Origin of the sequence: Variovorax sp. VNK109 (assembly GCF_049445855.1) — a bacterium.
Classification (GTDB): domain Bacteria; phylum Pseudomonadota; class Gammaproteobacteria; order Burkholderiales; family Burkholderiaceae_C; genus JAGOCV01.
In genome coordinates this window covers 221,531-274,425 of record NZ_JBMSDV010000006.1, presented here as the reverse complement: position 1 = coordinate 274,425, position 52,895 = coordinate 221,531, and the positions used below count along the sequence as shown (strand labels likewise).

59 protein-coding genes and 1 tRNA gene (2 of these 60 running past the window's edge) are annotated in these 52,895 nt (G+C 65.6%); 27 read left to right on the top strand and 33 right to left on the bottom strand.

The window, feature by feature from the left end; translation table 11 throughout:
• Positions 1 to 165: the 5' portion of a hypothetical protein gene (locus ACO2Q9_RS19250; protein WP_423313743.1), read on the bottom strand. It extends 3 nt beyond the left edge of the window; the window shows 165 of its 168 coding nt (coding positions 1-165); the start codon lies at positions 163 to 165; the stop codon falls past the left edge of the window.
• A gap of 165 nt (positions 166 to 330) precedes the next feature.
• On the opposite strand from ACO2Q9_RS19250, the gene ACO2Q9_RS19245 reads away from it, so the two are divergent.
• Positions 331 to 2,001 carry a rhomboid family intramembrane serine protease gene (locus ACO2Q9_RS19245; protein ID WP_423313742.1) on the top strand — a complete coding sequence of 557 codons (1,671 nt, stop codon included), beginning with the start codon at positions 331 to 333 and terminating at the stop codon, positions 1,999 to 2,001.
• A 27-nt stretch (positions 2,002 to 2,028) separates the two neighbouring features.
• Here the strand turns inward: ACO2Q9_RS19245 and ACO2Q9_RS19240 are convergent, their stop codons facing one another.
• Both ACO2Q9_RS19240 and pobA read right to left on the bottom strand, forming a co-directional pair.
• Complete coding sequence (locus ACO2Q9_RS19240; protein WP_423313740.1) at positions 2,029 to 2,898, bottom strand: CoA transferase; 870 nt, start codon at positions 2,896 to 2,898, stop codon at positions 2,029 to 2,031.
• A gap of 81 nt (positions 2,899 to 2,979) precedes the next feature.
• Positions 2,980 to 4,164, bottom strand: coding sequence for a 4-hydroxybenzoate 3-monooxygenase (gene pobA / locus ACO2Q9_RS19235; RefSeq protein ID WP_423313738.1), 1,185 nt, complete (start codon positions 4,162 to 4,164; stop codon positions 2,980 to 2,982).
• 149 nt (positions 4,165 to 4,313) lie between these two features.
• Here pobA and ACO2Q9_RS19230 point away from each other — a divergent pair, with 149 nt between their 5' ends.
• Complete coding sequence (locus tag ACO2Q9_RS19230) at positions 4,314 to 5,075, top strand: IclR family transcriptional regulator domain-containing protein (RefSeq protein ID WP_423313736.1); 762 nt, start codon at positions 4,314 to 4,316, stop codon at positions 5,073 to 5,075.
• 123 nt (positions 5,076 to 5,198) lie between these two features.
• Complete coding sequence (locus ACO2Q9_RS19225; protein ID WP_423313734.1) at positions 5,199 to 6,062, top strand: hypothetical protein; 864 nt, start codon at positions 5,199 to 5,201, stop codon at positions 6,060 to 6,062.
• Between the two features lie 18 nt (positions 6,063 to 6,080).
• On the opposite strand, the gene ACO2Q9_RS19220 is transcribed toward ACO2Q9_RS19225, so the two are convergent.
• Positions 6,081 to 6,323: a DUF1272 domain-containing protein gene (locus tag ACO2Q9_RS19220; protein WP_423313732.1), complete on the bottom strand. Its 243-nt coding sequence runs from the start codon at positions 6,321 to 6,323 to the stop codon at positions 6,081 to 6,083.
• Between the two features lie 53 nt (positions 6,324 to 6,376).
• Here ACO2Q9_RS19220 and ACO2Q9_RS19215 point away from each other — a divergent pair, with 53 nt between their 5' ends.
• Complete coding sequence (locus ACO2Q9_RS19215) at positions 6,377 to 6,865, top strand: DUF2127 domain-containing protein (protein WP_423313731.1); 489 nt, start codon at positions 6,377 to 6,379, stop codon at positions 6,863 to 6,865.
• On the opposite strand, the gene ACO2Q9_RS19210 is transcribed toward ACO2Q9_RS19215, so the two are convergent.
• Complete coding sequence (locus ACO2Q9_RS19210) at positions 6,841 to 7,515, bottom strand: flavin reductase family protein (protein WP_423313729.1); 675 nt, start codon at positions 7,513 to 7,515, stop codon at positions 6,841 to 6,843. The two genes, ACO2Q9_RS19215 and ACO2Q9_RS19210, sit on opposite strands and share 25 nt — an antisense overlap.
• Positions 7,516 to 7,536: 21 nt before the next feature.
• Positions 7,537 to 8,520 (bottom strand): Bug family tripartite tricarboxylate transporter substrate binding protein, encoded by a 984-nt coding sequence (locus ACO2Q9_RS19205; RefSeq protein ID WP_423313727.1) that lies wholly within the window; start codon positions 8,518 to 8,520, stop codon positions 7,537 to 7,539.
• Positions 8,521 to 8,795: 275 nt separating this feature from the next.
• Here ACO2Q9_RS19205 and ACO2Q9_RS19200 point away from each other — a divergent pair, with 275 nt between their 5' ends.
• Both ACO2Q9_RS19200 and ACO2Q9_RS19195 read left to right on the top strand, forming a co-directional pair.
• Complete coding sequence (locus tag ACO2Q9_RS19200) at positions 8,796 to 9,710, top strand: LysR substrate-binding domain-containing protein (RefSeq protein WP_423313725.1); 915 nt, start codon at positions 8,796 to 8,798, stop codon at positions 9,708 to 9,710.
• 114 nt (positions 9,711 to 9,824) lie between these two features.
• Positions 9,825 to 11,357, top strand: a complete 1,533-nt coding sequence (locus tag ACO2Q9_RS19195; protein WP_423313723.1) for a class I adenylate-forming enzyme family protein — start codon at positions 9,825 to 9,827, stop codon at positions 11,355 to 11,357.
• Here ACO2Q9_RS19195 and ACO2Q9_RS19190 read toward each other — a convergent pair.
• Positions 11,320 to 11,940, bottom strand: coding sequence for a 2-hydroxychromene-2-carboxylate isomerase (locus tag ACO2Q9_RS19190; protein WP_423313721.1), 621 nt, complete (start codon positions 11,938 to 11,940; stop codon positions 11,320 to 11,322). The two genes, ACO2Q9_RS19195 and ACO2Q9_RS19190, sit on opposite strands and share 38 nt — an antisense overlap.
• Before the next feature lie 23 nt (positions 11,941 to 11,963).
• Between ACO2Q9_RS19190 and ACO2Q9_RS19185 the strand changes: the two genes are divergently transcribed.
• Together ACO2Q9_RS19185 and ACO2Q9_RS19180 are read left to right on the top strand one after the other, a co-directional pair.
• Entirely contained in the window at positions 11,964 to 12,485 is a 522-nt protein-coding gene (locus ACO2Q9_RS19185; protein WP_423313720.1) for a PaaI family thioesterase, read from the top strand.
• Positions 12,482 to 13,447: a Bug family tripartite tricarboxylate transporter substrate binding protein gene (locus ACO2Q9_RS19180; protein ID WP_423313718.1), complete on the top strand. Its 966-nt coding sequence runs from the start codon at positions 12,482 to 12,484 to the stop codon at positions 13,445 to 13,447. Before ACO2Q9_RS19185 ends, ACO2Q9_RS19180 begins: the two co-directional genes overlap by 4 nt.
• Here the strand turns inward: ACO2Q9_RS19180 and ACO2Q9_RS19175 are convergent.
• Positions 13,434 to 14,459: a YeiH family protein gene (locus tag ACO2Q9_RS19175; RefSeq protein ID WP_423313716.1), complete on the bottom strand. Its 1,026-nt coding sequence runs from the start codon at positions 14,457 to 14,459 to the stop codon at positions 13,434 to 13,436. The genes ACO2Q9_RS19180 and ACO2Q9_RS19175 overlap by 14 nt on opposite strands.
• Positions 14,460 to 14,597: 138 nt before the next feature.
• Between ACO2Q9_RS19175 and ACO2Q9_RS19170 the strand changes: the two genes are divergently transcribed.
• Positions 14,598 to 15,506 carry a LysR substrate-binding domain-containing protein gene (locus ACO2Q9_RS19170; RefSeq protein ID WP_423313714.1) on the top strand — a complete coding sequence of 303 codons (909 nt, stop codon included), beginning with the start codon at positions 14,598 to 14,600 and terminating at the stop codon, positions 15,504 to 15,506.
• An 18-nt stretch (positions 15,507 to 15,524) separates the two neighbouring features.
• On the opposite strand, the gene ACO2Q9_RS19165 is transcribed toward ACO2Q9_RS19170, so the two are convergent.
• Positions 15,525 to 16,940, bottom strand: a complete 1,416-nt coding sequence (locus ACO2Q9_RS19165; protein ID WP_423313712.1) for a hypothetical protein — start codon at positions 16,938 to 16,940, stop codon at positions 15,525 to 15,527.
• A gap of 97 nt (positions 16,941 to 17,037) precedes the next feature.
• On the opposite strand from ACO2Q9_RS19165, the gene ACO2Q9_RS19160 reads away from it, so the two are divergent.
• From ACO2Q9_RS19160 to ACO2Q9_RS19135, 6 genes are all read left to right on the top strand, one after another.
• Entirely contained in the window at positions 17,038 to 17,880 is an 843-nt protein-coding gene (locus ACO2Q9_RS19160) for a PPK2 family polyphosphate kinase (protein WP_423313710.1), read from the top strand.
• On the top strand, positions 17,877 to 19,742 hold the full coding sequence (locus ACO2Q9_RS19155; RefSeq protein ID WP_423313708.1) for a PAS domain-containing hybrid sensor histidine kinase/response regulator: 1,866 nt from the start codon (positions 17,877 to 17,879) through the stop codon (positions 19,740 to 19,742). The genes ACO2Q9_RS19160 and ACO2Q9_RS19155 overlap by 4 nt, the downstream gene beginning before the upstream one ends.
• Before the next feature lie 69 nt (positions 19,743 to 19,811).
• On the top strand, positions 19,812 to 20,885 hold the full coding sequence (locus ACO2Q9_RS19150) for a DNA topoisomerase IB (protein WP_423313706.1): 1,074 nt from the start codon (positions 19,812 to 19,814) through the stop codon (positions 20,883 to 20,885).
• 205 nt (positions 20,886 to 21,090) lie between these two features.
• Positions 21,091 to 21,918, top strand: a complete 828-nt coding sequence (locus tag ACO2Q9_RS19145; RefSeq protein WP_423313704.1) for a hypothetical protein — start codon at positions 21,091 to 21,093, stop codon at positions 21,916 to 21,918.
• Positions 21,919 to 22,082: 164 nt separating this feature from the next.
• Positions 22,083 to 22,370: a proteophosphoglycan ppg4 gene (locus ACO2Q9_RS19140; RefSeq protein ID WP_423313702.1), complete on the top strand. Its 288-nt coding sequence runs from the start codon at positions 22,083 to 22,085 to the stop codon at positions 22,368 to 22,370.
• Between the two features lie 188 nt (positions 22,371 to 22,558).
• The gene (locus tag ACO2Q9_RS19135; RefSeq protein WP_423313700.1) at positions 22,559 to 23,167 is read left to right on the top strand and encodes a L,D-transpeptidase; all 609 of its coding nucleotides are present in this window, start codon (positions 22,559 to 22,561) and stop codon (positions 23,165 to 23,167) included.
• Here ACO2Q9_RS19135 and ACO2Q9_RS19130 read toward each other — a convergent pair.
• On the bottom strand, positions 23,133 to 24,083 hold the full coding sequence (locus tag ACO2Q9_RS19130; RefSeq protein WP_423313698.1) for a YihY/virulence factor BrkB family protein: 951 nt from the start codon (positions 24,081 to 24,083) through the stop codon (positions 23,133 to 23,135). The two genes, ACO2Q9_RS19135 and ACO2Q9_RS19130, sit on opposite strands and share 35 nt — an antisense overlap.
• 124 nt (positions 24,084 to 24,207) lie before the next feature.
• On the opposite strand from ACO2Q9_RS19130, the gene ACO2Q9_RS19125 reads away from it, so the two are divergent.
• The gene (locus tag ACO2Q9_RS19125) at positions 24,208 to 24,657 is read left to right on the top strand and encodes a GAF domain-containing protein (RefSeq protein ID WP_423313696.1); all 450 of its coding nucleotides are present in this window, start codon (positions 24,208 to 24,210) and stop codon (positions 24,655 to 24,657) included.
• On the opposite strand, the gene ACO2Q9_RS19120 is transcribed toward ACO2Q9_RS19125, so the two are convergent.
• A complete protein-coding gene (locus ACO2Q9_RS19120) occupies positions 24,578 to 25,498 on the bottom strand; it encodes a mechanosensitive ion channel family protein (protein ID WP_423313694.1) in 921 nt (306 codons plus the stop codon). The two genes, ACO2Q9_RS19125 and ACO2Q9_RS19120, sit on opposite strands and share 80 nt — an antisense overlap.
• Before the next feature lie 184 nt (positions 25,499 to 25,682).
• On the opposite strand from ACO2Q9_RS19120, the gene ACO2Q9_RS19115 reads away from it, so the two are divergent.
• Positions 25,683 to 25,934, top strand: a complete 252-nt coding sequence (locus ACO2Q9_RS19115; protein WP_423313692.1) for a hypothetical protein — start codon at positions 25,683 to 25,685, stop codon at positions 25,932 to 25,934.
• 227 nt (positions 25,935 to 26,161) lie between these two features.
• Here the strand turns inward: ACO2Q9_RS19115 and ACO2Q9_RS19110 are convergent, their stop codons facing one another.
• The 12 genes from ACO2Q9_RS19110 to ACO2Q9_RS19055 form a co-directional block, all read right to left on the bottom strand.
• Positions 26,162 to 26,668 carry a hypothetical protein gene (locus ACO2Q9_RS19110; protein WP_423313691.1) on the bottom strand — a complete coding sequence of 169 codons (507 nt, stop codon included), beginning with the start codon at positions 26,666 to 26,668 and terminating at the stop codon, positions 26,162 to 26,164.
• The gene (locus ACO2Q9_RS19105) at positions 26,665 to 26,799 is read right to left on the bottom strand and encodes a hypothetical protein (protein WP_423313689.1); all 135 of its coding nucleotides are present in this window, start codon (positions 26,797 to 26,799) and stop codon (positions 26,665 to 26,667) included. Before ACO2Q9_RS19105 ends, ACO2Q9_RS19110 begins: the two co-directional genes overlap by 4 nt.
• A 20-nt stretch (positions 26,800 to 26,819) precedes the next feature.
• Positions 26,820 to 27,338 carry a hypothetical protein gene (locus ACO2Q9_RS19100; RefSeq protein ID WP_423313688.1) on the bottom strand — a complete coding sequence of 173 codons (519 nt, stop codon included), beginning with the start codon at positions 27,336 to 27,338 and terminating at the stop codon, positions 26,820 to 26,822.
• 1 nt (position 27,339) lies between these two features.
• Positions 27,340 to 28,017, bottom strand: a complete 678-nt coding sequence (locus ACO2Q9_RS19095; RefSeq protein ID WP_423313686.1) for a hypothetical protein — start codon at positions 28,015 to 28,017, stop codon at positions 27,340 to 27,342.
• Between the two features lie 121 nt (positions 28,018 to 28,138).
• Positions 28,139 to 28,214, bottom strand: a tRNA-Asn gene (locus tag ACO2Q9_RS19090).
• Positions 28,215 to 28,265: 51 nt separating this feature from the next.
• Positions 28,266 to 29,015, bottom strand: a complete 750-nt coding sequence (locus ACO2Q9_RS19085) for an anti-sigma factor (RefSeq protein ID WP_423313684.1) — start codon at positions 29,013 to 29,015, stop codon at positions 28,266 to 28,268.
• Positions 29,012 to 29,584 (bottom strand): sigma-70 family RNA polymerase sigma factor, encoded by a 573-nt coding sequence (locus ACO2Q9_RS19080; RefSeq protein WP_423313683.1) that lies wholly within the window; start codon positions 29,582 to 29,584, stop codon positions 29,012 to 29,014. Before ACO2Q9_RS19080 ends, ACO2Q9_RS19085 begins: the two co-directional genes overlap by 4 nt.
• A 51-nt stretch (positions 29,585 to 29,635) precedes the next feature.
• Positions 29,636 to 30,181 (bottom strand): DUF3455 domain-containing protein, encoded by a 546-nt coding sequence (locus tag ACO2Q9_RS19075; RefSeq protein WP_423313681.1) that lies wholly within the window; start codon positions 30,179 to 30,181, stop codon positions 29,636 to 29,638.
• A 107-nt stretch (positions 30,182 to 30,288) separates the two neighbouring features.
• Positions 30,289 to 31,125, bottom strand: a complete 837-nt coding sequence (thiE, locus tag ACO2Q9_RS19070) for a thiamine phosphate synthase (protein ID WP_423313679.1) — start codon at positions 31,123 to 31,125, stop codon at positions 30,289 to 30,291.
• A 17-nt stretch (positions 31,126 to 31,142) separates the two neighbouring features.
• Complete coding sequence (locus ACO2Q9_RS19065; RefSeq protein ID WP_423313677.1) at positions 31,143 to 31,934, bottom strand: thiazole synthase; 792 nt, start codon at positions 31,932 to 31,934, stop codon at positions 31,143 to 31,145.
• A 22-nt stretch (positions 31,935 to 31,956) separates the two neighbouring features.
• Positions 31,957 to 32,166, bottom strand: a complete 210-nt coding sequence (gene thiS, locus ACO2Q9_RS19060; protein ID WP_423313675.1) for a sulfur carrier protein ThiS — start codon at positions 32,164 to 32,166, stop codon at positions 31,957 to 31,959.
• A complete protein-coding gene (locus ACO2Q9_RS19055; RefSeq protein ID WP_423313674.1) occupies positions 32,163 to 33,290 on the bottom strand; it encodes an FAD-dependent oxidoreductase in 1,128 nt (375 codons plus the stop codon). Before ACO2Q9_RS19055 ends, thiS begins: the two co-directional genes overlap by 4 nt.
• A 65-nt stretch (positions 33,291 to 33,355) precedes the next feature.
• On the opposite strand from ACO2Q9_RS19055, the gene thiD reads away from it, so the two are divergent.
• Positions 33,356 to 34,246, top strand: a complete 891-nt coding sequence (gene thiD / locus ACO2Q9_RS19050) for a bifunctional hydroxymethylpyrimidine kinase/phosphomethylpyrimidine kinase (protein ID WP_423313672.1) — start codon at positions 33,356 to 33,358, stop codon at positions 34,244 to 34,246.
• A 6-nt stretch (positions 34,247 to 34,252) separates the two neighbouring features.
• Here the strand turns inward: thiD and ACO2Q9_RS19045 are convergent, their stop codons facing one another.
• The 8 genes from ACO2Q9_RS19045 to ACO2Q9_RS19010 all read right to left on the bottom strand — a co-directional run bounded on the left by ACO2Q9_RS19045 (position 34,253) and on the right by ACO2Q9_RS19010 (position 42,335).
• The gene (locus tag ACO2Q9_RS19045) at positions 34,253 to 35,563 is read right to left on the bottom strand and encodes a purine-cytosine permease family protein (RefSeq protein ID WP_423313670.1); all 1,311 of its coding nucleotides are present in this window, start codon (positions 35,561 to 35,563) and stop codon (positions 34,253 to 34,255) included.
• A 225-nt stretch (positions 35,564 to 35,788) separates the two neighbouring features.
• Positions 35,789 to 36,874, bottom strand: a complete 1,086-nt coding sequence (locus ACO2Q9_RS19040) for an NAD(P)/FAD-dependent oxidoreductase (protein WP_423313668.1) — start codon at positions 36,872 to 36,874, stop codon at positions 35,789 to 35,791.
• 16 nt (positions 36,875 to 36,890) lie between these two features.
• Entirely contained in the window at positions 36,891 to 37,220 is a 330-nt protein-coding gene (fdxA, locus tag ACO2Q9_RS19035; protein WP_423313667.1) for a ferredoxin FdxA, read from the bottom strand.
• A gap of 96 nt (positions 37,221 to 37,316) precedes the next feature.
• Positions 37,317 to 38,564 (bottom strand): sulfate adenylyltransferase subunit 1, encoded by a 1,248-nt coding sequence (locus tag ACO2Q9_RS19030; RefSeq protein WP_423313665.1) that lies wholly within the window; start codon positions 38,562 to 38,564, stop codon positions 37,317 to 37,319.
• Positions 38,564 to 39,496: a sulfate adenylyltransferase subunit CysD gene (gene cysD, locus ACO2Q9_RS19025; RefSeq protein WP_423313663.1), complete on the bottom strand. Its 933-nt coding sequence runs from the start codon at positions 39,494 to 39,496 to the stop codon at positions 38,564 to 38,566. The genes ACO2Q9_RS19030 and cysD overlap by 1 nt, the downstream gene beginning before the upstream one ends.
• Before the next feature lie 30 nt (positions 39,497 to 39,526).
• Complete coding sequence (locus tag ACO2Q9_RS19020) at positions 39,527 to 40,147, bottom strand: phosphoadenosine phosphosulfate reductase family protein (RefSeq protein ID WP_423313661.1); 621 nt, start codon at positions 40,145 to 40,147, stop codon at positions 39,527 to 39,529.
• A 17-nt stretch (positions 40,148 to 40,164) separates the two neighbouring features.
• On the bottom strand, positions 40,165 to 40,560 hold the full coding sequence (locus tag ACO2Q9_RS19015) for a DUF934 domain-containing protein (RefSeq protein WP_423313659.1): 396 nt from the start codon (positions 40,558 to 40,560) through the stop codon (positions 40,165 to 40,167).
• Positions 40,557 to 42,335 carry a nitrite/sulfite reductase gene (locus tag ACO2Q9_RS19010; protein WP_423313657.1) on the bottom strand — a complete coding sequence of 593 codons (1,779 nt, stop codon included), beginning with the start codon at positions 42,333 to 42,335 and terminating at the stop codon, positions 40,557 to 40,559. Before ACO2Q9_RS19010 ends, ACO2Q9_RS19015 begins: the two co-directional genes overlap by 4 nt.
• Before the next feature lie 270 nt (positions 42,336 to 42,605).
• On the opposite strand from ACO2Q9_RS19010, the gene ACO2Q9_RS19005 reads away from it, so the two are divergent.
• On the top strand, positions 42,606 to 43,370 hold the full coding sequence (locus ACO2Q9_RS19005) for a response regulator (protein ID WP_423313655.1): 765 nt from the start codon (positions 42,606 to 42,608) through the stop codon (positions 43,368 to 43,370).
• Between the two features lie 10 nt (positions 43,371 to 43,380).
• On the opposite strand, the gene mnmC is transcribed toward ACO2Q9_RS19005, so the two are convergent.
• On the bottom strand, positions 43,381 to 45,276 hold the full coding sequence (gene mnmC, locus ACO2Q9_RS19000) for an FAD-dependent 5-carboxymethylaminomethyl-2-thiouridine(34) oxidoreductase MnmC (RefSeq protein WP_423313653.1): 1,896 nt from the start codon (positions 45,274 to 45,276) through the stop codon (positions 43,381 to 43,383).
• A gap of 17 nt (positions 45,277 to 45,293) precedes the next feature.
• Positions 45,294 to 45,572 carry an oxidative damage protection protein gene (locus tag ACO2Q9_RS18995; RefSeq protein WP_423313651.1) on the bottom strand — a complete coding sequence of 93 codons (279 nt, stop codon included), beginning with the start codon at positions 45,570 to 45,572 and terminating at the stop codon, positions 45,294 to 45,296.
• 128 nt (positions 45,573 to 45,700) lie between these two features.
• Here ACO2Q9_RS18995 and ACO2Q9_RS18990 point away from each other — a divergent pair, with 128 nt between their 5' ends.
• The 8 genes from ACO2Q9_RS18990 to ACO2Q9_RS18955 all read left to right on the top strand — a co-directional run.
• Positions 45,701 to 46,729, top strand: a complete 1,029-nt coding sequence (locus tag ACO2Q9_RS18990; RefSeq protein WP_423313649.1) for a sulfate ABC transporter substrate-binding protein — start codon at positions 45,701 to 45,703, stop codon at positions 46,727 to 46,729.
• Between the two features lie 48 nt (positions 46,730 to 46,777).
• Positions 46,778 to 47,389, top strand: coding sequence for an NADPH-dependent FMN reductase (ssuE, locus tag ACO2Q9_RS18985; protein WP_423313647.1), 612 nt, complete (start codon positions 46,778 to 46,780; stop codon positions 47,387 to 47,389).
• A 154-nt stretch (positions 47,390 to 47,543) separates the two neighbouring features.
• Positions 47,544 to 48,572, top strand: coding sequence for a sulfonate ABC transporter substrate-binding protein (locus ACO2Q9_RS18980; protein WP_423313646.1), 1,029 nt, complete (start codon positions 47,544 to 47,546; stop codon positions 48,570 to 48,572).
• A 33-nt stretch (positions 48,573 to 48,605) separates the two neighbouring features.
• Entirely contained in the window at positions 48,606 to 49,574 is a 969-nt protein-coding gene (locus tag ACO2Q9_RS18975) for a sulfonate ABC transporter substrate-binding protein (RefSeq protein WP_423313644.1), read from the top strand.
• Between the two features lies 1 nt (position 49,575).
• A complete protein-coding gene (gene ssuD, locus ACO2Q9_RS18970; RefSeq protein WP_423313642.1) occupies positions 49,576 to 50,757 on the top strand; it encodes an FMNH2-dependent alkanesulfonate monooxygenase in 1,182 nt (393 codons plus the stop codon).
• Between the two features lie 26 nt (positions 50,758 to 50,783).
• Complete coding sequence (gene ssuC / locus ACO2Q9_RS18965; RefSeq protein WP_423313640.1) at positions 50,784 to 51,689, top strand: aliphatic sulfonate ABC transporter permease SsuC; 906 nt, start codon at positions 50,784 to 50,786, stop codon at positions 51,687 to 51,689.
• Between the two features lie 51 nt (positions 51,690 to 51,740).
• Positions 51,741 to 52,715, top strand: coding sequence for an aliphatic sulfonate ABC transporter substrate-binding protein (locus tag ACO2Q9_RS18960; RefSeq protein ID WP_423313638.1), 975 nt, complete (start codon positions 51,741 to 51,743; stop codon positions 52,713 to 52,715).
• A 3-nt stretch (positions 52,716 to 52,718) separates the two neighbouring features.
• A protein-coding gene (locus tag ACO2Q9_RS18955; RefSeq protein WP_423313636.1) for an ATP-binding cassette domain-containing protein crosses the window boundary here: on the top strand, positions 52,719 to 52,895 show its start. The gene runs 657 nt beyond the window's last position; the window shows 177 of its 834 coding nt (coding positions 1-177); the start codon lies at positions 52,719 to 52,721; its stop codon lies off the right edge, out of view.

The window sequence follows — 52,895 nt, the reverse complement described above, 5'->3', positions numbered from 1 at the left end:
ACCGCCCTTGTGGGGACGCTTGCCCGGGTTCTTCTTGCTGCGCGTGGCGGGACCGCGCTCCAGGCTGCTGCGCTGGCCGGTGCCCTGACGATACGGGTTGCCGTTGGCGACCTTGGGAGCCTTGGTGGCCTTGCGGTCTGCTTCGGTGACGATCTTGTTGCCCATGAAATGCTCCGTTGACTGTGTGGCAATGGTGAAAAACTACAACCCCGTATTAGGCCACACATGGAATTCGCGATCCGGAATGCAGGAATCGGGCCGCTTCCTCTGCGATCGCCCCCTAGAATCGGACGCACGAGGCAGGGAGCAGCTTTCAATGAGCAACGATTAATGAGCAACGATTTCGACAGTGGATCGGGACGCCTGGAGTTCCGTTCATCCGGCAACAGCCCGATCCGCAAGGCACGCCTGTATGCCTGGCTGGGCGGAATCATCGGCGTAGGCATCTCGGCTGCGTTGACGCGGAACCTGACTGCGCTCGCCGTTCCACTGGTAGTCATTGCCGTGCTGGACTTCGTGTTGCTACGCCGACTGGCCGCCACCAATCAGTTGGCGGCGGTGCTGGATGGCAATGGCATCGAGTCGCCGCACTTCACGGGTAAGACCAGGCGTTTCGCGTGGTCGGAGATCGAATCCGTGTCGGTACGGAGCGTTCAGGGTTCCAACCACCTCGAACTGCTGCTCAAGCCTGCACCGGGCCGCCAGGACAAGCGTTCGTTCCTGACGGGACGCAACAGCGCGCGGGTTTCCCTGCCGCTGGGCATGCTGGATTCGGAAAGCCAGGAACGACTGGTGGACGCCGTTCATGATTTCTTGCGGGCGCAGCGTACTGCCGCTGAAGACGAGCCCGTGAACCTCATCCGCGAGCAGCGTGCGCTGCAGGAGCACCTTGCTTCCAACGCACGCCATCCGTGGGTCACGTATGTCCTGGCCGTACTCAACATCGGCATCTGGCTGATGATCGCCGCACCCGGCCAGCTGATGGGCAACCTGTCGCCGGACGTCCTGTTCGCGTGGGGCGGTAACGCTGCATCGGAAGTGCAGAAGGGCGTTTGGTGGCGGCTCGTCTCCTGCACGTTCCTCCATGTGAATCTCATGCATCTGGCAACCAACATGGTGGGCTTGCTCGCCATCGGGTCCATGCTCGAACGCATGTACGGACACTGGTTGTTCCTGCTGATCTATATCGGCTCCGGTTTGTTGGGAAGCGTCGCGAGCCTGCATTTCGTTGCGTCGAATGCAGTGGGCGTGGGCGCTTCGGGCGCGGTGTTCGGCATCATGGGGGCGCTGATGGTCGGCGTTTTCGTGTACAGCCGCCAGATGCCACGCGCCTTCGGCAAGCAGTCGATTGCGGGCGCTCTGCCCTTTGTCGGCCTGTCACTGGTGCAGGGCTTTGCGACGCCGGGCGTCGACAACGCTGCGCATGTCGGCGGACTCGTGGCCGGTGTGGCGATTGCGGCGCTGCTCCCCGTGCGGGCCAACGCGGATCGGTTCCGGCAGCTCGCGAGCCTGCGCAGCGCGCTGGCGATCGCCATGGTCGCCGTCGTGGCCTTCGCGGGGACGACGCTGTCCCCGAAGGCGCCCTATGACCTGCATGCAGCGCTGGTTGCGGGCAAGCGCCTCGAAGCCGCAACGCGTGAATTCGGCGCGGTGTGGAAAGGTGTGGAAGACGACAGCAAGAGCGTGAAAGCCGGCACCTTGAGCGAACTGCAGATGGACGAACGCAGCCGCACGGTCCACGCGCCGCGCATGCATGAGGTGCTTCGCCTGCTCGATGGCGCCACCATGCCGGCAGGTCACCCCTTTGCGCAGTTCTCTGCGGACTTCGCCCGTTTCGTCACACTGCTGCACGAGATGCTCGCGATGCCGTCTGTCGTGGTCAACGGCCGGCCTGTTCCGGTGGATATGGCACGGACGCGAGCCATCGAAAAGGAACTGGGCGTGCTCAATGCGCGCATCGTCGAGCAGTCCGGGAAATTCAAGGCGCGCAAGAAGCCTTGAGTGGGCGCCATTCAAACAGTGCAGCACTCAATTCGCCAGCGTATGCAGCGGAATGTCTTTCTCCACGGACAGCTTGTCCAGCTGTTTGCGCGTGCGCGTGGCCAGGAACGCAGCCACGGTCTGGTGTGTGGCCTTGCTGGACATGAGCTGGCGTTCATCCACGATCGCGATGCCCGCAGCTTCGCAGAGCGAGCGTGCGAAGTGCGGCTCCAGCGCGGCCACGGCAACGCGACCATCCTTGCAGGGGTACACGCGATAGCCGGCGTGTGCACCGCCCACGGAGCCCGAGGGCAGGGTGAGGCCCCATTGGCGAGGCAGGGCGGCATAACCCGCGGCCGTGCTGAGCGTCACCTCGAGGAACACGCCCTTGCCGCGCGCGCGCTGGTTCAGCACGGCTTGCAGCACGGCTTCGCTGGCCATGAGTGAGCCGCCCATGTCGGCGTACAGCGTGGCGGGCAGGTCCAGGCCGGTGATTAGGCCGTTGTCGGCGAGGTACGTGAGATCGTGGCCCGGTTCTTCGGCCCGTTCGCCGGGCGCACCGACGATGGCAACCTGGCTGAGTGCCGGGTACTGCTTGTGCAACGCCTTCCATCCAAGCTGCAGCTTCCCGAGCGCGGAGGGGCGGAACGACGTGATGAGCACATCGGTCTTCGCAAGTAGCGCGTGCAGCGTCTTCTGGCCAGCTTCGGTCTTGAGGTCGGCCGTGCGGACCTTCACGCCCTCGTGCATCACGCCGTAGGCCGTGGGGCTGTACAGGCCCATCGGATCGCCCGACGGCGGTTCAAGCTTGGTGCAACTGGCGCCCATGGCGCGGCAGCGCATGAGCGCGGCCGGGCCGGGCAAATTGAGCGCAAGGCTCAGGATACGGACGCCTTGGAGGATGCGCGGGGTTTTCATCCGCGCAGTTTAGGGGACGGGGCTTACCTGGAAACGATGGCGCCCGGTGCAGGGCTCACCCGAAGGGGAGTTTGCAGGAATTCACTCTCCGAAGTCGAACGGCAGGCCCACGTAGTTCTCGGCCAGGGTCGTGGAGGCCGCGACGGAATTCACCAGATAGTCGAGCTCGGCTTCCTGCAGTCGCTGGCCGATTTCGCCCGAATCCGGAAAGCGGTGCATCAGGCTGGTCATCCACCATGAGAAACGCTCGGCCTTCCAGATGCGCTTGAGCACGCGGTCCGAGTAGGTGTCGATGCCGGCTTCGATCTTGTCCTTGTAGAACTCGATCAGTGCGGTGGAGAGGAACTTCACGTCGCTGGCCGCCAGGTTCAGACCCTTCGCGCCCGTTGGCGGCACGATGTGGCCCGCGTCGCCCGCGAGGAAAAGCCGCCCGAAGCGCAGGGGCTCCGCGACGAAGCTGCGCAGCGGCGCAATGCTCTTCTCGATGGTCGGCCCGGTGACGATGCGCGCAGCGAGATCCGGGTCCACGCGGCGGCGCAGTTCGTCCCAGAAGCGCTCGTCGCTCCAGGCCTCGACCTTGTCGTCCAGCGGGACCTGCACGTAATAGCGGCTGCGCGTCAGGCTGCGCATGGAGCACAGCGAGAAGCCGCGTGCACTGTTGCCGTAGACGATGGCATGCGGGGACACCGGCGGCACGTCCGCCAGCACACCCAGCCAGCCGAAGGGGTAGACCTTCTCGTATTCGGTGACCTTGTCCTTCACGGTTTCGCGCGACACGCCGTGGAACCCGTCGCAGCCTGCGATGAAATCGCAGGCGATTTCGTGCGTCTGGCCGTCCTTCTCGTAGCGAACGCGCGGCGACTGGCTGTCGAAATCGTGCAGGGTCACGTTGGCGGCTTCATAGACCGTGGGCAGGCCGGCCGCTTCGCGTGCTTCCATGAGGTCGCGCGTGAGTTCGGTCTGGCCGTAAGCGGTGACCACCTTGCCGCCGGTGAGGTCGTGCACGTGGATGGGATGGCGCTTGCCCTCGAACACGAGTTCGATCGCATGGTGCACGATGCCTTCCGCATCGACGCGATGGCCGACGCCGGCTTCATGCAACAGGTCGACGGTTGTCTGTTCGAGGATGCCTGCGCGGATGCGGCCGAGCACGTAGTCGCCAGTCTGGCGCTCGAGGATGATGTTGTCGATGCCGGCCTTGTGAAGCAGTTGGCCGAGCAGCAGGCCGGAAGGGCCTGCGCCGATGATGGCGACCTGGGTGCGCATGGGATGTCTCCTGGGATGCCTGGGGCGTGCGGTTCAGCGCCAAGGTTAGGACTGATGGAAGTCAATTTCCAGAGGGTGGGCGAGCCGTTGTGCGATCATTGCGCACCTTGCGCGATCATCGCGCAGATGATTCCTGTGGAAATCCATCCATGCTTCCCATCGCGAAAGCTGACTTCATCGAAGGCATGGCCAAGGGCATGGCCGTGCTCGAAAGTTTCGACACCGAACGCCAGCGCCTCAACGCCACGCTGGCCGCGCAGCGCGCCGGCATCACGCGCGCGGCGGCGCGGCGCCATCTGCTCACGCTGGCGCATCTGGGCTATCTGGAAACCGACGGCAGCCACTTCTGGCTTTCGCCCAAGGTGCTGCGCTTTTCTGGAAGCTACCTCGCTTCCGCGCGTCTGCCGCGCATCGTGCAGCCCGCGCTCAACCGGCTGGCTGCGCTGACGCAGGAGCCGTTCTCGGCCGTCGTGCTCGACGGGGACGAGGGCGTGATCGTGGCGCGCAGCGGCACCACGCGCGTTCTGGCCTACGGCCTGCATCTGGGCGCGCGGCTGCCGGCCCACGCCACATCGACGGGGCGCGTGCTGCTTGCGGGCAAGACGAAAAAGGACTTCACGCAATGGCTCAAAGGCCGGCAGCTGCCGCGCCTTACACCGCGCACCGTGACAGACCCGCGGGATTTCCGCACGCTCATCGAGCAGGTAAGAGCGCAGGACTGGTGCGCCGCGGCCGAGGAACACGAACTCGGTGTGCACGCGCTGGCCGTGCCCTTGCGCAGCATGCGTGGCGAGACCGTGGCGGCACTCAACGTGGTGGCTTCACCGGGCAAGCGCAGCCTGGACGATATGCGGCGGGACTTGCTGCCGCTGATGCTGGACGCGGCGCGTGAACTACGCCCGATGCTGTGATGGCGCGAGAAACACGTCGATGTCGGACGTGTCCCACGGCTGATTGCGTGGCCGCCTGACGAACCCGCGGCGCGTGTGGTGAAAACATGCAGACGTTGCAGTTTCACACAGGATGTATCCGCCATGTTCACGACTCTTTTCGCTGACCGCAGTTCCCTGCAGCGCATTGCTGTGCGCGCGGCGTTTTCCCTCACGCTTGCGGCTTCCGGCGCTGCGGCCATGGCGCAGGTGCCCGAAGGCAATCTCGATCAGAACCTCTGGCTCGAACTCGGTGTGTTCCGCCCGAAGATCGACTCCACCATCCGCGCCAACAGCCCCAGCGGTGCATTCGGTACCACCATCGATGGCGAGAATGATCTCGGCCTCAAGGACAACAGCACCGTCGGCTCGCTGCTGCTGGGCGCGCGCCTGGGCGATCGCTGGCGTCTGGAGTTCGAATACTTCAAGCTGAACCGTCGCACCACGCGCTCACTGACCGACACCATCGACTTCGGCGACGCGTCATATCCGGTGTCGGCATCGCTCGCCAGCGAATTCAATTCGACGGTTTACCGCCTGAGCGGTGGCTATTCGCTCTTCCGCACACCCGATTCCGAACTCGGCGTGGTCGCGGGCATCCACTACACCGACTTCAACTTCATCCTGGAAGGCGCGGGCACGATCGGTGGTGTCGGCACCGCATCCGCCCGTGAGGAGCGTACCGAGAACGTTGCGTTGCCGACCCTGGGCCTTTACTCGACCTACGCGTTCGCGCCCAACTGGATGCTGGCCGGCCGCGTCGACGTGTTCTCGCTGAACCACGACGACAAGAAAGGCACGCTGGTCAACGCGCAGTTGAACCTGCTTTACCGCATCACCCGCAACATGGCGCTGGGCGTGGGCTACCGCCTGAACGACTACCGCCTGAGCACCACGCAACCCGACTGGGAAGGCGAGGTGAAGTACAAGTTCCGCGGTCCGCAGATGCTGCTGAACGTCGGCTTCTGACGTTGGTCGACCTGTACTTCAGGCTGCGCAGCCTTCGGGCTTGAAGACCCGTTCGGTGGATGGCGGGTTGTTGGCGAGCTTGTTCGCCGGCCGGCGCGGCCGCGCCACCAGCTCGCCACCGCAGTTCGGGCAGATGCCCTTCAGGCGTTCGTCTGCGCAATTGCTGCAGAACGTGCATTCGAAAGAGCAGATGCGCGCGTCTGCCGAGCCGGGCGGCAGGTCCTTGTCGCAGCATTCGCAGCCGGGGCGCAGTTGGAGCATGGCGGTTTCCTTCAGGTGCGGAGATGTCGTTCCGGAAAGAATAGCATCGGGGCATGCCATTGCACGTCGACCGCTCGTCCGCTGCCGTCCGCACCGTTGCGGCCTTTGAAGCCTTCAAGGGCATCGTCGCCGTGTGCGCTGCATCGGGGTTGCTGGCGCTCGCGCACCGTGATCTGCATTCACTGGCAGTGCGCCTCGTCGAGCACGCGCATCTCAACCCGGCGGCGAAATACCCCGGCATCTTCATTGCGGCTGCCGAACATGCGCAGAGCGGGCATCTCTGGCTGATCGCACTCGGCGCCGTCGCCTATGCATCGTTGCGCTTCGTCGAGTCGTACGGGCTTTTCACCGGTGCAGCCTGGGCCGAAGTTCTGGCGGCGGGCAGCGGGGCGATCTATCTGCCCTTCGAAGTCCTCGAACTGGCCCGCAAGCCTTCATGGCTGGGTGTCGGGGCGATCGTCGTGAACCTGCTCGTCGTCGCATTGATGCTGCGCGCGCTGTGGCGCAGGCGTACCGGTCAGCGTCCCCCGACGAGCCCGTAGCGGTTGTGCCCGGCAGCCTCTTCCTGGCCTGCCCAGTCGTCTTCGAGTTCGATCGGAAACACCTTGTCGACGTAGGTGTAGTCGGCATAGCCCAGTCGCGCGAGCGGCCTGATGGCCGCAACGTCGACCTTGCCGTCCTTGAGTACATGGTCCGCGATGTGGATGCCGACCACCTTGCCGAAGATCACGTAGTGCTGCGTGCCCAGGCTGTCGCCGGGCAGGCAGATGGTGGAGTGATGGACGCACTCGAACGAGACGGGGGATTCGGCCACGCGCGGCGTCTTCACGAGTCGGCACGGCGCGGCCGTGAGGCCGACGGCATCGAGCTCGCTGATCTTCGGGTCATAGATCTGCGAGCTGCGCGTCACCTGCTGGCGCAAATCCCATGTGGCCATGTTGTAGACGAACTCGCCCCGGCGTTCGGCGTTGTCGCTGGAGTCCTTGCGCCGCCAGTCGGGCGGATGCCGGTTGGCAGAGAACATCACGTAGCCGGGGTCGAAGCCGACGATATTGAACTGCGAGAAGGGCGCGAGGTTGACGCGGCCGTCGTCCGCCAGCGTCGTGATCCAGCCGATGGGCCGCGGCACGACACAGGACTTGAACGGGTTGAACGGCAGGCCATGGTCATTCCTGGCGGTGTCGATGAACATGCGGGCTTCCTTTTTCCGTGCTCAGTTGGGCTGGATGCCGACACGCTTGACCACGGCCTGCCAGCGCACGGATTCCTTGCGCACGAAGTCCTGCATTTCCTCGGGTGTCGAGCCGACAGTGAAGGCGCCCACGTCCTCGTACCGCTTGCGGAAATCCGGCGCAGCGAGCACAGCCCGGATTTCCCGCGAGAGATAGTCGACGGCAGGCTTCGGCGTTCCGCTGTGGATGACGAACGAATACCAGGTCGACACCTCGAAGTCCGTGAAGCCGAGCTCCGACATCGTGGGCACCTGCGGCATCCAGGGCGTGCGGGTGCGCGAGGTGACCGCGATCGGCCGCAGCTTGCCCGACGACACGTGCGGCAGCACATTCATCATTTCAGTGAACATGAACTGGGTCTGCCCGCCGAGCAGGTCGTTGAGCGCGGGTGCCGGCCCCTGGTAGGCCACCGGCTCGAAGTCGGCACCGGTCTGCGTCTTGAGCATCTCGCCTGCCAGATGCTGGTAGGCGCCGGTGATCGCGCCGAAATTGGTCTTGCCGGGATTCTTCCTTGCGTATTGGACGAGCTCCTTCACGTTGTTGACGGGTAGGGCCGCGTTCACCACGAGCACCTGGGGCGTCTGCAGCAGCACGGAAACGGGTGCGAAGTCCTTGTCGAGGTCGTAGCTGAGCTTCTTGAACAGCACGGACTGCACCGTGAGGTTGGAGGCGGGGGCCATCAGCAGCGTGTAGCCGTCGGCCGGCATGCGCGCGACTGCATCGAAGCCGATGTTGCCTGCGGCACCTTGCCGGTTTTCCACATACACCGGCTGGTTGACGCGTTTCTGCAGGTCGGCCGCCACATCCCGTGCGAGCTTGTCTGCCGCACCGCCCGGTGGATACGGCACGACGACACGGATCGGGCGAGCGGGAAAGTCCTGCGCCACGGCAAGCAATGAGGCCGTTGGAAAGATGGCCAGCGCGGCCCATAGGTTGAGCAGAAAGCGGCGTGAGGGCGTGTTCAAGATTCACTCCTGGAGCGGTTCGGTTGGACTGCCGGCGTTGTGTCGGCGCTCAGGAAATTCTGCGAACTTCAATCATCAATGTCGCATGCTTCTTTGTCTGCTGTGCATAACATGACGTTAAGTGTGTGGCCGCAATCAGCCTCGGCTCGTCCGCCGCCGATGATCCCGCGCTGATTCCGGTCAATTTCAGGCAAGTTGCCGGACTTCGATTGCCAATGCATGGCTGATTCATTAACTTCGGGTTATTGAAATTTCATCGATGGAGCCAGAAAGTCATGCGATTGAACCTCCGGCAGATCGAGGTGTTCCGGGCCATCATGCAGACAGGCTCCATCAGCCGCGCTGCCGGGCTGCTCAATGTGTCCCAACCCGCCGTCTCGCGGCTCCTGTCGTACACCGAACAACGGCTGGGGCTGAAATTGTTCGAGCGCATCAAGGGCCGGCTGTACCCCACGCCGGAAGCCAAGCGCCTGTTCGTCGAGGTCAATCTGGTCTATCAGGGCGTGCAACGGGTCAATGAAGTCGCCGAGGATCTCATCGAGCACCGCATGGGGCACCTGCGTCTGGCCTGCGTGCCGAGCCTGGGGCAGGGGTTGCTTCCGCACGCCATCGCGCGGTTCCTGGCGAAGTACCCGGATGTGCGGGTGAGCCTGTTCACCATGCGTCCGCATGTGCTGATCAATGCGCTGCTCACGCAACAGGCGGATCTGGCGCTGGTGTTCCTGACCGACCCGCACCCGAGCATCGAGGCCACGCAGATCTACGGCAACCGCCTTGTCGCGGCCTTGCCGGCCAACCATCCGCTCACGGCGCGCAACGTCGTCTCGCTGGAAGACCTGGCGGCAGAGAAATTCATCGGCTACAGCCACGATACGCAGATCGGGCAGTTCATGCGCCAGCTCTTCGCGGACGCCGGGCTCACCATACGGCCGGCCGTCGAAGTGCAGCAGGTCGACATCGCGTGCGCCATGGTGCAGACCGGCATCGGCGTGGCGCTCATCGACGAAATCACGCCGCTCGCGCCGGTCTGGACGCGCGTCGTCGTGCGTCCCGTCGAGAACGCGGTCGACACGCCGGTGAACCTGCTGCGCGCGACGTTCGAGCCGATGTCGCGCATCGGCCAGGCGTTCATCGACGTGCTGCAGGACATGAAGAAGGACTGGTCCAGCCTGAGATCGCCGACGTTCTGACGGTGGGGTCGCGCGCCATCTGCATGAGTTCAGGTTATGCACGCGGCACTAAATGGAATTGGAGAGCGGACGGCCCAGTTTTGACAATGCATCGAGAACTTCCATTCCAGACCCATGCAAGACGTCGTCGACCTGCTGCAGCGAAGAGCCGCCGAAAAGCCCCATGAAACCCAGCTGGTCTGGGAGCCGCTGGACGGCGAGGGTCGCGAATGGACGCGTGCCGGGCTGCTGGCCGACGTGCAGTCGCTCGCTGCACGCATGGACCGCATGGGCGTTCGGCAGGGCGACAAGGTCATGCTCTATGCGAACAATTGCCCGGAGCTTGTGATCGCGTGGTTCGCCTGCGCCTGGCTCGGGGCCACTTCCGCGCTGATCAATCCCAAATCCACGGCTGACGAGCTCGCCTACTTTGCAGGCCATCTCGGGGCGAGCGGCCTCATCTGGCAGGACGGACTCGCGGCGCGGCCCGATCCCGAAAAGCTCGGCATCCCGTGGAGCCTGCCCATGAGCGACGTGCTCGAGGCGGAGGGCGACCGGGCGGGCAACGTACCCGGCTTGCCCGCCGCTTCGGTGGACCCGGCCGCGCCTGCCTTCATGCTCTTCACCTCCGGCACGACCTCGCGGCCCAAGGCCGTGATCTGGTCACGCGAGAACGTGGCCTGGGCGGCGAGCAGCGGCAGCCGCATCAGCACGCTCACCGCGGCGGACGTGGCGCTGCTGTTCGTGCCGCTCTATCACATCGTCGGGCTGGCGTGGACGCTGCTGCCTGCGCTGTATGCGGGAGCGCGCATCGTGCTGTTGCCCCGCTTTTCCGGCACGCACTTCTGGCGTGTCGCGCTGAAGACAAAGGCGACCTTCGCGGCGCATGTGCAGTTCAGCACGGCAGCGCTGGCGCGCCTGCCGGTGCCCGATTTCCACCACTTCCGGCTGTGGTGCAACTCCACCTGGCTGCCCGAGTACGAGGCCTACTTCCGCGTGCCCATCGTGGGCTGGTGGGGCATGACGGAAATGGTGGCGCCGGGCATCGTCGGCAAGGTGGGGCGCGCACAGACCGCAGGCTCCATCGGCGCTGCGGCCGAAGGGTATGCCTTGCGCATCGCCGGAACCGGGCGCGACAGCCTGGGTGCGGGCGATGCCGGTGAGCTGGAGGTCAAGGGCATCCGCGGCAAGACCATCTTCAGCGGCTACTACCGCAACCCGTCCGCCGACGACGCGGCGTTCACCGACGACGGCTGGTTCCGCACCGGCGACCGCGTCCGCGTGCACAACGACGGCTCGGTGCAGTTCATCGAACGCTCCAGGGACGTGATCAAGACAGGCGGCGAGGGCGTTTCGCCGGCGGAAGTGGAGCGCCTCATCCGGCAGGTTCCCGGTGTGTCCGACGTTGCTGTGGTGGGCCGGCCCGATCTGGTGATGGGCGAGGTCGGTGTGGCGTTCGTGGTGCTGCACTACACGGGCATGGAGTCCGGTCCCGTCATCGAGGCGGCGCAGAAGCTTTGCGCCGAACGCCTTGCGAAGTTCAAGGTGCCGCGCGAGTTCCGCGTCATCGACCGCCTGCCGCTGGCAGGCATCAACAAGGTGGCCAAGGGCGAGCTGAGGCGCATCGCGCTCATACAGCCGGTTGCGGCTCCCACGAACGGTGCCTGAGCCAATGTTCCACCATCCACAACCGGTCCACGCCCCAGATGGGTTCGCCGTCGACGATGAAGAACGGCGTGCCGAACACGCCCCGGGCGATGGCTTCGTCGACCGCGGTCTTCAATGCATGCCGGCCTTCGTCGGATGTCATGGCGGCCACAGCCACCGTGCGCAGCGGCGCGCCGGTGCCGATGGCGTCGCAGGCTTGCGAGATGGCGTCCTCGCTGTCGATGCCGAGGTTCTCGACCCACAGGCGCCGGAAGATTTCGTGCGCGAAGGCCCTGGCCATCGACGGGCTCTGCGCGTCGAGCGCCATATAGGCACGCAACGCGGCCACAGAGCTCACGCCCGTCATGTCCGGCTGCCGGAAAGGAATGCCGAGCAGCTTCGCCATGCGCGGCTTGTCGTGCGCGATGTAGTCGGACTTCAGGGGCGTCTGCGGCAGGGGCTTCAGACCCATCACCTTCGTGACGGTGACGCCGACGAGCAGCGGCTTCCATGCGACCTTCCTGCCGAAACGTTCGCCGAGCGGATCGATCTGTGTGGACGCGAAGTAGGCATAGGGCGAGACGAAGTCGAAGAAAAATTCCATGCGGGTTTGTACACCGGGTGATCATGAATAGCCAGACACCAGCGCGATCACCGTCGTCAGCGCACGCACCATCGCATTCGCAAGCGCCCGGGGGTTTCCTGCCTCTCGCGCTGCCACCCAGCGGGTACCTGGCGTCGATCGGCCCTTTCCACGCAAGGCGCATCGAAGATCGCCTGCTCATCGGTCTGCGCATCGAGCCGCGCCACTGCAATTCCTCGGGCAGTGCGCACGGCGGCATGTTGCTGTCGCTGGTCGATGTGATCCTCACCGTGTCGTCCAACTTCAACGCAGGTCTCTCGCGCTTCCTGCCCACCGTCAGCGTCAGCTGCGACTTCCTGCGCCGTGTCGATGAGGGCGCGTGGGTGCAGGGCACGGCCGAGGTGCTGCGCGTGACGGGCGGCCACGTCTTCTCGCAGATGACGCTCGAAGACGGGGCCGGCCAGCCCTGCCTGCGCGCCAGCGGCGTCCTGCTCCTGCGCGGCGAAGAGAGCCCGGCCTATTCGCGCGACGTCTATCTTTCCAACTCACCGAGGACTCCAGCATGAAATACCTGACGATCTTTGCATCGCTCGCCCTGGCCGTCGCGCCAGCATTCGCCCAGCTCGCGCCGGGCGGTACCACGTCGCTCGTGGTGCCCGCCGCGCCCGGCGGCCCGAGCGATGCATTCGCGCGCGTGCTTTCCGAAAAGCTCAAGACGTCCCTGGGACAGAACGTGGTGGTCGACAACCGCGGCGGCGGCAACGGCACGATCGGCGTCGCTTCGGTGGTGCGCTCCACACCCGACGGTCGCTCGGTGCTGCTGGCCGTCGACGGGCCTGTCACCACCATTCCCGCGCTGATGCCCAACGTGAGCTACGACGCCACGAAAGACCTGATGCCCGTGGCCGTGCTGGCAGACGGTGGCGATGTCGTGCTCACCGTGCTCGCCGATGCCCCTGCGCGTGATGCGAAGCAGCTTGCGCAGCAGATGCAGGCCGACCCGTCGAAGGCCAACTACGTTTCTTCGGGTGCCGGCTTCACGAGCCACATCGTGTCCGAGCTCTACAAGAAAGAGGCGCGTTTCGATGCGCAGCACATCCCCGTGCGCGGCTCTGGCGCAGCCATGGCCGAACTGCTGTCGGGACGTTACAGCTTTGCATTCATCCCGGCGAGCCTTGCCGCTGTTCACCTGAAGGCGGGCAAGGTCCGCGTGCTTGCGACCGCCAGCGAAAAGCGCAACAACCTGATGCCCGACGTGCCCACGATGGCAGAAGCCGGCTTTGCGGGCGTGACGCCGCCCGGCTACTGGATCGCGCTGTATGTGCCTTCGGCCACGCCGGCCGCGATCGTCGACCGCCTCGCGAAGGAAACGCAGGCCATCGTGCGCACCGCCGAGTTCGGCGAACTGCTCAAGACGCAGGGCATGGTGGCAACGGCGTCGTCGCCTTCGGAAATCCAGGCGCGCGTGGCGAAGGAAACCGTGTTCTGGGCGCGGACCGTCAAGCAACTGGGCATCAAGATGGAATGAGCAGCAACGGCACGATGCGGTTGATGGCGTAGCCGCCCAGCAAGAGCAGCGTGAACAACGCGCCCGCCAGCACGTGCGGGCGCGGGCCGGCCTGCAGCACCGTGACGAGGCGGGTCTTCATGCCGATCGCCGCCATCGCCATGCCGAGGATGAACGTGTCGACATGAAGCAGCGCTGCCGTGATGTGCGGTGGCACCAGGCGCAGGGAGTTGATGCCGGCAACGACGATGAACAGCACGGCAAACCACGGCACGTTGGCCAGCGCCGGACGCGGCGTCGCCTCGCCGGTTGCACTGGCAGCAGCGGGGAATCCATAAGACAGGAAAAAAAGGAACGGCGCGAGCAACATCACGCGCAGCATCTTCTCGATGACCGCGATCTGCGCCACGGCCGGGCTGATCGCCTCGCCTGCCGCGACCACCTGCGCCACCTCGTGCACGGTGGACCCGAGGTAGAGACCGAACGCGTGTTCCGGCATTCCCAGCAGGGGAAAGGCCAGCGGAAACGCCAGCATCGACAGCGTGCCGAAACCCACCACCGTCGCCACCGCGACCGAAGCGTCGCGTGATTCACCGCGCACCACCGGCTGCGTGGCCATCACGGCGGCCGCACCGCAGATGGCGCTGCCCGCGCCGATGAGGGCGCACGTGCGCCGGTCGAGCCCGAGCCATCGCGGGCCGATGTACATCGCGGCGCCGAACACCATGCCGACCACGGCGACGGCGATCAGCGCGCCCGTCAGTCCGACCGCAGCGATGTCCTGGAACGAAACGCGCAAGCCATAGAGCACGATGCCGGCGCGCAGGAGCGTACCGCCGCAGAAGTCCAGCCCCGATCTGGCCCGGCCTGTGCTTGCGATGGGCTGACCGGGAAGATTCGCGATCGCCAGGCCGGCGAACATGGCCAGCGTCAGCGCGCCGAGTCCGGCCTGCCGGGCCGGCGCCCACAGGCTGCCGAGCATGGCGGCGGCAGCAATGAAGGCCGCCACCAAAACCCCCGGCAATCGGGGCATCGAACGGCTTGTGGGGACCGGGGGAGTGACCGGGGACGAGGCGGCCGAAGGGGTCGAAGGGGGTGCCATGCGCCGAGACTAGGCATGCGTCAACTGTGAGTCAAAGATATAAAATTCACGCGTCAATAATATTTGGTTATGGCACTGAACCTCCACCTGTTGCGGCTTTTTGCTTCCGTGGCCGAAGCGGGCAGCTTTTCGCGCGCAGCGCAGTTGCTGCATATCAGCCAGCCGGCGGTGTCCAAAGGCGTGCGCGAGCTCGAGCACCAGCTCGGGCTCATCCTGATCGAGCGCGGACGCGCGAGCAGCAGCCGCATGAAAGGCGAGACCGGCATCCGGCTCACCGAGGGCGGCGCGGCATTGCTCACGCATGCGCGCAGCATCTTCGCGATGGAGCGCACGGCCATGGAGGACGTGCGGGCGCGCGTGGGCGTGCAGCGCGGCAACCTCACCATCGGGGCCAGCACCACCATTGCCGGGCATCTGCTGCCGCCGTTCCTGGCGACGTTCAGCACGCAGCATCCGGCGGTCACGCTGCGGCTGGTGGTGGGCAACACGCAATGGGTGTGCGACGAGCTCACCGAGTGCCACATCGACCTCGCGCTGGTGGAGGGGCAGGTGGATGACGACCGCATCGACGCGGTGAAGTGGAAGGACGATCCGCTGGTCATCGTGGCACCGCCGACGTCCGAACTGGCGATGAAGCGCGCCAAGGCAGACATGCTGAGCGCGCAGCCGTGGATCATGCGGGAGCCGGGCTCCGGCACGCGCCAGGCGACCGAGGCGCTGTGCAAGGCCAACGGCATCCAGGCGCGGCCCTGGATGGAACTCGCCAGCAACGCCGCCATTGCGCGCACCGTCGCCAGTGGGGTGGGCGTCGCGATGCTGCCGCGCACGGTGGTGGCCGAACTGCTGGCGCTCGGCACCTTGAGGCAAGTGAATTTCGCGGCCCAGCAGCCGTTGTCGCGTCCGCTGTTCCTGCTGCATCTCAAGGCCCGGCCGCTCACGCCCGCAGCGTCGCGGATGGCGGAATTGCTGAGGGCCTGAGCGCTGTTCAGGCGGCTTTCATGACCGCGGCGTCACCCGCGTGTCCAACGGCTTCGGCTGGAAGTCCGGCAGGAACTTGCAGCCCTTTCCGAATGCCGCCTCGGCGGCGGGGCAGCGTTGCGCGATCGCGGCCGGCGTCGGCTTAGTTCCGTCGCGCGCCCAATCGATGACAGTGGCAAACAGCGTGACGTAGATCGGGTCGTGCAGGTAGCTGTGCGTGCCATCGTCGGTGAAGGTCTGCACCAGATGGCCGGCCGTGCCCGCGCGTTCCATGGTGCGGCGGAAGGTGTCTTCCATTTCGACGAACGCGGTCGGGTCGTGGATGCCGTGCACGGTGAGGACGGGCACGGGAATGCGGCCGTCGGGGTCGGTGTCCGCGCCGAAGGCTGCGACGGCCTGCGGCTCTGCGGCATAGCGCAGCGCGCTGCGGTTGAGCGTGGCATCGTCGTCGGATCCCCTGTACTGCGCGCCGATGTTGCCGAAGACGTTGCGCCCGCCGGTGCGATTCTGCGCGATGTCCTGGAAATGCCAGGTGGCCCAGTTCAGGTGCGACTGCACCTGGTTCTGGGGGATCTTCAGGGTTCGGGTGATGGTGTCGAGCTTGCGTTGCTGCGAAGGCGTGCGCTGGGCTGCGGGTTTGCCGAGGCCGAGGCATTCGTCGGTGCGTGCGCGCAGCTCCGCCTGCGTGAGTTTCGCGCCGGCGGGCAGGCCCATCCAGAGGGGATACTGCCCCTCGTCGGCTTTCGGGTGGTTGCCACAAAGGTGCTGATAGATCACCCGCAAGTCGAGCCGGAAGTCGTAGGCCTTCGTGCCACCGGCCAGTACGCCGCTTGTGAGCAGCACGGCGTCGTACGGCTTGCGGCCCGTGCCGTCGTCCGTGAACATCGACGCGCCGACGGCAGCCACGCTCGCGCCCCACGACTGGCCATGCAGCAACGTGAACTCCGGCTTTGCCACATGCTGCACGAAGATGCGGCGCAGGCGCTCGGTGTCTTCGGCGGCGGCGCGTACCGCGACACCACCCTGGCGGAAGCTGGAGCCGGCCCACGCATAGCCCGCGCGTACCGTGATGTTCCAGCGGTCGATGTCTTCCAGCACGCGCGCCATGGTCGCGGCGCCCAGCGCAGGACCGCCGTGCGAATGCATCACCAGCGTGCCTTGCCAGTTCGGCGGGATGGCGATCATGTAGAACGCGCCGGCCGAGTCCTTGCCGGAGAGGCAGCGTGTGTTGTCGGGCAGGCCCTTGGGGCAGGTGGTGGCCTGCGGAGCCGCTTCGGCGGTGGCGGGCAGCGTGGCGGAGGGCCGCTGCGAGGATGGTGCCGGTGGCGGGCTCGCGCAGCCTGAAAGGGCAAGGGCGGCAGCCACGCCGACCGACGCGCCGAGTGCGTGGATGCGGCTGGGGAGCAGCGGGTGTCTGGGGGAAAACGGGTGCATGTTGTCTCCTTTGGCTTTTCCCGAGGTTATACCCAGGCTGCGACGCCATCTTCGGGCGCTTAGACTGGGGGCCACACCATTCATTGGCGCTTCGCACATGGCAACGAAATCAGCTCCCGGTCTCGCGGGTTTCCAGCATCGCACCGCACTCGACAAACGCGCGAAACCGTTCGACCTCTACGCCATCGACCCGGGCGCGACACCGTTCTCCAGCGGCGACAAGGTGGCCGACAAGGCGATGGTCGAGTCGCTCGCGAAGGATCTCGACGGTCTGCAGGACCTGCTCTGGGCGGACCGCCGCTTCAAGGTGCTGGTGATCCTGCAGGGGACCGACACCTCGGGCAAGGACGGGACGATCCGCGGCGTGTTCGGGCAGATGAGCGCGCTGGGCGTGCGCACCATCGGCTGGAAAGCCCCGACGCTTCATGAGCGCGCGCACGACTATCTCTGGCGCATCCACCAGCAGGTGCCGGGCGATGGCGAGATCGTCATCTTCAATCGCAGCCAGTACGAGGACGTGCTCGTGCCCGTGGTCAACGGGCAGATCACGAAAGAGCAGAAGCTGCAGCGCTATGCGCAGATCAACGACTTCGAGCGCATGCTCACCGGGAACGGCACGCTGGTGCTGAAGTTCCTGCTGCTGATCTCGAAGGACGAACAGCGCAAGCGCTTGCAGGCGCGGCTGGACGACCCGACGAAGATGTGGAAGTTCGAAGGTGGGGACATCGAGACGCGCAAGCACTGGAAGGCCTACCAGTCCGCTTACCGCGACGCCGTCGCCGCAACGGGCACGCCGTGGGCGCCTTGGACCATCGTGCCCGCCGATTCCAAGACACATCGCAACCTGATGATTGCCACCGCCATGAAGGAGGCGCTGGTGGGGCTGAAGCTGCGCTATCCGCCTGCCGACCCGGCGATGAAGGGGGTGAAGCTCAAATGAATGATTCCCCCGACCGTTTCCGTGCACTCGTCGAAGCCGTGCAGGACTACGGCATCTTCATGCTAGACCCTGGTGGCATCGTGAGCTCGTGGAACCTGGGCGCGCAGCGCATCAAGGGCTATTCGGCCGAAGAAGTCATCGGCCAGCATTTCTCGCTTTTCTATCCCGAGGAGTCGCGCCTCATCCGCTGGCCGGACGAAGAGCTCAAGCGCGCTGCGCAGATCGGCCGCTACGAGGAGGAGGGCTGGCGCGTGCGCAAGGACGGCAGCCGCTTCTGGGCCAGCGTGCTCATCACCGCACTGAAGACGCCGCAGGGCGAGCTCACCGGTTTCGGCAAGGTCACGCGCGATCTCACCGAGCGCCGCCTCCATGAGGAAGCCATGCGCGAGAGCGAGGAGCGCTTCCGGCTGCTGGTCGACGGCGTGCGCGACTATGCGATCTACATGCTCGACCCGTCCGGCATCATCCAGAGCTGGAACCGCGGCGCGGAACTGATCAAGGGCTACAGGTCCGAGGAAGTGGTGGGCCGGCACTACGGCATGTTCTTCCGGAACGAAGACATCGCGCGCGGCCTGCCGCAGCAGGAACTCACCGATGCGCTGACCCTTGGCCGCACCGAAGAAGAAGGCTGGCGTCTGCGCAAGGACGGCTCCGCGTTCTGGGCCAACATCGTGATGACGCCCATCCACGGTCCGGACGGCGGGCTGCGGGGCTTCGCGAAGGTCACGCGCGACATGACGGAGCGGCTGCGCCTGCGTGAGCTGGAGCATTCGTCGCAGCGCATGAACGAGTTCCTGGCCATGCTCGCGCACGAGCTGCGCAATCCGCTCGCGCCGATCCGCAACGCGGTGTCCATCCTGCAGATGGAGGCAGCCCCCAGCCCGTCGCTGCGTTCCAGCCGCGACATGATCGACCGCCAGCTCACCCACATGACACGGCTGGTGGACGACCTGCTGGACGCCGGCCGCCTGACCAGCGGGAAGATCCGCGTGCGGCTCGATCGCATTTCGTTCAGCGACGTCGTCGCGCGCGCGGCGGAGACCGTCCGCCCGGCGATGGAGGCGCGTTCGCACACTTTCGTGCTCGACATGCCGGAAGATGAAATCCAGGTGAACGCCGACGCCACGCGCCTTGCACAGGTACTGCAGAACCTGCTGGGCAACGCGGCGAAGTTCACACCCCCGGGCGGCCACATCGAACTGAAGGCCGGCGTGGAGGGTGAAACGCTGCGGGTTCAGGTGCGTGATGACGGCGAGGGCTTCGCGCAGAAGGACGCCGAACGTCTGTTCGAGTTGTTCGCTCAGGGCGAGGAGGCCACTACCAGCCGCGAAGGCGGGCTGGGCATCGGTCTTGCGCTTGCGCGTTCGCTGGTGGAAATGCACGGCGGCACGATCCGTGCGTCCAGCGACGGGGTGGGGCGTGGCAGCGTCTTTTCTTTCGAACTGCCGGGTGCGTCCATGGCCGGCAAGGTCGATGCATCGGGCATGGAGCAACGCGCACTCGTTGTCGACGACAACCGCGATTCGGCAGACAGCATGTCGGAGCTGTTGCGCTTGCTCGGCATGCGCGTCAGCACGGCCTACGACGGGGAGTCGGCGCTGGTCATCGCGGCGCGTGAACATCCGGCGGTGGTATTCCTCGATCTCAACATGCCGAAGATGTCCGGCGCCCAAGTGCTGTCGCGCATCCGCGCATTGCCCGGTTGCGGGCGCGTGTTCGGGGTGGCCGTGTCGGGCTACGGCGCTGAGGACGAGAAGGCAGGGCGCGCGGATTTCAGCGGATTCGACGAACGCACGCTCAAACCGCTCGACCTTGCATGGCTGCAGGGATTGCTGGTGCGCAACCAGTTCATTGCGGGTTAGGCGTCGTCCGACAGGATCATCCGGCGCTTGCTGGCGGTGCGCAAATGGCCGCTGCGGGACATTGCGGCCATGTCCAGAGACACCATCACTGTCACCACGCCCATCGCCGCCGTCGCGGTGGCGGTTCCTGAAGGGCTCGTCTACACCACCGATGCGAGGCCCGGCATCGCGCGCCTGCGCCGGGGCAAGGGCTTCACTTACCGGCGAGCCGACGGCAGGCCGGTGAAGGACGAGCGCGAGCTTGCGCGCATCCGGCGGCTGGCGATCCCACCGGCCTACCGCGACGTGTGGATCTGCCCGCGTCCCAACGGGCATCTGCAGGCGACCGGCCTCGATGCGCGAGGCCGCAAGCAATATCGTTACCACGAGGCATGGCGCGAAGGACGCGACCAGGAGAAATTCGAGCGGCTGGCCGATTTTGCGCAGCGCCTGCCGCGCATCCGCCGCAGCGTGACGCGGGCGCTTGCGCAGCCGGACCATGACCGGCCCTTGCTGCTTGCGGCCGTGGTGCGCATGCTCGACACGACGCTCGGGCGCATCGGCAATGACCAGTACGCGCGCGACAACGGATCGTATGGCCTGACGACGCTGTGTGACCACCACGTGCGGGTGAGCGACGATCGCATCGAGCTCGCGTTCAAGGGCAAGAGCGGCGTCGAGCATCACCTGCGCGTGCGTGATCCACGTGTCTCCCGCGTGCTCCGTCATTGCCTCACCTTGCCCGGCAAGTGCCTGTTCCGCTACTTGGATGAGGAGGGGGCGCCGCACTGCATCGGGTCGGCGGAGGTGAACGACCATCTCAAGCAGATTGCGGGCGCAGAAGTATCGGCCAAGGATTTCCGCACCTGGCACGCAAGCGTGCTGGCGTTTGCCACCGTGGTGCGTGCACTTGGCAACGATGGCGAGCGCTTCACGCTCAAGCGCATGCTGGGACAGGTATCGCTTGCCCTGGGCAATACGCCGGCGGTGTGCCGCCGGTCATATGTGCACCCAGCGGTCATCGACCTGGCGATCCGTGCTGCGCGCGATCCCGACGCGGCGCGCGACGAAATCGCGGCGCTCGGTGCGTGGCCGCGGCGAGCGGGCCTGCGCCAGCCGGAGTGCGGTCTGCTCGCATTCCTTCAGACCCAGTCGCAATCGTAGGTAGGGGCAATCGTAGGTATGGGCCTACTGCACGAGGCGGCACAAGCGCACGCCGTACGCGACGCGGGGTTGATAAGGTTCACCTACCGATTCATCAACCCGATCAATCAACCCAAGCAAAGGAGTTCAACATGCCCATCATTCTCTGGCTTCTCGGCGTTCCCCTCTCCGTCGTCCTGCTGCTGATGCTGTTCGGCGTGCTCTGATGTCGACCGAGACGCAGACAGACAGCAACGAACCCACCCGCAACAATGGCTTCCGCTCAACGGCGGTGGCCGTTGTTGCGGGTGTGGTCATTGGTGGCGTCGTCCTGGCTGCGGCGCTGGCCTTCACCGGCAAGCGCCTGATGCCGACGGACCCACCGGCTGTGGCATCCGCGGCATTTAAGGCATCCACGGTGCAGGCTCCTGCGTGGGAGCCGGTGAAGGTCGATTTCGGCAACGAAGAGGCTTCCATCGATGCGCGTCGCCTCGCCCAGTGGGTGGCCTACAGCGGTGATCACCAACGCCTGCACTTCGTCATCCTCGACAAGAAGAACGCGAAGGTCTTCGTGTTCGGTCCGGATGCGAAGCTCGTCGGTGCGTCGCCCGTGCTGCTGGGCTACGCGCCTGGCGACGATTCGGTCGACGGCATCGGGCAGCGCGCGATCGAGCAGGTGAAGCCCCACGAGCGCACGACCCCGGCCGGCCGCTTCGTCGGCGAGCCAGGGCGCAATACGCTGGGCGAAGATGTGGTGTGGGTGGACTACGACGCCGCAGTCTCGATGCATCGCGTGCGCGCCACCAATCCGGCGGAGAAGCGGCTGGAGCGGCTGGCGTCGCCCACCATCGAGGACAACCGCATCTCGTTCGGCTGCATCAACATGCCGGTGGCGTTCTATGAGGGCGTGCTCAAGCCGGCTTTCGACAAGCGCTACGGCATCGTCTACGTGCTGCCGGAAGTGAAGACGCTGGACGAAGTGTTTGCGCAGGTGGACTCGGTGCCGCGCAGCATGCGTGTGGCTGCTTCGTCCGGCACCGCATCGACGTTGTGATGTAGCCGGTTGTATCGGTGTAGGTGCATGGACGACACGACGTAGCGCTCATCACCGACCCGGAAACCTGACCCGCACAAGCATCATTGAACCAGCCGGAAACATGAAGGATCCGGCGCTCAACCAACCGATGGCCCAGCCATCCAAAGCCAAGGAGATTCGAAATGATGAAGACCAAGCTCAGCCAAGGCCTGATCGCCGGTGCCGTTGCCATTGCATTCGCAGGTGGTGGCCTCGCCATCGCCCAGGGCAACCCGCCCAGCACGGCACCTGCCAACCCGGCCACGGCTGCTGGCCAGCAAAGCCCGCAGAACACCCCGATGGGCACCACGGGCACGCCGACCAATGAAGGCACGATGCAACAGCGTTCGGACACGATGACGTCGCCGGCCGCTTCGCCCGACATCAACAACGCTCCTGTGGAACGTCCGGCCCAGGCCGACCGTAACTGATCCCCCTCGGGATTGAAGAAAACCGGGCATCTGCCCGGTTTTTTTTGCCTGCTCGCTGATCTGTTTCTTCGTACCAACACCCGATTTGTATCAGTCGTTGAAATCGCGAAGGCCTCCCCGTACCATGTTCCGTACAGCGTGCCGCATGAGTCGTAACGTCGGCACGACACACAAGGGGATCGGGCGAAATGCGGAAGTCAGGTTGGGTGCGCGCCCTGCTGCTGGGCGCGTTGCTTGCGGGCGGCGTGGGTGCTGTCACGGCGCAGCAATCGGTGGTGCAGGAACTCGTGCGCCTCGTCGTCGCGTCCTCGGACAACGCGGGCCAACCATTCGCCATCGTCGACAAACGCGGCGCCACACTCAATGTCTACACAGCCGATGGCCACCTGGTTGCCACCACGCCTGCCTTGCTCGGGATCGCGCCCGGTGATGTGTCGGCTCCCGGTGTTGCGCAACGCGTGCAGACCGGCTTGGCCGTTGACGATCGCACCACGCCGGCCGGCCGTTTCGTTTCCGAACCCGGCCGCAATCTCAAGGGTGAGCATGTCGTCTGGGTGGACTACGGCAGCGCCTTCGCCATCCATCGCATGCGCCCGTCGGCCGCGCGCGAACGTCGCGAGGAGCGCCTGGCGTCAGCCACGCCGGATGACAACCGCATCAGCCTGGGCTGCGTGGTGGTGTCCGTGCAGTTCTACGAACAGGTGGTGTACCCGATGCTGGGGCAACGCAAGGCCCTGGTGTACGTGCTGCCGGAGTCCGGGTCTATTGCCGAGATGTTTGCGCTGACGGCGCATTGACCGCGTCCTGCCCTGCGGGACTGGCAGCGTTTGTCTCGTCCTCTTTTTTCTTCTTCCGCTCGCGGATGACCGCGTTCACCTCGGCACCGTAGATCAGCGTCGATGCGCTGATATAGAGGAACACCAGCGTCGCCACCACACCCGCGAAGCCGCCATAGATCAGCGCCAGCTTGCCCGCCGTGCGCAACGTGTAGGAAAGCAGGGCGGCTGCGCCGACCCACAGCGCCGCGCCCACCAGCGCGCCGGGGATCACCGTGCCGATGCGCTGGCGGATGTCCGGCAGCCACGCATACATGAGTGCATAAAGCACCACCAACGCAAGGTACGCGATGGCATAGCGCACCGCATCGCGTACCCAGGGCGCATCGGCACCGGCACCTTGCGCTTCCAGCAGTTGCCAGAGGTACGGCATGATGATCACCGAACTGAAGGTCACGACAATCGCACCGCCCACGACCACGGTGAAGAGCGTCACCTTGATGCGTGCCTGCCAGAAAGACATGCCTCGCCCGATGCCGTAGGAGCGGTTCAGCGCCGTGCGCACCGCTTGCATGCCCGAAGAGGCCGTCCACAGCGTGACGAGGAAACCGATGGCCAGCAGCGCCTGGTTGCGCTGGGCCAGCACCTGCTTCACCACGGGCTGCATGGCGTCCCGCACCAGCTTCGGCGCATATTCGAGAACGCGGCCGGCCAGCGCTGCGGCGTCACCGGGCTGGCCCATGTAGGCCGCCGTGGCCGACACGAGGATCAGCAACGGAAACATGGCCAGCACCGACGAGAACGCCATGCTCCCGGCCTGGTTGGCACTCTGGTGGAAGATGTAGTTTCGGAAGGCGGCAATCAGTACACCGATCACCGGGGTGTGATCGATGACGTCCCAGGCTTTCTTCAGGAGGTTCAGTGCGCGTTTCATCATGGGTTGTCCGGCATGCTAGCCCAACCCGGCACTTTCCGAGGCTTGGTGTCCTGCAGGGGTATGTCAAAAGACATGGTGTACAACCCGGCTGCTTGTAATATTGTTTTTACAATCGCGCACTGACATGCCCTTCGAAATCGACAATTTCAGGAAAGCCCTGCGCCAAGGTGGCGTGGCCGCCGCATTGCAATATCTGAATGCGCCGGTCCCGCACCGCTACACGGGCATCTATCAGCTCAAAAGCGGTTTGTTGATCAGCGCCGGGCTGCATGACAAGGCCGGAGAAGTATTGCCCGGCGATCTGATGGAAGTGCCCTTGGGTGACTCTTTCTGCCAGTTCGTGCTGCGCGACGGGTCGTTCAGGACCGAGGATTCGGGCGTGGACGGGCGCCTCGACGGGCACAAGTACAAGGGCGTGGTCCTGTCGTACTCGGGCGTACCCATCCTCGGCAATGACGGCGAACTGTGGGGCACGCTGTGCCATTTCGACACCCTCAATCGCCGGATTTCGGATGACGAGTACGAGTTCCTGCGGAAGTCGGCGCGGTATCTTCCGGAGTTCCTGCCGAAGTAGACAGCGTCAGCCCTGGCACGGGGATGACATGCAGGTCGCGCTGCGGATACGGAATGGTGATGCCGCCGGCTTCCAGCGCCTGCTTGGCCGTCTTGAGGATGTCCAGTTGTGCGTCCCACCAGTCGCTGCGCCCGATCCACACGCGGAACAGGATGTCGACCGAGCTCTCGCCCAGTTTCTGCACCTTGATCAACGGTGCCGGGTCCTTCAGCACGCGCGCATCTTCGTCGACGATCTTCTGCAGGATGGCCAGCGCGGCATCGATGTCGTCGCCGTAGCCGATGCTGTAGGTCTGATCGAGCCGCCGCATGTCCTTGTCGGTGTGTGAGTAGTTCACCAGCGTCTTGCCCCAGATCTCCGCATTGGGCAGGAAGGCGAGCGGGCCGTCGGGCAGATGCGCCTGGCACGCGAAGAAGCCGATGTTGTCGATGACGTACACCGTGCCACCGACGCTCACGGCGTCACCCACCTTGAATGGCCTGAGCAGCAGCAACATCGTGCCTGCCGCCACATTGCTCAGCGTGCCTTGCAGCGCCAGGCCGACGGCCAGACCGGCAGCGCCTATGGCGGCGATCAGGCTTGCCGTCTCGACACCGAAGCGCCCGAGAACGGCGATCAGCGTGAAGATCATGACCGCGACGCGCACGATCTGGCCCGCCAGCGTGTGAAACACCGGATCGATGCGCGCAGAGCGGCTCAGCGCCCTCGTGACCACGCCGCCGGCCCAGCGTGCGACTATGAACCCGGCGGCGAGCGTGAGCAGCGCGCCGGCGATGTTGCCGCCCCAGGAGATGAGCAGCGCGGGCAGGAGTTCGGTGTAGTGGCGGATGGTCTCGTTCATGTCGCGGTTCAGGTTAACAGCCAGTCCTGCCGATGCATGCAAGAAAAAGTTGCGAGACGCAAGAGCCGGTTAGCACAACGCTGACCTACAAAAGCGGTACGAATCGGACTACACCGCTGACTTCGCCCGCCGGGGATGCTACGGACAAGCCCGGTCAGGGCATCCAATTCCAGGCAGGCCGCACATGCATCAATGGTTCGAGGAAAGCAGCTACGACGTCATTGCCAGCTCCACCGCCAATGAAGACGGCAAGTGGCAGCCCGTTGCCGTATTCAGCGACGTGCAGTCGCGTGGGCAATACAAACGACCCATCTCCACATGCCAGTGGGACCGGTGTTTCGACAGCGAGGAGCTGGCGCGCGATGCTGCGATTGAATGGGCCCGACTCGCGGTGAAGAACGGGAAGGTCTCCCTTTCGCTCGCAGGACGGACGTAGCGAAGCTTCGACTGCCGCCAAGAAAAAAGCACCTAGGCCTGATGACCTAAGTGCTTTGTCCATTTCTTGTTTTGGCTCCCCGACCTGGGCTCGAACCAGGGACCTACGGATTGACAGGCCACGGTCCGAACAGGCTGGAAAGCGGCGCCACTGCAAGGTTTCATGGGGAACGATGCCCAAAATTTTAGGCGGCGTTGGCGCAAACCGACCTAGCAACCATGCGGGTTTCAAGCCTTCGGTACTGGATATTTGGCATCAATGCGCTGGGACAGCGCGGACGCTGCATTGCGCACCTGAAGGACCAGTTTGTGGAACTCGATGATGTCAAAGCTCAGGCCGATCCACGGGATCTTGGACTCCCGAACCACGCCACCGGCGTCGCTCTGCAAAACCTCCGATCGGTGGTGCGTGACTGGTGCGTGTGCCACCAAGTCATGGCGGATCAGGACCACGCTGTCATGCAGTGCTCGAAGCTCCCGATCCTTGCTGCAGGGCAAATCGTCCCAGTGAATCGTGCCGTAGGGTTCGCCCAAGCTCTCGTTGGCCAGGAAATTCCGGGCATACATCACGAGACAAGCCTTGAGCAGGCCTTCCACGATGTCGTCCTTCCGGTAAAGCGCTGGGCGAGCGAGGAGGACTTCGTTTCGCCCCTCGAGCATGTGCAGCACCTCGTTGAGATCGCGCGCCAAAAGGGCCGCGCGGTCAGCCAAGTACTGCCGGTTGGCCTTTTTCATGCCAGCGCGAGAGAGTTCGCGGTAACGGTCTCGCGCCAGCGCTGCTTGATGTAGATCTCAGTGGTGGTCTTGCTGGCGTGCCCGCACAGCTGCTGGATCGTCTCAATCGGCTCCTTGGCGATGTAGTACATGTCGGTCGCTCCCTTGCCCTTCAGGTCCCGGAACCGGGGTTGCGCTTGACGCCGGCACCTTTCAGGCACGGGTTGAGCTGCAGGCCAGGCACTGAGCCCGTCCGCAGCAGCCAGCCGAAGCACGCCGAGAGGGTGGCGCGTTCGATGTTGGCGCGCCGCGTGCGGCCGGCCTGTGCGTTGATGTCCAGGAACTTCTGGACCATGGCCGCCGTCACTTGGGTTGGCGTGAGGCCCTTGCCGAAGTAGATCCGCAGTGGGGTGTCTTTGTCATCGGTGCCAATGGCACCGGCGTAGTCGTCGCGGGTGCGCTGCGCCATCTTGAAGCCCTTGACCGTGGATGTGGACTTGACTCGCTCGTCGCAGTGGCGCACGAACATGTCCAGCCAGTAGACCATCGTGCCGTATTTGCGCTCGGGGTCATTGAGCAGGCGGCCGCGCCGCGGCCCAATGCGCTGCGGGTAGTCGCCGCCGATGTAGGCATAGCCAGGAAAGATGCTGTCTAGGCGCTCTCTGCGGGTGGTCTCGTATCGGTTGCACATGCTACGTAGGGACTCGCGAAATGAATAGCGCAACCCCGGCTCGCATGAGGTCGACCTGCTCCTTTTTGTATTCCGCGTAATGCCCGTGAGCGGCGTTGTTTCTCAGATCAAGCCAACTCGTCACTGACTTTTGATCCTGCATGTTGTACGCCGAGGCTTTGTGCAGATCAACATTCATCGCTTCTGCCTTTTTCGCTACTGCTCGGCCAGCACCGTTGATGAATTGCAAGTCTATGCCGCGACGGCGGCACAGCGTGCGAAGGTGTTCTTCCAACACGCTGCCGATCATGACTGCCGCCGCATCTTTAAAGCCTGCTTCCAAGAGGGCGTCAGCCATATCGAGAAAATCGCCACAGATGTCGGCGGCGACGAGCGATCGGTATGACAGGGCCCACCCTGCCTGAATCTCATCACGGACTTGCGCAAGGATTGCGAGGCCGCTGTCGATGGACGAACCGAGATCGTTTCGCGTGTGGGTCTCGAATTCCTTAACGTATGAGTGCTCCGCTCCAAAAACGCTGGAGAGGAAAGAAAGCACTCCAGCGCGAAACCCATGCATCAAACCACCGTTGATGTATATGACGCTGCCATATGCGCGATCTTGGCGTTTCGTCGCAAGGACCGCCTTGCCGGTTGCCTCAAGCGCATTAAGCCGTTGTTCTATCGTCGCTTTGTCCATTGAACTCCTCCTTGGTTTAGAGAGTACTGGATATTAGGCAATTGCCAAATAAGCGCCCAATAAGGAAAAAAGCCCGCTATCGAAAAAATAGCGGGCTTTCCAGTGGCCATGCGGCCTCGTTTGGCTCCCCGACCTGGGCTCGAACCAGGGACCTACGGATTAACAGTCCGGCGCTCTACCGACTGAGCTATCGGGGAATGGAGCCTCAGATTATAGCCTGATTTTCCAGGCCTCCGGAAGCCGCCTGATCAGCTCTGCACCTTGACCGCGCGCCCGATGAACAGGATGGGACCTGTGGGCCTGTTGAGCGGCGAGCCCTGCGCGGGTTCGAGGGTGAGTTCGAAAAGCTGGTTGTTTTCCAGCGGTGGCAGCCGGTCCAGCGGCACCTTGAACGTCTGGCCCGGCGCGACGAGGCCGAGCGACATCGGCCCGCTCCATTGTTCGCCCTTGGTCCAGAACTGCAGCGACTTGTCGGGTGGCACGGGGGTGGTGCCCAGCGGCACGAGGGAAAGGGGCTCGTTGCCGGCACCGGCTTGAACCACCCACCCCGGCGTCTTGTCCTGCGGCGCGACGAGCACTACCAGATACTGCGTGCCGCTCACCGGCGCGGTGCGTTGCAGGCCCACGGCGGCCAGCACGGCCGCGAGCGCATAGCCGCCGACTGCGGCGTAGCGCCAGAAGTTGAGGCTGCTCCACCAGTCCCGCCATGTACCGGCAGTGCCTGCTTTCGCAGCACCCGCAGGCATCAGCGCGGCCACACTTTTTTCGATGCGCTGCCAGAGCCCCACGCCGGGTTCGACGGGCTCGGCAATGGACGTCAAAGGCAGCAGGCGTTCTTCCCATGTGGCGACTGCGGCGCGCAGGGCAGGCTCATGGGGCAGGCGTGCTTCCACGGCTTGCCGCGCGTGCGCGGAGAGGGTGCCGAGCACGTATTCGCCGGCGACCCGATCGACCTCGGGGTCGATGTTGCCGGGCGATGGGTGGACAGGCGTATTCATGACGACATGCACTGGCGCAGCGAGACCATCGCACGTTGCAGCCAGGCTTTCACGGTGCCCAGCGGGTGGCCGGTGCGCTGGGCGATTTCTCCATGCGAGCAGCCGTCTACATAGGCGTGGAGGATGCAGTCGCGCCGCTCGGCGGGCAACGCGTCCAGGCAGCGTTCGAGCCGGCCCCAGTCGGCGCGCAGCTCGAAGGCGGGTTGGGCATCACGGTGGGCTTGCATGGCTTGTTCTGCTTCGACGGCTTCGGTGGCTTCCTCGTCCAGGCTGACTTCACGTGCGCCATTGCGCACCTGGTTCAGTGCGGCGTGGCGCACGACACTGTAGATCCATCCGCGCGCGGAGCCGAGCGACGCATCGAATGTCGACGCGCTGCTCCAGATGCGGACGAAAGCATCGTGCAGCACGTCTTCGGCTGCCGCTTTCTCTCGCACGATGCGCACGGCCACGCCCAGCAGGAAGCGCGATTCGTGACGGTAGATGGCCGCCAGCGCTGCATGGTCGCCGCGCGCGCAACCCGCGAGGGCTGCGGCGTGGTCGAAACCGGCGTTGGGGGCTGGAGGCATCGCGGCATCATAAGCGCCCGCGCTGCCCCGGCCCTCCGGCGTCGCCGCGTTTTATGCGGCCTTCCAGAAGATGTAGTCGGCCTGGTACTTCACGGTGGTCTTCTGACCACGCGTCATGGCGTTGCACGGCATGTCCGGTGCGACGCCGCCCTTCAGTGCGACGCGCTGGATGTAGGTGACACCCGTCATCGCGCCCGAACCCATGGCGGGGTTGGCCTTCACGAGCTGGTAGGGCAGGTTGCCTGCGCCGGCGGGTGCCACGGCCAGTTGCGTGGCGGTGACCTTGGAGCCGTCGTTCGCTTCCCAGGTGGCCGGCGGGCCGTAGTACTTGCCGACGGTCTTGCCGGCGCGGTCGGTCAGCACCGCATTCGGGCCGGCGAACACCCACTCGACCTTGCCCGCGTTGTCCTTGCATTCATACGTGATGTCGCCTGCGCCCACGGTTTCCCATGCAACGCGGTTGCCCGAGGGCACCTGGATGGGGCCGGGCAGGTCGGCCTGCGAGAAGGGTTTCGAGCCCATCATCGGGCCGGACGCACAGCCGGCCAGGACCGCGACAGCGGCGATGGCACTCAGGGTGGCACAAGTCTTCTTCATCATTCGTTCCTCACGTGGATTGGGGCAGGCACCATGCGCTGCCTGCCTGTACTACCCACGGCGCAGCCATCTGGATGCAGCGATTCCGGCCGAATGGTGAGAAAACGTTACCGAGAGGGCGGTGCCTTCATCAAGGCGGTGAGCCGCGCGGCAGCAGCCTCCGGGTCTGCCTCGCCCGTGATGGCGCGCACCACGGCAATGCTGCCCACGCCGCTTTTCATGACGTCCGGGATGCGCGTCGCGTCGATGCCGCCGATGGCGACGAGCGAATGGTTGCTCATGAGCTTCGCATACGCGTACAGCCGCTCGAGTCCCTGCGGTGCTGTCGGCATGGCCTTGAGCGTGGTGGGGAACACGGCACCCATGGCCACGTAGCTCGGGCTCACCGCGTCTACGCGGCACATTTCCGCATAACCATGGGTGGACAGGCCCAGCCGCAAGCCGGCTGCGCGGATCGCGGGGAGATCGGCCACGTCCATGTCCTCCTGCCCGAGGTGCACGCCGTAGGCCCCGGCATCGATGGCGTCCTGCCAGTGGTCGTTGATGAAGAGCAGCGACCCGGTGCCCTTCACCGCTTCGACGGCGGCGCGTACCTCGCGCACGACGGCGGCGCGGTCATCGGACTTGAAGCGCAACTGCACCGTGGGCACGCCTGCACGTGCCATGCGGCCGACCCATGCCGCGTCGGGCAGTACGGCGTACAAGCCCAGCGCCTTCGGGCAAGGCGCGAAGGCATTGCTGCGCGGCCAGGGGAGCAGGCCGAAGTCGGCGGGGTCTTCGGGCCAGGCCTCGGGGTCGAAGTGGCCGGTACGTTCGGTCTGGCGTTGCCATGCATCGGCCAGGCAGTCGGCATCGGCCGGAATGAAGCCACGCGCCTCGCAGATGGCACGTGCGGCGTGCCACGTCTCCGGTTGCAGGGCAGGGCGCTGTGGGGTGGAGTTCATGTGTGTTGTCTCTCGATTCAGGCGCCATGCCAGAACGGCGTGCCGAGCACGGGGGTGCTGGGCTGTGCGGCCTGCTGCTCGGCCATCGCACCGGCGATGAACGCGTCGCGCCCGGCCTGCACGGCGCTGGCGAACGCGCCAGCCATCTTCACCGGGTCCTGCGAGAGCGCAACGGCGGTGTTGAGCAGCACGGCGTCGTAGCCCCACTCCATCACCTCGCAGGCGTGCGAGGGCAGGCCGAGGCCGGCATCCACGATGAGCGGCACCTCGATGCGTTCACGCAGCGTGCGCATGGCATACGGGTTGATCGCGCCCTTGCCGGTGCCGATGGGCGCGGCCCAGGGCATGACGGCCTGGCAGCCGATGTCCACCAGACGGCGGCAGAGCACCAGGTCTTCGGTGCAATACGGCAGCACCTTGAACCCGTCCTTGATGAGCTGGCTTGCGGCGTCCACGAGGTTGAGCGTGTCGGGCTGCAGCGTGTAGTCGTCGCCGATGAGTTCGAGCTTGATCCAGTCGGTCTCGAAGACTTCGCGCGCCATCTGCGCGGTGGTCACGGCTTCCTGCACGCTGTGGCAACCCGCGGTGTTGGGCAGCACGGGCACGCCCAGGCGCTTGAGCATCTGCCAGAAGGCCTGGCCGGCTTCTGCGCCGGTGGCGCTCTGTCGGCGCAGCGAGGCGGTGACCATCGCGGGCCTGGCGATGGCCACTGCCGCTTCGAGGACGGCGGGCGACGGGTAGCGCGACGTGCCCAGCAGCAGGCGGCTCTGGAAGGTTTCGCCGTAGAGGGTGAGTGTGTCTCGGGTCATGGTGTTGTCTCCGGCTCGCTTCTCAACCGCCTGTCACCGGCGAGATGATCTCGATGCGGTCGTTTTCGGCCAGCGGCTGCGCTGCATAGCGGGCGCGTGGCACGAACTGCTGGTTCACGGCGGCGGCGAAGGGCGGCTGCAGTTGCAGTGTGGCGACGGCGGCGTCCACCGCGTCGGCCAGCATGGCTCCGTCGGGCAGCTCGTGTGCGGCGTTGTTGATCAGTACTTTCATTTCAGCAGGTCGAACTGTCTGGCGACGGTGTCGTCACCATGGGTCAGCAGGGGCAGCGCGGCGTCGAGCATCGTGGGCGCGATCATGAAGCCGTGGCGATACAGCCCGTTGATGTGCAGCACGCCCGGCGCGCTCTGGTGGATGGCGGGCAGGTTGTCGGGCAGGGCCGGGCGGCATTGCGTCGCGACTTCGAGGATACGCGCTTCGGCAAAGCCGCTGTGCACGGTGTAGGCCGCGCTCAGCAATTCCAGTGTGGAGCGCACGCTGGCAGGCGACATGTCGTCCGATTCGATTTCGGTCGCGCCGATGACGAAGAGGTGATCTTCCTTCGGCGCGATGTAGATCGGGTAGCGCGGATGCATGAGGCGTGTCGGGCGCGACAGCGTCACTTCGGGCGCATGCACGCGCGCCACTTCGCCACGCACACCGCGCAAGGCCGTGCCGCCTCTGGCGTGCGGCCAGGCATTGCGCGCGCCCAAACCGCGGCAGTCGATGACCCACTGCGGCTGGCCCGCTTCGCCCGCGCGGAAGTCACCCGTCTCCTTCGGGCTGTTCCAGTGCATGGGCACGTTCAGTGCCTGCAGCTCATGCAACAGCGCCGCGAGCAACTGGCGGTTGTCCAGCTGTCCTTCGCCCGGCAAGTACAGCGCCTGCGGAAAGCGGCCGGCAAGCGAGGGCTCCAGTGCGGCAATGCGCGCTGCTCCGGCCTGCTCGATGGCGGCGAGGCCGTCGATGCCCCGGGTGGTCGTTTCAACCTGCCTCAGGAAGCGCGCGGCTTCGGGCGCGTCCTGCCGGTGCCACACGACGAGCGTGCCCTGCTGCTGGAAGAACACAGGCTGCGAAAGTTGTGCCAGCAACTCGGGCCACCGGCCCAGCGCGTGGACACCCATGCGCACGACCACCGGCTCGGTGATGGCGGATTCGGCCAGCGGCGCCAGCATGGCGGCGGCCACGCGCGCGGCGGCGCCGTCCGCATCAGGGCCGGCGGCATCGTGCAGCTCGCAACGCCAGTCCAGCCGTGCGAGCTGTACGGCCAGCAGGCGGCCCATCAGGCCCGAGCCGAGGATGACTGCAGACTGGGGGGCAGCGCTGCCGGTGCGATGGGGTTGAGGGGAGGATGTCATGTATCGAAAGCCATGCGGCGTACTGCGAACGTGCCACGCGGGCCCGCGTCGCGCATAATTTTGCAATGCCCACCGAACCCAGCCCGGCCGCCATGGCCACAGCAGCCATTCCCCAAGCCATGTCCAAAGCAACGACCCGCTACGCCCGTGTCCTGTCCATTGCAGGCTCCGACTCGGGCGGCGGCGCGGGCATCCAGGCTGACCTCAAGACCTTCGCGGCGCTCGGCTGCTACGGCATGACGGCCATCACCGCGCTCACGGCGCAGAACACGCTGGGCGTGACGGGCATCCACGGTGTGCCTGCGGAATTTTTGAAGGCGCAGCTCGCGGCCGTCATCGAGGACATCGGCGTGGATGCCATCAAGATCGGCATGCTGCATGCGCCCGAGATCGTGCATGTGGTGGCTTGGGCCATCGACACGTACAGGATCGAAAAGGTGGTGCTCGACCCGGTGATGGTCGCCACCAGCGGCGACCGGCTGATCGCCGAGGAGACCGTGAGCGTGCTGGTGAAGGAACTGTTCCCGCGCGCCACCGTCATCACGCCGAATCTGGACGAAGCCGTGCTGCTGCTCGGTCACCCCATCGGCAATGCCGGAGAACTCGAAGCGGCCGCTGCAGAACTGCTGGCCATGGGCGCGCCGATCGTCCTGCTCAAGGGCGGGCATCTTCCCGGTCAGCAGGTGACCGACGTGCTGGCGCAGGCAGGCACTTCCGCGTTGCGCCTGACCTCGCAGCGCATCCCCAGCGAGAACACGCATGGCACGGGCTGCACGCTGTCGTCCGCCATCGCCGCGCATCTGGCGCAGGGGTTCTCGCTGCCCGAGTCGGTGGCGCGGGCCCGTGCCTATGTACTCGCCGCCATCAAGGCAGGCGCCCACGTGCAGACCGGGCGCGGCCACGGCCCGCTCAACCACGGGCATGCACCCGTGGCGACGAAGCTGTTGCCGCTTTGACTTCATTTACACCGCGCGCGTCGAAGGGCGCGTGACATAGGCGAGCACGAAGGTCAGCGCCAGCGCGGGCAGGGCAGAGCCCGCATCGGGCGCGAATTTGCCGCACAGGTGGTAGGTCGCGATGCCTGCGATCCAGATTGCGATGGGCACGGCGTTCGCCTTGGGTGCGCGCGCGAGCTGTGCAGCGGCATCCACACCGAACGCCAGGCGGCCGAGGATGGTGCCGAACAGCGGCACGAACACCGAGCTCAGCATCAGCAGGAACGGCTCGAGGCTGTGCATGGGCAGCACCATCGCGACGCCCGTGCAGACGATGGCCATGATGAAGCCCCACTGGCGCACGCCCCAGCGCGGCATCAGGCTGTGGGCAGACACCGAGCCCGAGTACGCGTCGCCATAGGCGTTGTCCACCTCGTCGATGAGGATGAGCGACAGCGCGATCAACCCGCCCTGCGCCAGCAGCAGCGCAGCGACGAGGTTCTCGCTCGGCAGCGTCAGCGCCACCAGCACACCCAGCGTGTAGCACCAGGCGTTGGCAATCGCATAACCGAGCCACGTGCCGCCCAGCGCGCTGCGGCCCGAACGGCCGTGGCGCGCGTAGTCGGCCACCAGCGGCAGCCAGGAGATCGGCATCGCGATCACGAGGTCGAGCGCGGGCAGCACACTCATGCCGCCGTCGCCCTTGCGGTTCCACAGCGCGTCGAAGCCCTGCGCGTTGGCCATCCCGATGAACTGCCAGCTCAGCCACAGCAGCGACAGCACCACCAGCGGCAGCGCAAAGCGCGCGATGAGCTTGCGCACCACGCGCACCATCGACCCGCTGATCAGCAGCGCAACGACTGCGCCCCAAAGCAGGGTGGCGCCGGCCATCCACACGGGGGACGTCGCCGATTCCGCGAGGCCCGAACGCGCGGCGATGGCGACCGTCGATTCGCGCATCACCACGATCTCGAATGCGCCCCAGCCGATGAGTTGCACGATGTTGAGAATCACGGGCAGGCGTGCGAATGCGCTGCCGTAGACGGCATGCATCAGCCCAGCGCTGGCAAGCCCGCTGTCGGCGCCGAGCTTGGCGACCCAGCCGAGCAGGCCCGCGCCGAGCAGCGAGCCGAACACAATGGCGATGACCGCCTCCTTGGTACCGAGCGCTGGCATGAGGTACGCACCGACCTGCATGACCAGCAGGCCGACACCCAGGCTGAACCACAGCGACGCGTGGTCATGCCAGCCGAATGAGCGTTGGGACGCGGACATGGGCGTCAGCGCCTCGTTGCCGGACGACCCGGGCGAAAGTGTGTTGTCAGTAGAAATTGCCATCAAATTGCTCCATGCAATGTTTGAGGCAGGTGGGCGAAATCTGGCCGGAGAAGAGGCTGCAAGAGACGCGGCCACCGGCAACTGGACTTGGCTTCCCTGCGCGAGGATTACCTCAATCAGGTTCAAAGGGACTCTCTCAGTCTTGCCGGCCTTGCGGCCGGTTCGACACCCCTAGCGGATGCGCCCTTGCGGGCACGAAGCGGATTTTAGGCCATCAGGCCGGCATCAGGCTGGATCGGTGCCGTCGGTCTGCACGGTCACGCCCAGCAGGCGGTGCAGCCGCGTGCTGGTGGTCGTGTATTCGAGGTGAAGCGTCTTGCCCGGATAGACAACAGCCGCTGCGCCATACGCGGCGAGGGCGCATTCGTGGAAGGCAGAAACCAGCAGCTTCTTCTTGCCCGGGTAAGTGTTGATGTCGCCGATGGCGAAGATGCCGGGCTCGCTGGTGGCGAACGTTCCGGTGTCCACCCTGAGTTGCTTGCGCTCCATGTCCAGCCCCCATTGCGCGACGGGGCCGAGGCGAGGGGACAGGCCGAGCGAGACGATCATCGCGTCCAGCGGCAATGAACGGGTGCTGCCGTCGGGCAGGGCAAGGTCGAGGGCCGTGAGCGTGTCGCCCCGGGCTTGCTGGCCGACGATCTGCCCGATGACGACCTCGATGGCACCCGAAGCACGCAGCGCCTGCAGGCGGGCCAGTGCCTCGGGCGTGGCATCGAACACATCGCGCCGATGGAGCAAGGTCACGCGGTGCGGCTTGTCCGTTGAGGCTTCCGCCAGGCGGATCGCCCAGTCCACCGCTGTTTCGCCATGGCCGTGGACAACGACGCGCTTGCCTGCAAACGCAGACGCATCGGCGGGCTGATACCGGATCTGCCCACCGATGAACGGCTCCAGCCCCGGCACCTTGAGCGACTTCGGCTGGAATGCGCCGACACCGCCCGCAATGACGACGACCCGGGTCAGGAAACGCGTGCCCTTGGACGTGGCGAGCAGGAAGCGCCCATCGTCCTGCCGTTCGAGCTCGGTGACTTCCTGCCCCAGATGCAGCGTGGCCCCGAAAGGTTCGATCTGCTTGAGCAGCGCTTGCGCCAGTTCTCGGCCGGTGAGTACCGGCACGGCGGGAATGTCGAAGATGGGTTTGTCCGGGTACAGCTCGACGGGTTGGCCACCCGCCTGGGGCAGCGCATCGACCACGTGAGCCCGGATTTCGAGCAGGCCGAGCTGGAAGACGGAGAACAGGCCTGCAGGGCCTGCGCCAATGACGACGGCGTCGGTTTCGATCAGGTCGGTGCGGTCGTCGAAGGCGCTCACAGTGCGGGCGCTGCGGTCAGCGGATCAGCTCCGAGAGCTTGCCGGTCTTGTCTTTCCACTCGTCGGCATCGGGCAGCGCAGGCTTGCGCTTGGTGATGCTCTTCCACTCGGGGTTCTGGGCGAGTTCCGCGTTGAGTTTGATGAAGGCGATCTGGTCAGCCGGCACGTCTTCTTCCGCGAAGATGGCGTTGGCCGGGCATTCGGGGATGCACACCGCGCAGTCGATGCATTCATCGGGATCGATGATCAGCATGTTCGGGCCTTCGCGGAAGCAGTCCACGGGGCAGACGTCCACGCAGTCGGTGTACTTGCAGCGGATACAGGATTCGGAGACGACGTGGGTCATTTGGAATTTTGGGCGATCGTAAAGGCGAAGCCGGATCAGCAGTACGTGAAAACCCTCGATTTTAGGCGTTTTGTGCGTGGGACTGCGGCGAAGCCCTCAGCGAACCAGCACGGCGCCGGAGGTCTTGTGCGAAGCGGTGTCCACCAGCACCAGCGAGCCCAGCGCACGCGCACCGGCGAACGGGCGCACGGCCAGCGGCTCCTGCAGCGCCAGTTCGACGTGGCCGATGGCGTTGGCCGGCAGTTCGGTGGCGTCTTCCTCGGCGAGCGTGTTCACATCCAGCCTGTGCACGATGCGGCGCACCTTGGCCTTCACCCAGCGGTGCCCGTGCAGCGCCCAGTAGACGCGGCCGGCGACCAGCGGCTCGTCGTCCAGCCAGGCGATGGTGGCGCTCAGTTCTCGCGACGCCTCGCCACTGCCTTCGGCCAGCAACCAGTCGCCTCGGGACACATCGACCTCGCGGTCGAGCACGATGCCGGCGCTGTGGCCGGCGGCGACGTCACCCGGCTTGCGCACGTGGTTCAGCACCTGTGCCACCGTGGCGGTCTGTCCGCTGGGCATGACGGTGATTTTCTGGCCCGGCGTCACCTGACCGGCAGCGACGCGGCCCCAGAAGATGCGGCGGCCCTGTGACGTGTCGGACGAGGACGAGAACTTCTCGACCCATTGCACGGGGAAGGCGAAGGCCTGATCCACGTCCGCCGGGGTGGCTGGCAGGGTTTCGAGCAATTGCAGCAGGCCAGGGCCTTCGTACCCGCACCAGCCGGCACGGGGTTCGACCACATTCCAGCCTTTCAAGGCCGAAACCGGCACCACAGCGCGCACCTTGACGCCAGCGGCAGCGGTGAACCGTTCCAGTGCCGCACGGATGTGGGCGTAGGCCGTGTCAGGCGCGTCGACAGCGTCGAGCTTGTTGATGGCGAACACGATGGATGGCACGCGCAGCAGGTGGGCCAGCAACGTGTGGCGGCGCGTCTGCACCAGCAGTTCGAGTGCGGGGTCGGCCCAGTCGAGCTTGGTGGCGTCCACCAGGACGACGGCGGCGTCGGCGCTGGAGGCGGCGGTCACCATGTTGCGCGTGTACTGTTCATGGCCCGGCGCGTCGCCGATGATGAACTTGCGCGCTGCCGTGGAGAAATAGCGGTAGGCCACGTCGATCGTGATGCCCTGTTCGCGCTCGGCCGACAGGCCGTCGGTCAGCAGCGCGAGGTCGGCCTCGCCGCTCTTCGACACGCTGGCCAACTGGTCCTGCAGCACGGCGCGGCTGTCTACCAGAAGCCGGCCGATCAGCGTGCTCTTGCCGTCGTCCACGCTGCCACAAGTAATGAATCTGAGGGCGTCCATCAGAAGTACCCGTCCTTTTTGCGCTTCTCCATGGAAGCTTCGGATGTCTTGTCGTCCATGCGCGTCGCGCCGCGTTCGCTCACGTCGGTGGCCAGCGTCTCGATGATCACGGCGTCCGCGTCGGCGGCCAGGCTTTCCACCGGGCAGGTGCAGGTGATGTCGCCCACGGTGCGGAAGCGCACGTCGCGTGTCTCGATCTGCTCTCCGTCGCGCGGGGGGGTGAGGTCGGTCACCGGCACCAACAGGCCGCGGCGTTCGACCACCTCACGTTTGTGCGTGTAGTAGATCGACGGCAGTTCGATGTTTTCGCGGGCGATGTACTGCCACACGTCGAGCTCGGTCCAGTTGCTGATGGGGAACACGCGGAAGTGTTCGCCCGGCTGCAGGCGCGTGTTGAACAACGTCCAGAGTTCGGGGCGCTGGGCCTTGGGTTGCCACTGGCCGAAGCTGTCGCGGTGGCTGAAGATGCGTTCCTTGGCGCGCGCCTTCTCCTCGTCGCGGCGGGCGCCGCCGATGAGTGCGTCGAAGCGGAACTCGTCGATGGCTTCCAGCAGGGTCACCGACTGGTGCACGTTGCGGCTTTCGTCGGGGCGTGCCAGGCGCACGGTGCCGCGCTTCATCGAATCTTCCACGCTGCGCACGATGAGCTCGGCGCCGAGTTCCTTCGCGCGCTGGTCGCGGAAATCGGTCACTTCGGGGAAGTTGTGACCGGTGTCGATCATCAGCAGCGGGTAGGGCAGGTTGTTCGCGCCGAAGGCTTTTTCGGCGCACTTCAGCAGCACCAGCGAGTCCTTGCCCCCGGAGAACAGCAGTGTCGGGCGCTCGAACGCCGCCGCAACTTCACGCAGGATGAAGATGGCTTCTTCTTCGAGCGCGTCGAGATGGCTGTTGCCGAGCGTTGTAAGGGCTTGGGGTTCGGTCCGGGCGTTCATGGATGGGGTCGATGGGCGATCAGTGGGCCGTCAATGGGCAATGTGCAGCCCGCATTCACGGTTGTCTTCGGCTTTGGTGGGATCGACGTAGTCGAAGTTGTTGGGCAGGCCGTGCTGCGCGCAGTACTCGTGCAACTGTTTCGACGACCAGTGCAACAGCGGCGCGACCTTGATCAGGCCATCGGGGTTGATGCTGACCGGCTCCATCTGCGCGCGCACGGCGGTGTCGGTGGCGCGCAGCGCGGTGAACCAGACCTTGGGCGCTGTCTCGCTCAAGGCGCGCGTGAATGGCTCCAGCTTCACCTCTTCGGTGAAGGCGGCGTGACGCGGATCGTCGATGGAAGGCGTCGGGCCGTCCACGGCCTCGCGATGCGCACGTGTGCGGCGGGGCAGGTAGATCTTCAGCTTCAGCCCGAGCTGCTTCGTCAGCTCGTCGGCATAGCGGTAGGTCGCCTCGGTGTTGTAGCCGTTGTCCATCCAGATCACCGGCACATCGGCGTTCGCGCGCGTGACCATGTGCAGGATGACGGCTTCGAACGGCCGGAAGTTCGTGGTGACGATGGTCGGTTCGTTCAAGGCCACGGCCCAGTTCACGAGCCCTTGCGCGTCGTGGCCGAGCGCTGCATTGATGTTGGCGAGGTCGATGCGCATGGTCCCGGTTGCCTTGTTCAGGCGGTGGTGGCGAAGTGCGGCTGCACGTGCACCGCATCACCCTGGTAGAAGCCCTTGAAGCGTTCGAACTGGCGCTGCGCGTCGGCCGTGCCCAGCCCCTGCTTGAGCACGGCGCTGGAGAAGCCGGTGCGCTCCATCTGCACGAGCTGGTCGATCAGCACGTCGCCAGTCGCACGGATTTCGCCCGTGAACCCGCGGCGACGGCGCAACAGGAAGGCCTGACTGAAGGCCCGGCCGTCGGTGAACGCCGGAAAGCTGAGGTCGATGCGCGTCACGCTTTCCAGCGACAGTGCGAGCGGGTCGGCGTCGTTGGCCAGCACCACGACGCGGGTGTCGCCCTCGGCGGGCGGCGTGTGGTCTTCGAACGCGAGGAGCTGGAGGTGCTGCGTCATGCCACTTCCTCCACCTTGATGCGGGCCGCATTGGCCGCAGCCTTGAACGGGTCGAGCCCCAGTCGGCGCACGGCGCGCTGGAAGGTTTCACCCGGTTCGCGGTGGTCGCGGTAGGTCGTGAGGACGGCTTCGATCACGTCGGGAACTTCGGCTGCCGAGAAGGACGGGCCGATCACCTTGCCGGCCACGGCCGCGCCGCTCAGGTCGCTGCCGTCGGAACCGCCAAGGGTGACCTGATACCACTCCTTGCCGTCCTTGTCGACGCCCAGGATGCCGATGTGGCCGCTGTGATGGTGGCCGCACGAGTTGATGCAGCCGCTGATGTGCAGGTCGATCTCGCCGATGTCGTCGAGCTCGTCCAGGTCCTGGTAGCGCTCGGTGATGGCGGCGGCAATCGGCAGCGAGCGCGCGTTGGCCAGCGCGCAGAGGTCGCCGCCTGGGCAGGCGATCATGTCGGTGAGCAGGTGCACGTTGGTGCTGGCCAGACCCAGGTCGCGCGCGGCTTGCCACAGCGCGGGCAGGTCTTCGGCATGCACCCACGGCAGCACGACGTTCTGGTCGTGCGTGACGCGGGCTTCGCCTGCCGAGAAGCGGTCCACCAGATCGGCGAGCGCGTCGAGCTGGTCGGCCGATGCGTCGCCGGGCGCCTGACCCACGCGCTTGAACGACAACGTGACGATGCGAAGGTGCGGCTGCTTGTGCGGCGCCACGTTGCGCGAGAGCCAGCGTGCGAACGGCGCGCTGGCAGCGGCCTCGCGCCGCAGCGCTTCCTCGACCGCGGCCAGGTCGGCAGGCTGGCGCTGCGCCAGCTCAGGCGGCACGAACGAAGCGGCCACGCGGTCGAACTCGGCCTGGGTGATGAAGTGCGGGCCGCCGTCCACCTCGACGATCTGGCGGAACTCTTCCTCCACGTCGTCGATGTATTTCTGGCCTTCGGCCTTCACGAGGATCTTGATGCGGGCCTTGTACTTGTTGTCGCGCCGGCCGTAGCGGTTGTAGACGCGCACCACCGCTTCGAGGTAATTCATGAGCTGCTGCCAGGGCAGGAACTCGCGGATGATGGTGCCGACCACGGGCGTGCGGCCCATGCCGCCACCCACCTGCACCTTGAAGCCGATCTCGCCGGCCTCGTTCTTGACCAGGTACAGGCCGACGTCGTGCCAGCTGGTGGCGGCGCGGTCTTCCTTCGACGCCGAGACGGCGATCTTGAACTTGCGCGGCAGGAAGGCGAACTCGGGGTGCAGCGTGGTCCATTGCCGCATGATCTCGGCGTAGGGACGCGGGTCGGCAATCTCGTCCACGGCCACGCCGGCGCGCTCGTCGGTGGTGGTGTTGCGGATGCAGTTACCACTGGTCTGGATGCCATGCATGTCGACGCTGGCCAGCAGGTCCATCACGTCGGCGCTTTTGGCCAAAGGAATCCAGTTGAACTGCACGTTGGTGCGGGTGGTGAAGTGCGCGTAGTGCGTGGGCAGGTAGGTGGTGCCCATGGCGCCTTGGGTCGTCAGGGCCTGCTGGTAGATCTCGGCTTCGGGCTGGTCGTATTCGCGTGCGATCTTCGCCAGCGCGCGGATCTGGCGGCTGGCGATCTCGCCGTAGGGCACGGCCACCCGCAGCATGGGCGCGTAACGCTGCACATACCAGCCGTTCTGCAGGCGCAGCGGGCGGAATTCGTCCTCGGAGAGGCGGCCGTCGGACCAGCGCTCGAGCTGGTCACGGTACTGGTCCGCGCGGGCCCGGACGAACTGTTTGTCGAAGTCGGTGTATTGGTACATCGTGGTCAGTGGAACGGCCGCCCCGGGGGGCTTGGTTCTCGCAGGAAGTGGACTGTAAACAGGGGGCTTATGAAAACAAACTATCTTTTTGTTCGCGCTTTATGCGGATAAGCTTATGCACGAGCACTGGCGCGGGTTTGCGGGCGCTGAAAAGCTTGTTCCGGATAAGGCGCGAAAGCCGGGCAGACATGTCTGGCGGGCAGCGGCGCCTGTCTGGCGGGCCTGCGAATGATAAATGGCGTTATGCTGCGACGTTCATCAGAAGAACACATGAGTCAAAGGATTTTCGTCAAGGTCATCGGTTTCAGCGACGTTGAGCGCCATGCGCTCAACACCGTGTTTCGTCTGTCTGAAGGCCGTGAAGTCGTGTATTCGCTCTGGACGCCCGGTGCGCCCGACGCGCCGCAGGTCGCCCTGGTGGACGGCCAGAGCTACGAGGCCGAGATCGAGATGACCGCTTCCGGCCAGGGGCCGTCCGGCATGCGGCTCATCTGGGTGGGGGCCGTGGCTCCGGCGCATTCCTGGCTCACCTACACCCGACCGCTTCGCTGGGCCGACATCGTCAAGGTGATGGACGAGGCGTTCATCCCCCCGCCTTCGCTGGACCTCGACCTCACGCGCGACGCGGCCCTCGACCTGGACCTGAGCGTCTATCCGGACGTCTCGAAGCCGGCCCTGGACCCGCGCAGCGCGCTGATCATCGCGTCCAACCTGGAGTTGCGCCTGTACCTGCGCGCCAAGATGGCATCCCTGGGCGTGACCAAGGTGCAGGAAGCCATCACCGTCAACGAAGGCGTGGAGCTTTCCACCGCGGCCAAATACCAGCTGATCATCCTCGACCTGGACCTGACGGGCCGGGACGACTGGCAGCTCTACCGTGCCGTGCAGCACGACCAGCCCGAGGCGAACATCATCGTGCTGACCAGCAAGCGCACGCTGGGCCTGCGCCTCAAGGCGCGGCTCATGGGCGCGCATGCCTGCCTGGGCAAGCCGCTGCATCCGCTGCAACTGCACGAAGCGCTCGCGAAGCGCTGATCTACTGCGTTCAAGAGGCTCCGCCCGCGAAGCGCGCCGGGTCGACCGCGCGCGCCAGCGATGCTTCCACCGGCCAGGGCTCGCCGGAAATCTGGCACGCCAGCAATTCGGCGCAGATGGCCGCGAGGCTCAGCCCACGGGAACCCAGCGCCGCCAGCATGTACAGCCCGGAGCCGGCGTTGTCTGCCGCCGAAGGCCATGCTCCCACGAGCGGCATGCGGTCGGGCGAGGCGCAGCGCACCTGCACCCACGAACGCGCCGAGCCGGGTGCAAAGTCACCAGTGACGCCCGGTGCGGCAGCCGGCAGCAAACGGCCCAGTTTCTCCAGATTGCCGGCGGTCGCCTCATCCGTCGCATCGAGTGCCGTCTTTCCCCGTTCGAAGCTCGCGCCCACGAGCCAGGGCCAGGGCGAGTCCGGGGTCAGGGCCGGAACGAAATAGCCGTCGCCGCTCAGTGCGTGCGCAGGCATGGTGCCTTCCGGCAATGCCTGCCGGCCCAGCGTGACCTGGCCACGCACCGGGCGAAGCACATCGGCCTTCCCGCCGGAACCGGCGATGCGCAGGCTGTCCAGGCTGGCGGCGACGATGACGAGAGGTGCCTGTGCGAGCACACGCCCTGATGTGTCCAACGCCTGCCAGCCAGCGCCGTGTCCTGCCCGGGCCAGCGATGCGACACCGGTGTTCCAGCGCGAATCCAGCGCGGGGCAACGGGCCAGCAGTTCTCGAACCAGTGCCGCAGGCTCGATGGCGAGGCCATCAGCGAAGAAGCGCGCAGCCGTCGTCCCGGTCTGCTGCAGCTCGAACAGGGAGAGGCCGTTCCACGATGCCGGCGCGCGCGCCTTGTGGGCGTCGTCCACGCGCTGCGATACGCCGTCGGCGCGCCAGTGTCGACGGGGCAGGGCGATGTCGTCGATCCAGCGGCGCATGAGTGCGGCACCGGCCCGTGTCAGGCGCGACATGGGCGCATCGTCCGGTGAGACGTGCGGCACCATCAGGCCGGCCGGCAGGCCGGATGCGCCGCCTGCGGCTTCGCTGTGTGCGTCGAGCAGCGTGACGCGAAGGCCGCGTTGCGACAGTGCATACGCCGTGCAGGCTCCGGCCAACCCGGCGCCGATGACGAGGGCGTGATCTGCGGGTGCGATCCGCGTGTTGTCCGGCCAGTTGGCCGGACGCGGCCATGCCGGCGCGTATACCGCGCGCAAGGCATCGCGCTTGGGTGGCAGGCCCGGTGCCTTCTCGACCTTGAAGCCCGCTTCTGTCAGCCCCTTGCGCAAGGCTGCGGCGATGGTCCATGTCGCGACGCGTCCGCCCGGTCGCATCAGCCGAGCAATGCCCTTGCAGATGGCTGGCGACCAGAGTTCCGGGTTCAGCGCGGGCGAGAAGCCGTCCATGTAGACCGCATCCGCCGCCAGATGCAGGTCAGGCAACAGCACCGTCGCATCACCGATGGCCAGTGTCAGCGTGAGCTGGCAGCCTTCATGCTGGAAGCGGATGCGGTGCAGACCGGGCAGGGGCAGTGGATAGGCATCGGCCAGTTGCTCCGCCAGCTTCATCAGGGGCTGTCTGCCGGCGGCTCCATCGCCTGACGCAGACTGGTTCCGTGCTGCGCGCAGGATGTCCTCGCGGCTGACAGGGTGGGCCTCGATGGACACGTAGTCCAGCCGCTTTGCACGATGCGGGTCGTGCAGCCACGCCTGCCATGTGGCCAGGAAATTCAGGCCGAGGCCGAAGCCGAGTTCGAGCACAGTGAACTGCGCGCGTGCATTCCAGTTGGCCGGCAGGCCGCAGCCGCCCAGAAACACGAATCGCGCCTGCTCGATGGCGCCGGCTTCGGAGTGGTAGATGTCGTCACCGAAGCGCGGCGAAAAGGGAACCCCGTCACCGGACCACTGCACGGGACTGGGCATCGCGCGGGTTCAGGAGATCAGGACTGGGCGGGCGGGGGCACGAAGCCGGCTGCCGCGTCGGCGCCGTCGCCGAAGAAATGCTTTTCCATCTGGCGGGCGAGGTACTGGCGGGCGCGTTGGTCGGCCAGGTTCAGGCGGTTTTCATTCACCAGCATGGTCTGGTGCTTCATCCAGTCGGCCCAGGCCTGCTTGCTTACGCTTTCATACAGGCGCTTGCCCATTTCGCCGGGATACGGGGGGAAGTCGAGACCTTCGGCTTCCGTGCCGAGTTTGATGCATTGGACCATTCGTGCCATGTGGAACCTCGGGATGTGGGTGGCTTGAGATGTTTTAGGAATAAGGAACTGAAATCTTATTGGTTCCAGTTTTGTGACCCGGCTTTGAGAATCCATTCCATCGAAACACAACACGGATGGATCACGCCATGAGCAATCGCCGCAACTTTATCAAGATTCCTTTCGGGCTCGCCGCCGCCGCTGCCTTGTCCCTGTCGCTGGCACTGCCTGCAGCTGCCCAGCAGAAGGTCGAACTGCTCAACGTCTCGTACGACCCGACGCGCGAACTCTACGTCGAATTCAACCAGGCCTTCATCAAGGCCTACAAGGCGAAGACCGGTGTGGATGTGACCATCAAGCAGTCGCATGGCGGTTCGGGCAAGCAGGCCCGATCGATCATCGACGGGCTGGAGGCCGACGTCGCCACGCTCGCTTTGGCCGGCGACACCGATGCGCTGGTCAGGAACGGCAACTGGCTGGCGGCCGACTGGCAGAAGAAGCTGCCGCACAACGCGTCGCCCTACACCTCGACCATCGTGTTCGCGGTGCGCCAGGGCAACCCCAAGGGCATCAAGGACTGGGACGACCTGATCAAGCCCGGCGTGAGCGTCATCACCCCGAACCCCAAGACCTCCGGCGGTGCCCGCTGGAACTACCTGGCCGCCTGGGAATTCGCCAAGCGCAAGTACGGCAGCGATGCCAAGGCGAAGGAATTCGTCGCCAAGCTGTACGGCAATGTGCCGATCCTGGACACCGGCGCCCGCGGCTCCACCATCACCTTCGCGCAACGTGCGCAGGGCGACGTGCTGCTGGCCTGGGAAAACGAAGCCTTCCTGCTCGAGAAAGAGTTCGGCGCGAAGTTCGACATCGTCGCGCCCTCGCTCTCCATCCTGGCCGAACCCGCGGTCGCCGTGGTCGACAAGGTGGTTGACAAGAAGGGCACGCGCGCCGTGGCACAGGCTTACCTCGAGTACCTGTACTCCGAAGAAGGCCAGGATATCGCCGGCAAGAATTTCTACCGCCCGGCCGTGTCGAAGAAAGCCATCGACAAATATGGCAAGCAGTTCGCCAAGGTGAACCTGTTCACCATCGACCAGGCGTTCGGCGGCTGGGCCAAGGCCGACAAGGAACACTTCGCCGACGGCGGCAGCTTCGACCAGATCTACACGAAGAAGTAAGCCCGCGGACGGCAGGCCCGAAGCAACACACAACAAAAAGAAACCGCCATGTCCGTACTCCTGATTGCCGGCAGCCCGTCCGAGCGCTCGCGTTCCGCGGCGCTGCTGGACGCGGTCAGCCAGCGCATCGCGGCCCACGGTGCCGCCATCGACCGCCTGCTGATCCGCGACCTGTCTCCGCAGGCGCTGCTGCTGGCCGACGTGGCGCACCGCAGCGTGCTGCAGGCCATCGACCAGGTGGAAAGGGCGCGCACCATCGTGGTGGCGACGCCGGTCTACAAGGCGGCGTACAGCGGCGTACTCAAGCTCTTCCTGGACGTGCTGCCGCAATCGGCGTTCAAGGGCAAGGCGGTGCTGCCCTTGGCCACCGGCGGCAGCCCGCACCACATGCTGGCGCTGGACTACGCGCTCAGGCCGGTGCTGCAGTCGCTCGCGTCACGGCACATCCTGCCGGGTATCTATGCCACCGATGCGCAGGTGACGTTGACGCCCGAAGGCGCCTACACAGTGGACGGTGAACTGTCACGCCGGCTGGACGATGCGGTGGAGAACCTGGCGATGGAAGGCCATCTGAGCCGGTCTTCGCGCGCGGTGGACTTCACATCGGCCACAGCGGGTTTCGAGCCCGTGCCGTTTTCGCGCGTGCGATGTAGCGTCTGACGCTCCGCACGGCTGCCGGCTTCCTCCGCCAGCGGCTGCCGCACCCCCACTTCCTCGATCGACGAACAACCACCGCTCAACGGGCGGCGCGGCATGGCTTTGCCTCCGCACGCACGTGATTGATCCCCGAACCTGACCCTGAAGGAAAAACGACATGACCCAAGTAACGACAGACAGTATCGAGGCCAGCGTGCCGGCTTACCGCTGGTGGCTGGCGTTGCGCGACCTCGCTGTCAGCGCCATCGTGGTGGTGGCCATCGCACTCATCGTCAGCTTGTTGCTGCTGCCGTTGCAGAAGGCGCAAGCCCAGAACAAAGGCGAGCTGCGCATCGGCTACCAGAAATCCGCCAGCCTCTTCGTGCTGCAGAAGGCGCAGGGCACGCTGGAAAAGCGCCTGTCGCCGCTCGGATTCGGCGTGAAGTGGGTGGAGTTTCCCGCTGGCCCGCAACTGCTCGAAGGCCTGAACGTCGGCGCGGTCGACGTGGGCTATGTCGGTGAGGCGCCCCCGATCTTCGCGCAGGCCGCCGGCGCGAAATTCCTCTACATCGGCTTCGACCCGGCGGCGCCGCAGGCCGAAGCGCTGCTGGTCCCCAAGGACTCGCCGGTCAAGTCCGTCGCGGAACTCAAGGGCAAGAAGATCGCGCTCAACAAGGGCAGCAACGTGCACTACCTGCTGGTCAAGCTGCTCGAGAAAAACGGACTCAAGTTCACCGACGTGCAGGCCGTGTACCTGCCGCCCGCCGATGCGCGTGCTGCGTTCGAAAGCCGCAACGTCGACGCCTGGGTGATCTGGGACCCGTTCCAGGCCGCAGCAGAAAAGGCCACCGGCGCACGCGTGCTGGCCGACGGCACCGGCTTGGTCAACAACTACCAGTACTACCTGGGTGAACGCGGCTTCGTGGGCAAGAACCCGAAGGTGATCCAGGCGCTGTTCGACGACTCGGTGGAGCAGGGCATCTGGCTCAAGAAGAACCTGCAACAGGCCGCAGCCATCATCGCGCCGCTGCAAGGCCTGCCGGTCGATGTGGTGGAACTCGCGCTGCGTCGCTACCAGTTCAACGTCAAGCCCATCACGCCCGAGGTCGCGGCAGATCAGCAAAAGATCGCCGACACCTTCCACGAGCTGAAGCTCATTCCCACCGCCATCAAGGTGCGCGACGCCGTCGTGCTGGACGCGCGCTGAGCTTTCCCTGTCATTCACAGAACACCGAACATCATGAATCCGAACACTTTCCGCAAACGCCGCGACTTCCTGCTTGCCACGGCGGGCATCGCTGCAGCCACTGCGCTGCCGTCATTCAACGCTGTCGCCCAGCAGTCGCAGCGCGTGCTGCGCGTGGGCCACCAGAAAGGTTTCCTGAGCCTGCTCAAGGGCAGGGGCACGCTGGACCAGCGCCTGTCGCCGCTGGGCGTGAAGCTCAGCTGGACCGAATTCACTGCCGGCCCGGTTCAGCTCGAAGCGCTGAACGTCGGCTCCATCGACTTCGGCGACGTGGGCGAAGCCCCGCCGATCTTCGCGCAGGCTGCCGGTGCGCCGCTGGCCTATGTGGCCGCGACGGTTCCACGTCCCGCTGCCGAAGCGGTGCTGGTGCCGAAGGATTCGCCGCTCAAGACCGTAGCGGACCTCAAGGGCAAGAAGGTCGCCTACAACAAGGGCAGCAACGTCCACTACTTCCTCGTGAAGCTGCTGGAGAAGCACGGCCTCGCGTACGGCGACGTGCAATCGCTCTTCCTCGCGCCGGCCGATGCGCGCGCCGCTTTCGAGAAAGGCTCGATCGACGCGTGGGTGATCTGGGATCCGTTCGCTGCTGCCGCTGAAGCCACGCTGGGTGCGCGAGTGCTCGCCAATGCCAACGGTGTGGTCGGCAATCGCGCGTACTACTTCTCGTCGCTCGACTACGCGGCAAGGAACCAGGACGTGCTGCGCATCGTCATTGAAGAGATCAACAAGCTCGACGTGTGGGGCGCTGCCAACCGCAGCGCGCTGGCGGGCGAGTTCTCGCCGCTGTGGGGCATTCCGAAGCCGGTGGTCGAACTGTCGGTGAACCGGGCCGCCTACGGCACGGGCCCGATCACGCGCGAGATCCTGGCGGAGCAGCAGAAGATCGCTGATACCTTCTTCGATCTCAAGCTGATCCCGAAGAAGATCAACGTGATTGACGCCACGGCGGCAGGGACGGTGTGACATGAGCATCTTCTGGTTCCTCCCCACGCACGGCGACAGCCGGTATCTCGGCACCACCGAAGGTGCGCGCCAGGTCAGCCACGACTACCTGCGGCAGGTCGCCACCGCCGCCGACACGCTCGGCTACGAAGGCGTGTTGATTCCCACCGGCCGTTCCTGCGAAGACCCCTGGGTCGTCGCGTCAAGCCTGATCCCGGTGACGAAGCAGCTCAAGTTCCTCGTGGCTGTGCGGCCGGGCCTGCACGAGCCCGCGCTCGCTGCGCGCATGGCTTCGACGTTCGATCGGCTCTCCGGCGGCCGTGTGCTCGTCAACCTCGTGACGGGTGGCGATCAGGTCGAACTGGAAGGCGACGGTGTGTTCCTCGACCACGCGGCGCGCTACGAACAGTCGGCCGAGTTCATCCGCATCTGGCGCAGCATCCTCGAGCGCAGCCACACGGGCGAGACGTATGACTTCGACGGCAAGCACCTGAGCGTGAAGGGCGCGAAGCTGCTGTTCCCGCCGCTGCAGAAGCCGCATCCGCCGGTGTACTTCGGAGGTTCGTCGGACGCGGCACACGACCTCGCAGCCGAGCAGGTAGACACGTACCTCACCTGGGGCGAACCGCCCGAGGCCGTCGCGAAGAAGGTGGCCGATGTGCGCGAGCGCGCGGCGCGCCATGGCCGCACCGTGCGCTTCGGCATCCGCCTGCACGTGATCGTGCGGGAGACCGACGACGAGGCGTGGAAGGCGGCGGATTCGCTGATCAGCCGGCTCGACGACGAGACGGTGGTTCGTGCGCAGGAAATCTTTTCGCGCATGGATTCGGAAGGCCAGCGCCGCATGGCTGCACTGCATGCGAAGGGTGGCAAGCGCACACGCGCCGAACTGGAGATCAGCCCGAGCCTGTGGGCCGGTGTCGGCCTTGTGCGGGGTGGCGCGGGCACGGCGCTGGTGGGCGACGCGAAGACGGTGGCGGTGCGCATCCAGGAGTACGCGGACATCGGCCTGGACACCTTCGTGCTGTCGGGCTATCCGCATCTGGAAGAAGCCTACCGCTTCGCCGAACTCGTGTTCCCGCTGCTGCCACGCAGCTTGCGCGGGCAGCAGGGCGCACCCGGCCCGGCTACGGGCCGGACGCTCGCTGGCCCGTTCGGCGAGATCGTCGGCAGCCAGTACGCACCGCGTGCCGCACAAAGCTGATGCAGATTCAACAGGACCAGCTTCCCATGACACAGACTTTGAGAGAGGTGCAGGTCACGCCTGTGCCCGACACCATCGACGCCCCGGGCCTGGGCTTGCTGCCGCTGGCGGCGCAGGAGCCGATCAACGGGGGCGCGTTCACGGCGGCGGTGATCGCTTTCACGCGAGGCGTGTGGCGAAGGCTGTTGCCCTGGCTCGTGCCGATCGCACTCATCACGGTCTGGCAGATCGCTTCGTCGCAAGGCTGGCTGTCCACCCGTGTGCTGCCCGCGCCGCTGGAAGTGGTGAAGGCCGCATGGCGTCTCACCGAATCGGGTGAACTCTGGACGCACGTGAAGGTGAGCGCGGGTCGCGCATTGCTGGGCCTGGCCATCGGTGGCGGCCTCGGCCTTGCGCTCGGCCTGCTCACGGGCTCGGTGCGTTTCTTCGAGACGCTGCTCGACTCCACGGTGCAGATGGTGCGCAACATTCCCGCACTTGCGCTGATCCCGCTGGTCATCCTGTGGTTCGGCATCGACGAGGCAGCCAAACTGTTCCTGATTTCGGTGTCGGTTTTCTTCCCGATCTATCTCAACACCTTCCACGGCATCCGCAATGTGGACCCGGGGCTGATCGAGATGGGGCGCACCTACGGGCTCTCGCGCTGGGCGCTGTACACGCAGATCATCCTGCCGGGCGCGCTGTCGTCCATCCTTGTCGGCCTTCGGTTCTCGCTCGGGCTGATGTGGGTCATCCTGATCGTGGCCGAGACGATTTCGGCGCAGGCCGGCATCGGCTACCTCACGATGAACGCCCGCGAGTTCCTGCAGACCGACGTGGTGCTGGTCGGCATCCTGCTCTATGCGCTGCTCGGCAAGCTGGCCGACGTCTTTGCGCGCGCACTCGAACGCTATTGGCTGCGCTGGCATCCGGGCTACCAGACCGTGGGCTGAAACGCTGCTGCCGCACCTTCATTGAAACAACCATCGACCAAACGAATCAACATGAACACGAAAAAATCTGCTTCGCGCCGCGCAGCCATCGCTTCCATCGCTGCGCTCGGTGCGCTTGCAACCGGCATCGTTCGGTCGCAGGCCGTGCGCGCCGACACGCTGCGCATCGGCTACCAGAAATCGTCCACGCTGATCACCGTGCTCAAGACGCGCGGCACGCTGGAACAGCTGCTCGCGCCGCAAGGCGTGAAAGTGAGCTGGCACGAATTCAACAGCGGTCTGCCGCTGCTTGAAGCACTGAACCTGGGCAACGTGGATTTCAGCGCCGACGTGGCCGACACCGTGCCGGTATTCGCGCAGGCGGCGGGCGCCGCGCTGACCTACGTGGCACAGGAAACGCCGTCGCCGTCCGCACAGGCCATCGTTGTTCGGGCCGATTCGCCGATCCGCACCGTCGCAGATCTCAAGGGCAAGAAGATCGGCTTCGCCAAGGCGGCCGGTGCGCACTACCTGCTGATCGCAGCCCTGGAGAAGGCCGGCCTGTCGTTCAAGGACATCGAGCCCGCCTACCTGCAGCCGGCCGACGGCCGCGCCGCGTTCGAGAAGGGTGCCATCGACGCGTGGGTGATCTGGGATCCGTTCCTGGCCGCCGTACAGGCGCAGTCGCAGGTGCGCGTCATCGCGGACGGGCAGGGCGTGGCGTCGTACACGCGCTACTACCTCGCATCCACGCCGTATGCGCAGGCGCGTGCCGACGTGCTGCGCACGGTCTACAACGAACTGCAAAAGGCCGGTGCCTGGGTCAAGCAGAGCCCGAAAGATGCCGCCACGCTGCTGGCCGGCGTGTGGGGACTCGATGCGGGTACGGTCGAGAAAGCCAACACGCGCCGCAGCTACGAGGTGCGGCCTGTGGTTGCGACCGGTTTGGTCGAACAACAGAAGATCGCCGACGCCTTCTTCGCCGAAAAGCTGCTGCCGAAGAAGATCGACGCGCAGGCTGTAGCCCTGTTCAAGCCGGGAGCCTGACGCATGACCGAAGCGATTGCCGAACGCGATGAAACTGCGGCGACATCCGCCGGCCGGGGCGTGCGCCTGCGGGCCCGCCAGCTATTCAAGAAATACGGCGAACGCGAAGTGCTGCGCAATACGCAACTCGATATTCAGCCCGGGCAATTCATCGCCATCGTGGGCCGCAGCGGATGCGGA

Coding starts and splice junctions, on each gene's coding strand:
- ACO2Q9_RS19245 (WP_423313742.1), top strand. CDS start 331: ATGAGCAACGATTTCGACAGTGGATCGGGACGCCTGGAGTTCCGTTCA.
- ACO2Q9_RS19240 (WP_423313740.1), bottom strand. CDS start 2,898: ATGAAAACCCCGCGCATCCTCCAAGGCGTCCGTATCCTGAGCCTTGCG.
- pobA (WP_423313738.1), bottom strand. CDS start 4,164: ATGCGCACCCAGGTCGCCATCATCGGCGCAGGCCCTTCCGGCCTGCTG.
- ACO2Q9_RS19230 (WP_423313736.1), top strand. CDS start 4,314: ATGCTTCCCATCGCGAAAGCTGACTTCATCGAAGGCATGGCCAAGGGC.
- ACO2Q9_RS19225 (WP_423313734.1), top strand. CDS start 5,199: ATGTTCACGACTCTTTTCGCTGACCGCAGTTCCCTGCAGCGCATTGCT.
- ACO2Q9_RS19220 (WP_423313732.1), bottom strand. CDS start 6,323: ATGCTCCAACTGCGCCCCGGCTGCGAATGCTGCGACAAGGACCTGCCG.
- ACO2Q9_RS19215 (WP_423313731.1), top strand. CDS start 6,377: ATGCCATTGCACGTCGACCGCTCGTCCGCTGCCGTCCGCACCGTTGCG.
- ACO2Q9_RS19210 (WP_423313729.1), bottom strand. CDS start 7,515: ATGTTCATCGACACCGCCAGGAATGACCATGGCCTGCCGTTCAACCCG.
- ACO2Q9_RS19200 (WP_423313725.1), top strand. CDS start 8,796: ATGCGATTGAACCTCCGGCAGATCGAGGTGTTCCGGGCCATCATGCAG.
- ACO2Q9_RS19195 (WP_423313723.1), top strand. CDS start 9,825: ATGCAAGACGTCGTCGACCTGCTGCAGCGAAGAGCCGCCGAAAAGCCC.
- ACO2Q9_RS19190 (WP_423313721.1), bottom strand. CDS start 11,940: ATGGAATTTTTCTTCGACTTCGTCTCGCCCTATGCCTACTTCGCGTCC.
- ACO2Q9_RS19185 (WP_423313720.1), top strand. CDS start 11,964: ATGAATAGCCAGACACCAGCGCGATCACCGTCGTCAGCGCACGCACCA.
- ACO2Q9_RS19180 (WP_423313718.1), top strand. CDS start 12,482: ATGAAATACCTGACGATCTTTGCATCGCTCGCCCTGGCCGTCGCGCCA.
- ACO2Q9_RS19175 (WP_423313716.1), bottom strand. CDS start 14,459: ATGCCCCGATTGCCGGGGGTTTTGGTGGCGGCCTTCATTGCTGCCGCC.
- ACO2Q9_RS19170 (WP_423313714.1), top strand. CDS start 14,598: ATGGCACTGAACCTCCACCTGTTGCGGCTTTTTGCTTCCGTGGCCGAA.
- ACO2Q9_RS19165 (WP_423313712.1), bottom strand. CDS start 16,940: ATGCACCCGTTTTCCCCCAGACACCCGCTGCTCCCCAGCCGCATCCAC.
- ACO2Q9_RS19160 (WP_423313710.1), top strand. CDS start 17,038: ATGGCAACGAAATCAGCTCCCGGTCTCGCGGGTTTCCAGCATCGCACC.
- ACO2Q9_RS19155 (WP_423313708.1), top strand. CDS start 17,877: ATGAATGATTCCCCCGACCGTTTCCGTGCACTCGTCGAAGCCGTGCAG.
- ACO2Q9_RS19150 (WP_423313706.1), top strand. CDS start 19,812: ATGTCCAGAGACACCATCACTGTCACCACGCCCATCGCCGCCGTCGCG.
- ACO2Q9_RS19145 (WP_423313704.1), top strand. CDS start 21,091: ATGTCGACCGAGACGCAGACAGACAGCAACGAACCCACCCGCAACAAT.
- ACO2Q9_RS19140 (WP_423313702.1), top strand. CDS start 22,083: ATGATGAAGACCAAGCTCAGCCAAGGCCTGATCGCCGGTGCCGTTGCC.
- ACO2Q9_RS19135 (WP_423313700.1), top strand. CDS start 22,559: ATGCGGAAGTCAGGTTGGGTGCGCGCCCTGCTGCTGGGCGCGTTGCTT.
- ACO2Q9_RS19130 (WP_423313698.1), bottom strand. CDS start 24,083: ATGATGAAACGCGCACTGAACCTCCTGAAGAAAGCCTGGGACGTCATC.
- ACO2Q9_RS19125 (WP_423313696.1), top strand. CDS start 24,208: ATGCCCTTCGAAATCGACAATTTCAGGAAAGCCCTGCGCCAAGGTGGC.
- ACO2Q9_RS19120 (WP_423313694.1), bottom strand. CDS start 25,498: ATGAACGAGACCATCCGCCACTACACCGAACTCCTGCCCGCGCTGCTC.
- ACO2Q9_RS19115 (WP_423313692.1), top strand. CDS start 25,683: ATGCATCAATGGTTCGAGGAAAGCAGCTACGACGTCATTGCCAGCTCC.
- ACO2Q9_RS19110 (WP_423313691.1), bottom strand. CDS start 26,668: ATGAAAAAGGCCAACCGGCAGTACTTGGCTGACCGCGCGGCCCTTTTG.
- ACO2Q9_RS19105 (WP_423313689.1), bottom strand. CDS start 26,799: ATGTACTACATCGCCAAGGAGCCGATTGAGACGATCCAGCAGCTGTGC.
- ACO2Q9_RS19100 (WP_423313688.1), bottom strand. CDS start 27,338: ATGTGCAACCGATACGAGACCACCCGCAGAGAGCGCCTAGACAGCATC.
- ACO2Q9_RS19095 (WP_423313686.1), bottom strand. CDS start 28,017: ATGGACAAAGCGACGATAGAACAACGGCTTAATGCGCTTGAGGCAACC.
- ACO2Q9_RS19085 (WP_423313684.1), bottom strand. CDS start 29,015: ATGAATACGCCTGTCCACCCATCGCCCGGCAACATCGACCCCGAGGTC.
- ACO2Q9_RS19080 (WP_423313683.1), bottom strand. CDS start 29,584: ATGCCTCCAGCCCCCAACGCCGGTTTCGACCACGCCGCAGCCCTCGCG.
- ACO2Q9_RS19075 (WP_423313681.1), bottom strand. CDS start 30,181: ATGAAGAAGACTTGTGCCACCCTGAGTGCCATCGCCGCTGTCGCGGTC.
- thiE (WP_423313679.1), bottom strand. CDS start 31,125: ATGAACTCCACCCCACAGCGCCCTGCCCTGCAACCGGAGACGTGGCAC.
- ACO2Q9_RS19065 (WP_423313677.1), bottom strand. CDS start 31,934: ATGACCCGAGACACACTCACCCTCTACGGCGAAACCTTCCAGAGCCGC.
- thiS (WP_423313675.1), bottom strand. CDS start 32,166: ATGAAAGTACTGATCAACAACGCCGCACACGAGCTGCCCGACGGAGCC.
- ACO2Q9_RS19055 (WP_423313674.1), bottom strand. CDS start 33,290: ATGACATCCTCCCCTCAACCCCATCGCACCGGCAGCGCTGCCCCCCAG.
- thiD (WP_423313672.1), top strand. CDS start 33,356: ATGCCCACCGAACCCAGCCCGGCCGCCATGGCCACAGCAGCCATTCCC.
- ACO2Q9_RS19045 (WP_423313670.1), bottom strand. CDS start 35,563: ATGGCAATTTCTACTGACAACACACTTTCGCCCGGGTCGTCCGGCAAC.
- fdxA (WP_423313667.1), bottom strand. CDS start 37,220: ATGACCCACGTCGTCTCCGAATCCTGTATCCGCTGCAAGTACACCGAC.
- ACO2Q9_RS19030 (WP_423313665.1), bottom strand. CDS start 38,564: ATGGACGCCCTCAGATTCATTACTTGTGGCAGCGTGGACGACGGCAAG.
- cysD (WP_423313663.1), bottom strand. CDS start 39,496: ATGAACGCCCGGACCGAACCCCAAGCCCTTACAACGCTCGGCAACAGC.
- ACO2Q9_RS19020 (WP_423313661.1), bottom strand. CDS start 40,147: ATGCGCATCGACCTCGCCAACATCAATGCAGCGCTCGGCCACGACGCG.
- ACO2Q9_RS19015 (WP_423313659.1), bottom strand. CDS start 40,560: ATGACGCAGCACCTCCAGCTCCTCGCGTTCGAAGACCACACGCCGCCC.
- ACO2Q9_RS19010 (WP_423313657.1), bottom strand. CDS start 42,335: ATGTACCAATACACCGACTTCGACAAACAGTTCGTCCGGGCCCGCGCG.
- ACO2Q9_RS19005 (WP_423313655.1), top strand. CDS start 42,606: ATGAGTCAAAGGATTTTCGTCAAGGTCATCGGTTTCAGCGACGTTGAG.
- mnmC (WP_423313653.1), bottom strand. CDS start 45,276: ATGCCCAGTCCCGTGCAGTGGTCCGGTGACGGGGTTCCCTTTTCGCCG.
- ACO2Q9_RS18995 (WP_423313651.1), bottom strand. CDS start 45,572: ATGGCACGAATGGTCCAATGCATCAAACTCGGCACGGAAGCCGAAGGT.
- ACO2Q9_RS18990 (WP_423313649.1), top strand. CDS start 45,701: ATGAGCAATCGCCGCAACTTTATCAAGATTCCTTTCGGGCTCGCCGCC.
- ssuE (WP_423313647.1), top strand. CDS start 46,778: ATGTCCGTACTCCTGATTGCCGGCAGCCCGTCCGAGCGCTCGCGTTCC.
- ACO2Q9_RS18980 (WP_423313646.1), top strand. CDS start 47,544: ATGACCCAAGTAACGACAGACAGTATCGAGGCCAGCGTGCCGGCTTAC.
- ACO2Q9_RS18975 (WP_423313644.1), top strand. CDS start 48,606: ATGAATCCGAACACTTTCCGCAAACGCCGCGACTTCCTGCTTGCCACG.
- ssuD (WP_423313642.1), top strand. CDS start 49,576: ATGAGCATCTTCTGGTTCCTCCCCACGCACGGCGACAGCCGGTATCTC.
- ssuC (WP_423313640.1), top strand. CDS start 50,784: ATGACACAGACTTTGAGAGAGGTGCAGGTCACGCCTGTGCCCGACACC.
- ACO2Q9_RS18960 (WP_423313638.1), top strand. CDS start 51,741: ATGAACACGAAAAAATCTGCTTCGCGCCGCGCAGCCATCGCTTCCATC.